Origin of the sequence: Micromonospora sp. NPDC048898 (genome assembly GCF_043198035.1) — a bacterium.
Classification (GTDB): Bacteria; Actinomycetota; Actinomycetes; order Mycobacteriales; family Micromonosporaceae; genus Micromonospora.
Map to the genome: position 1 here is coordinate 57,672 of NZ_JBICUF010000011.1, position 55,458 is coordinate 113,129.

General features: G+C 68.4%; 59 protein-coding genes and 1 pseudogene (2 of these 60 running past the window's edge). 23 read left to right on the forward strand and 37 right to left on the reverse strand.

Annotated features, from left to right (window positions below):
- The 3 genes from ACGFIQ_RS25130 to ACGFIQ_RS25140 all read right to left on the reverse strand — a co-directional run.
- On the reverse strand, positions 1–577 hold the 5' portion of the coding sequence (locus ACGFIQ_RS25130) for an META domain-containing protein (RefSeq protein ID WP_393247494.1). 314 nt of this gene lie to the left of the window's left edge; 577 of the gene's 891 nt are visible here — the first part of the coding sequence; it begins with the start codon at positions 575–577; its stop codon lies off the left edge, out of view.
- Between the two features lie 552 nt (positions 578–1,129).
- Positions 1,130–2,074 carry a hypothetical protein gene (locus tag ACGFIQ_RS25135; RefSeq protein ID WP_393247496.1) on the reverse strand — a complete coding sequence of 315 codons (945 nt, stop codon included), beginning with the start codon at positions 2,072–2,074 and terminating at the stop codon, positions 1,130–1,132.
- A gap of 169 nt (positions 2,075–2,243) precedes the next feature.
- Positions 2,244–3,023: a transposase family protein gene (locus ACGFIQ_RS25140; RefSeq protein ID WP_393247498.1), complete on the reverse strand. Its 780-nt coding sequence runs from the start codon at positions 3,021–3,023 to the stop codon at positions 2,244–2,246.
- Between the two features lie 94 nt (positions 3,024–3,117).
- Here ACGFIQ_RS25140 and ACGFIQ_RS25145 point away from each other — a divergent pair, with 94 nt between their 5' ends.
- Positions 3,118–3,387: a DUF6959 family protein gene (locus ACGFIQ_RS25145; protein ID WP_393247500.1), complete on the forward strand. Its 270-nt coding sequence runs from the start codon at positions 3,118–3,120 to the stop codon at positions 3,385–3,387.
- A gap of 8 nt (positions 3,388–3,395) precedes the next feature.
- On the opposite strand, the gene ACGFIQ_RS25150 is transcribed toward ACGFIQ_RS25145, so the two are convergent.
- From ACGFIQ_RS25150 to ACGFIQ_RS25175, 6 genes are all read right to left on the reverse strand, one after another.
- Complete coding sequence (locus ACGFIQ_RS25150; protein ID WP_393247501.1) at positions 3,396–3,533, reverse strand: hypothetical protein; 138 nt, start codon at positions 3,531–3,533, stop codon at positions 3,396–3,398.
- 759 nt (positions 3,534–4,292) lie between these two features.
- Entirely contained in the window at positions 4,293–4,742 is a 450-nt protein-coding gene (locus ACGFIQ_RS25155) for a hypothetical protein (protein ID WP_393247503.1), read from the reverse strand.
- 85 nt (positions 4,743–4,827) lie between these two features.
- Positions 4,828–5,100: a hypothetical protein gene (locus ACGFIQ_RS25160; RefSeq protein WP_393247505.1), complete on the reverse strand. Its 273-nt coding sequence runs from the start codon at positions 5,098–5,100 to the stop codon at positions 4,828–4,830.
- A 90-nt stretch (positions 5,101–5,190) separates the two neighbouring features.
- Positions 5,191–5,673, reverse strand: a complete 483-nt coding sequence (locus tag ACGFIQ_RS25165; protein ID WP_393247507.1) for an NUDIX domain-containing protein — start codon at positions 5,671–5,673, stop codon at positions 5,191–5,193.
- Between the two features lie 329 nt (positions 5,674–6,002).
- Positions 6,003–7,106, reverse strand: coding sequence for a hypothetical protein (locus tag ACGFIQ_RS25170; protein ID WP_393247509.1), 1,104 nt, complete (start codon positions 7,104–7,106; stop codon positions 6,003–6,005).
- A gap of 76 nt (positions 7,107–7,182) precedes the next feature.
- Positions 7,183–7,719: a hypothetical protein gene (locus ACGFIQ_RS25175; protein ID WP_393247511.1), complete on the reverse strand. Its 537-nt coding sequence runs from the start codon at positions 7,717–7,719 to the stop codon at positions 7,183–7,185.
- A gap of 589 nt (positions 7,720–8,308) precedes the next feature.
- On the opposite strand from ACGFIQ_RS25175, the gene ACGFIQ_RS25180 reads away from it, so the two are divergent.
- The 4 genes from ACGFIQ_RS25180 to ACGFIQ_RS25195 all read left to right on the forward strand — a co-directional run bounded on the left by ACGFIQ_RS25180 (position 8,309) and on the right by ACGFIQ_RS25195 (position 12,617).
- Positions 8,309–9,661, forward strand: a complete 1,353-nt coding sequence (locus ACGFIQ_RS25180; protein ID WP_393247513.1) for a helix-turn-helix domain-containing protein — start codon at positions 8,309–8,311, stop codon at positions 9,659–9,661.
- Entirely contained in the window at positions 9,658–10,323 is a 666-nt protein-coding gene (locus ACGFIQ_RS25185) for a 2'-5' RNA ligase family protein (RefSeq protein WP_393247515.1), read from the forward strand. The genes ACGFIQ_RS25180 and ACGFIQ_RS25185 overlap by 4 nt, the downstream gene beginning before the upstream one ends.
- A 324-nt stretch (positions 10,324–10,647) precedes the next feature.
- Positions 10,648–11,211, forward strand: coding sequence for an Imm50 family immunity protein (locus ACGFIQ_RS25190; RefSeq protein ID WP_393247517.1), 564 nt, complete (start codon positions 10,648–10,650; stop codon positions 11,209–11,211).
- Between the two features lie 647 nt (positions 11,212–11,858).
- Positions 11,859–12,617, forward strand: coding sequence for an HAD-IA family hydrolase (locus ACGFIQ_RS25195; protein WP_393247518.1), 759 nt, complete (start codon positions 11,859–11,861; stop codon positions 12,615–12,617).
- A 77-nt stretch (positions 12,618–12,694) separates the two neighbouring features.
- Here ACGFIQ_RS25195 and ACGFIQ_RS25200 read toward each other — a convergent pair whose 3' ends face one another.
- From ACGFIQ_RS25200 to ACGFIQ_RS25230, 7 genes are all read right to left on the reverse strand, one after another.
- On the reverse strand, positions 12,695–13,762 hold the full coding sequence (locus tag ACGFIQ_RS25200; RefSeq protein WP_393247520.1) for a carbohydrate kinase family protein: 1,068 nt from the start codon (positions 13,760–13,762) through the stop codon (positions 12,695–12,697).
- Between the two features lie 31 nt (positions 13,763–13,793).
- Positions 13,794–14,711 carry a hypothetical protein gene (locus ACGFIQ_RS25205; protein WP_393247522.1) on the reverse strand — a complete coding sequence of 306 codons (918 nt, stop codon included), beginning with the start codon at positions 14,709–14,711 and terminating at the stop codon, positions 13,794–13,796.
- A gap of 159 nt (positions 14,712–14,870) precedes the next feature.
- Entirely contained in the window at positions 14,871–15,779 is a 909-nt protein-coding gene (locus ACGFIQ_RS25210) for a S1 family peptidase (RefSeq protein WP_393247524.1), read from the reverse strand.
- A gap of 397 nt (positions 15,780–16,176) precedes the next feature.
- A complete protein-coding gene (locus tag ACGFIQ_RS25215; protein WP_393247526.1) occupies positions 16,177–17,241 on the reverse strand; it encodes a PfkB family carbohydrate kinase in 1,065 nt (354 codons plus the stop codon).
- The gene (locus tag ACGFIQ_RS25220) at positions 17,238–18,602 is read right to left on the reverse strand and encodes a helix-turn-helix domain-containing protein (RefSeq protein ID WP_393247528.1); all 1,365 of its coding nucleotides are present in this window, start codon (positions 18,600–18,602) and stop codon (positions 17,238–17,240) included. The genes ACGFIQ_RS25215 and ACGFIQ_RS25220 overlap by 4 nt, the downstream gene beginning before the upstream one ends.
- A 225-nt stretch (positions 18,603–18,827) precedes the next feature.
- On the reverse strand, positions 18,828–19,403 hold the full coding sequence (locus ACGFIQ_RS25225) for a kinase (RefSeq protein ID WP_393247530.1): 576 nt from the start codon (positions 19,401–19,403) through the stop codon (positions 18,828–18,830).
- A complete protein-coding gene (locus tag ACGFIQ_RS25230) occupies positions 19,400–20,416 on the reverse strand; it encodes a helix-turn-helix domain-containing protein (protein WP_393247532.1) in 1,017 nt (338 codons plus the stop codon). Before ACGFIQ_RS25230 ends, ACGFIQ_RS25225 begins: the two co-directional genes overlap by 4 nt.
- A gap of 179 nt (positions 20,417–20,595) precedes the next feature.
- Between ACGFIQ_RS25230 and ACGFIQ_RS25235 the strand changes: the two genes are divergently transcribed.
- The 3 genes from ACGFIQ_RS25235 (at position 20,596) to ACGFIQ_RS25245 (ending at position 22,612) form a co-directional block, all read left to right on the forward strand.
- A complete protein-coding gene (locus ACGFIQ_RS25235) occupies positions 20,596–20,853 on the forward strand; it encodes a hypothetical protein (RefSeq protein WP_393247534.1) in 258 nt (85 codons plus the stop codon).
- A gap of 66 nt (positions 20,854–20,919) precedes the next feature.
- Complete coding sequence (locus ACGFIQ_RS25240; RefSeq protein WP_393247798.1) at positions 20,920–21,330, forward strand: haloacid dehalogenase-like hydrolase; 411 nt, start codon at positions 20,920–20,922, stop codon at positions 21,328–21,330.
- A gap of 220 nt (positions 21,331–21,550) precedes the next feature.
- Positions 21,551–22,612, forward strand: a complete 1,062-nt coding sequence (locus ACGFIQ_RS25245) for an NAD-dependent epimerase/dehydratase family protein (protein WP_393247536.1) — start codon at positions 21,551–21,553, stop codon at positions 22,610–22,612.
- Here ACGFIQ_RS25245 and ACGFIQ_RS25250 read toward each other — a convergent pair.
- The 6 genes and pseudogenes from ACGFIQ_RS25250 to ACGFIQ_RS25275 form a co-directional block, all read right to left on the reverse strand.
- The gene (locus tag ACGFIQ_RS25250) at positions 22,579–23,421 is read right to left on the reverse strand and encodes a hypothetical protein (protein ID WP_393247806.1); all 843 of its coding nucleotides are present in this window, start codon (positions 23,419–23,421) and stop codon (positions 22,579–22,581) included. The genes ACGFIQ_RS25245 and ACGFIQ_RS25250 overlap by 34 nt on opposite strands.
- A gap of 465 nt (positions 23,422–23,886) precedes the next feature.
- Positions 23,887–24,087, reverse strand: a pseudogene (locus ACGFIQ_RS25255) (helix-turn-helix domain-containing protein); the annotation flags it as partial.
- Positions 24,088–24,407: 320 nt separating this feature from the next.
- On the reverse strand, positions 24,408–25,421 hold the full coding sequence (locus ACGFIQ_RS25260) for an ornithine cyclodeaminase (RefSeq protein ID WP_393247538.1): 1,014 nt from the start codon (positions 25,419–25,421) through the stop codon (positions 24,408–24,410).
- Positions 25,411–26,454 carry a cysteine synthase family protein gene (locus ACGFIQ_RS25265; RefSeq protein ID WP_393247540.1) on the reverse strand — a complete coding sequence of 348 codons (1,044 nt, stop codon included), beginning with the start codon at positions 26,452–26,454 and terminating at the stop codon, positions 25,411–25,413. Before ACGFIQ_RS25265 ends, ACGFIQ_RS25260 begins: the two co-directional genes overlap by 11 nt.
- On the reverse strand, positions 26,451–27,038 hold the full coding sequence (folE, locus tag ACGFIQ_RS25270; RefSeq protein ID WP_393247542.1) for a GTP cyclohydrolase I: 588 nt from the start codon (positions 27,036–27,038) through the stop codon (positions 26,451–26,453). The genes ACGFIQ_RS25265 and folE overlap by 4 nt, the downstream gene beginning before the upstream one ends.
- Positions 27,035–28,255 (reverse strand): hypothetical protein, encoded by a 1,221-nt coding sequence (locus tag ACGFIQ_RS25275; RefSeq protein ID WP_393247544.1) that lies wholly within the window; start codon positions 28,253–28,255, stop codon positions 27,035–27,037. The genes folE and ACGFIQ_RS25275 overlap by 4 nt, the downstream gene beginning before the upstream one ends.
- A 149-nt stretch (positions 28,256–28,404) precedes the next feature.
- On the opposite strand from ACGFIQ_RS25275, the gene ACGFIQ_RS25280 reads away from it, so the two are divergent.
- Positions 28,405–28,887 carry an NUDIX hydrolase gene (locus ACGFIQ_RS25280; protein WP_393247546.1) on the forward strand — a complete coding sequence of 161 codons (483 nt, stop codon included), beginning with the start codon at positions 28,405–28,407 and terminating at the stop codon, positions 28,885–28,887.
- Positions 28,888–28,892: 5 nt separating this feature from the next.
- Here ACGFIQ_RS25280 and ACGFIQ_RS25285 read toward each other — a convergent pair whose 3' ends face one another.
- Genes ACGFIQ_RS25285 through ACGFIQ_RS25325 form a run of 9 tightly spaced genes read right to left on the reverse strand, consistent with a single transcriptional unit; the run spans position 28,893 to position 35,852 of the window.
- Positions 28,893–29,291, reverse strand: coding sequence for a hypothetical protein (locus tag ACGFIQ_RS25285; RefSeq protein WP_393247548.1), 399 nt, complete (start codon positions 29,289–29,291; stop codon positions 28,893–28,895).
- Complete coding sequence (locus ACGFIQ_RS25290) at positions 29,282–30,136, reverse strand: hypothetical protein (protein WP_393247552.1); 855 nt, start codon at positions 30,134–30,136, stop codon at positions 29,282–29,284. The genes ACGFIQ_RS25285 and ACGFIQ_RS25290 overlap by 10 nt, the downstream gene beginning before the upstream one ends.
- On the reverse strand, positions 30,133–31,077 hold the full coding sequence (gene nth, locus ACGFIQ_RS25295; RefSeq protein WP_393247554.1) for an endonuclease III domain-containing protein: 945 nt from the start codon (positions 31,075–31,077) through the stop codon (positions 30,133–30,135). Before nth ends, ACGFIQ_RS25290 begins: the two co-directional genes overlap by 4 nt.
- Positions 31,074–32,459 (reverse strand): FAD-dependent protein, encoded by a 1,386-nt coding sequence (locus ACGFIQ_RS25300; protein WP_393247556.1) that lies wholly within the window; start codon positions 32,457–32,459, stop codon positions 31,074–31,076. The genes nth and ACGFIQ_RS25300 overlap by 4 nt, the downstream gene beginning before the upstream one ends.
- On the reverse strand, positions 32,456–33,079 hold the full coding sequence (tmk, locus tag ACGFIQ_RS25305) for a dTMP kinase (RefSeq protein ID WP_393247558.1): 624 nt from the start codon (positions 33,077–33,079) through the stop codon (positions 32,456–32,458). The genes ACGFIQ_RS25300 and tmk (ACGFIQ_RS25305) overlap by 4 nt, the downstream gene beginning before the upstream one ends.
- A complete protein-coding gene (locus tag ACGFIQ_RS25310) occupies positions 33,079–34,011 on the reverse strand; it encodes a carbohydrate kinase family protein (protein ID WP_393247560.1) in 933 nt (310 codons plus the stop codon). Before ACGFIQ_RS25310 ends, tmk (ACGFIQ_RS25305) begins: the two co-directional genes overlap by 1 nt.
- The gene (locus ACGFIQ_RS25315; protein ID WP_393247562.1) at positions 34,001–34,717 is read right to left on the reverse strand and encodes a 7-carboxy-7-deazaguanine synthase QueE; all 717 of its coding nucleotides are present in this window, start codon (positions 34,715–34,717) and stop codon (positions 34,001–34,003) included. The genes ACGFIQ_RS25310 and ACGFIQ_RS25315 overlap by 11 nt, the downstream gene beginning before the upstream one ends.
- Entirely contained in the window at positions 34,714–35,103 is a 390-nt protein-coding gene (locus ACGFIQ_RS25320; protein ID WP_393247564.1) for a 6-carboxytetrahydropterin synthase, read from the reverse strand. Before ACGFIQ_RS25320 ends, ACGFIQ_RS25315 begins: the two co-directional genes overlap by 4 nt.
- Entirely contained in the window at positions 35,100–35,852 is a 753-nt protein-coding gene (locus ACGFIQ_RS25325) for a dTMP kinase (RefSeq protein ID WP_393247566.1), read from the reverse strand. The genes ACGFIQ_RS25320 and ACGFIQ_RS25325 overlap by 4 nt, the downstream gene beginning before the upstream one ends.
- Before the next feature lie 352 nt (positions 35,853–36,204).
- Here ACGFIQ_RS25325 and ACGFIQ_RS25330 point away from each other — a divergent pair, with 352 nt between their 5' ends.
- Complete coding sequence (locus ACGFIQ_RS25330) at positions 36,205–36,939, forward strand: HAD family hydrolase (RefSeq protein WP_393247568.1); 735 nt, start codon at positions 36,205–36,207, stop codon at positions 36,937–36,939.
- Here the strand turns inward: ACGFIQ_RS25330 and ACGFIQ_RS25335 are convergent.
- On the reverse strand, positions 36,936–38,198 hold the full coding sequence (locus ACGFIQ_RS25335) for a helix-turn-helix domain-containing protein (RefSeq protein WP_393247571.1): 1,263 nt from the start codon (positions 38,196–38,198) through the stop codon (positions 36,936–36,938). The two genes, ACGFIQ_RS25330 and ACGFIQ_RS25335, sit on opposite strands and share 4 nt — an antisense overlap.
- Positions 38,199–38,390: 192 nt before the next feature.
- On the opposite strand from ACGFIQ_RS25335, the gene ACGFIQ_RS25340 reads away from it, so the two are divergent.
- Positions 38,391–38,978, forward strand: a complete 588-nt coding sequence (locus tag ACGFIQ_RS25340) for a class IV adenylate cyclase (protein ID WP_393247573.1) — start codon at positions 38,391–38,393, stop codon at positions 38,976–38,978.
- A gap of 321 nt (positions 38,979–39,299) precedes the next feature.
- Here ACGFIQ_RS25340 and ACGFIQ_RS25345 read toward each other — a convergent pair whose 3' ends face one another.
- The 5 genes from ACGFIQ_RS25345 to ACGFIQ_RS25365 all read right to left on the reverse strand — a co-directional run bounded on the left by ACGFIQ_RS25345 (position 39,300) and on the right by ACGFIQ_RS25365 (position 43,478).
- Entirely contained in the window at positions 39,300–39,758 is a 459-nt protein-coding gene (locus tag ACGFIQ_RS25345; RefSeq protein ID WP_393247575.1) for a PPC domain-containing DNA-binding protein, read from the reverse strand.
- Positions 39,759–40,003: 245 nt separating this feature from the next.
- On the reverse strand, positions 40,004–40,798 hold the full coding sequence (locus ACGFIQ_RS25350; protein WP_393247577.1) for an endonuclease/exonuclease/phosphatase family protein: 795 nt from the start codon (positions 40,796–40,798) through the stop codon (positions 40,004–40,006).
- A 15-nt stretch (positions 40,799–40,813) separates the two neighbouring features.
- Positions 40,814–41,413, reverse strand: coding sequence for a dTMP kinase (gene tmk / locus ACGFIQ_RS25355; protein WP_393247579.1), 600 nt, complete (start codon positions 41,411–41,413; stop codon positions 40,814–40,816).
- The gene (locus tag ACGFIQ_RS25360; protein ID WP_393247582.1) at positions 41,410–42,513 is read right to left on the reverse strand and encodes a radical SAM protein; all 1,104 of its coding nucleotides are present in this window, start codon (positions 42,511–42,513) and stop codon (positions 41,410–41,412) included. Before ACGFIQ_RS25360 ends, tmk (ACGFIQ_RS25355) begins: the two co-directional genes overlap by 4 nt.
- Positions 42,510–43,478: an aminoglycoside phosphotransferase gene (locus ACGFIQ_RS25365; protein WP_393247584.1), complete on the reverse strand. Its 969-nt coding sequence runs from the start codon at positions 43,476–43,478 to the stop codon at positions 42,510–42,512. The genes ACGFIQ_RS25360 and ACGFIQ_RS25365 overlap by 4 nt, the downstream gene beginning before the upstream one ends.
- Positions 43,479–44,023: 545 nt before the next feature.
- Here ACGFIQ_RS25365 and ACGFIQ_RS25370 point away from each other — a divergent pair.
- From ACGFIQ_RS25370 to ACGFIQ_RS25425, 12 genes are all read left to right on the forward strand, one after another.
- Positions 44,024–44,239, forward strand: a complete 216-nt coding sequence (locus tag ACGFIQ_RS25370; RefSeq protein ID WP_393247586.1) for a hypothetical protein — start codon at positions 44,024–44,026, stop codon at positions 44,237–44,239.
- 20 nt (positions 44,240–44,259) lie between these two features.
- Entirely contained in the window at positions 44,260–46,755 is a 2,496-nt protein-coding gene (locus ACGFIQ_RS25375; protein ID WP_393247588.1) for a nitrate- and nitrite sensing domain-containing protein, read from the forward strand.
- Positions 46,752–47,159, forward strand: a complete 408-nt coding sequence (locus tag ACGFIQ_RS25380; protein ID WP_393247590.1) for a roadblock/LC7 domain-containing protein — start codon at positions 46,752–46,754, stop codon at positions 47,157–47,159. The genes ACGFIQ_RS25375 and ACGFIQ_RS25380 overlap by 4 nt, the downstream gene beginning before the upstream one ends.
- 23 nt (positions 47,160–47,182) lie before the next feature.
- Positions 47,183–47,737: a hypothetical protein gene (locus ACGFIQ_RS25385; RefSeq protein ID WP_393247592.1), complete on the forward strand. Its 555-nt coding sequence runs from the start codon at positions 47,183–47,185 to the stop codon at positions 47,735–47,737.
- Positions 47,734–49,083, forward strand: a complete 1,350-nt coding sequence (locus tag ACGFIQ_RS25390) for an ABC transporter substrate-binding protein (protein ID WP_393247594.1) — start codon at positions 47,734–47,736, stop codon at positions 49,081–49,083. Before ACGFIQ_RS25385 ends, ACGFIQ_RS25390 begins: the two co-directional genes overlap by 4 nt.
- A 20-nt stretch (positions 49,084–49,103) precedes the next feature.
- A complete protein-coding gene (locus ACGFIQ_RS25395) occupies positions 49,104–49,919 on the forward strand; it encodes a class I SAM-dependent methyltransferase (RefSeq protein ID WP_393247596.1) in 816 nt (271 codons plus the stop codon).
- 24 nt (positions 49,920–49,943) lie between these two features.
- On the forward strand, positions 49,944–50,822 hold the full coding sequence (locus ACGFIQ_RS25400) for a branched-chain amino acid ABC transporter permease (protein WP_393247598.1): 879 nt from the start codon (positions 49,944–49,946) through the stop codon (positions 50,820–50,822).
- On the forward strand, positions 50,819–51,808 hold the full coding sequence (locus tag ACGFIQ_RS25405; RefSeq protein ID WP_393247600.1) for a branched-chain amino acid ABC transporter permease: 990 nt from the start codon (positions 50,819–50,821) through the stop codon (positions 51,806–51,808). The genes ACGFIQ_RS25400 and ACGFIQ_RS25405 overlap by 4 nt, the downstream gene beginning before the upstream one ends.
- Complete coding sequence (locus ACGFIQ_RS25410) at positions 51,805–53,316, forward strand: ATP-binding cassette domain-containing protein (RefSeq protein ID WP_393247602.1); 1,512 nt, start codon at positions 51,805–51,807, stop codon at positions 53,314–53,316. Before ACGFIQ_RS25405 ends, ACGFIQ_RS25410 begins: the two co-directional genes overlap by 4 nt.
- Before the next feature lie 202 nt (positions 53,317–53,518).
- The gene (locus tag ACGFIQ_RS25415; protein WP_393247604.1) at positions 53,519–53,881 is read left to right on the forward strand and encodes a hypothetical protein; all 363 of its coding nucleotides are present in this window, start codon (positions 53,519–53,521) and stop codon (positions 53,879–53,881) included.
- A gap of 15 nt (positions 53,882–53,896) precedes the next feature.
- Entirely contained in the window at positions 53,897–54,757 is an 861-nt protein-coding gene (locus ACGFIQ_RS25420) for a methyltransferase domain-containing protein (protein WP_393247607.1), read from the forward strand.
- Positions 54,758–54,958: 201 nt separating this feature from the next.
- On the forward strand, positions 54,959–55,458 hold the 5' portion of the coding sequence (locus tag ACGFIQ_RS25425) for a hypothetical protein (RefSeq protein ID WP_393247609.1). The gene runs 151 nt beyond the window's last position; only the first 500 of its 651 coding nucleotides appear in the window; it begins with the start codon at positions 54,959–54,961; its stop codon lies beyond the right edge, outside the window.

Genomic DNA, 55,458 nt, shown 5'->3' on the forward strand with positions numbered 1-55,458 from the left:
CCAGTGTCGCCGGGAGAGCGACCGCTGGTGCCAGGGCCCGGCGGGCCTCGTCGGTGACCATCGGCGGTTCCAACAGGTCGTCGGCCTTGTCGGGCTCGGGGGTCGGTGTCGCCCCGGGAATCAGCCGGGCGACCGGTTGCGCTCGTGCGTCCAGGAGTACGGGTCGCCCTGCGCCGTCGAACTGGTAGCCGGTGACGCGGCGCAGCCATTCGGGGGTTTCCTGACTTGCCTTCTCGCAGCCGGGGATGCCTTCGACCGCGGCAGTGGAAGCCGTGAAGATGTCCGCGAGGAAGGTGCCGTCGCTACTGGCCCGCCAGGATCCGCCCACAGTGCCGCAGCGGCTGCCGATCAGGTCCAGATCGCCGTCCGCGAGGCGCAGAATCGTGCCCGCGCCGGGTTCGGCAACGTCGACGACCGTCCAGGATCCGATCAGTGACTCCGGTGCCAACGGCACCATGGGCCCGGTAGTTTCCGAGATCGGCCGCGGGTTCGCGGGCTCCGGGTGGCTCTGCCGGTTGCATCCGGCGAGCAGCACACCCATCACGACCAGCGTCGCGAGGGATTCCCGTCGTACCACCCTCGGCTCCTCCGGTCGGGCTCCCGCCAGGCTCTGGGGCTCGCGTAGCGAGTTACCGAACCGCCTGCTCCTGATTAACGGTCGGAAGGGACATCGGGTGCGCCCGGAATTCGTCGAAACCCGCTGGGCAACTGCTTGCTCCGGTGCAGCCCAGCGAGCGCCACGTGCACGTGGTCGCCGCGCGGGTGAGTGTCGGTTCCCGCCCGGTCGGGCTGCGTCGTCCCAACCGTCGGGCTCAGTTCAGGTGAGCAGACCTATGGCCGGCGTCCGGGCGACTGCGGGGCTGCCTTCGTACCAGTCGGCGTGCTCTATCAGGGCGCGGGCTTCCTCTGCACCGGTGATGTCGGCGACCGAGCCGCCGATGGCGTTGGTGAGCAGCGGCGTGGGCGGATGGACGGGCGTCGGCCACCTCCAACTCGATGTCTGTGAACTCGCCGCCCGCACCGGCCGGGCTGCCGCCAAAGTAGCCGGCGTTTCCGCACGCGTAGACCTGGCCGGACGCGCTGAGTCCGCTTCTTGGCAGGCCGATTATGGTCACCCCGGCGGCGAGGCTCAGGCGTGCACGCGATGGTGGGTGAGCGCGGCCCGCTGGCGTACCGCGTCTCGGAATTGCTCTAGCGCTAAGTCGGACGGCTCGTCGTTCGGGTCGTGTTCGTCGAGGTTGCAGTAGACCACGAGGCAGGAGCGGATGCCGTCGAGGATGTGTTCGAGTAAATCGCGGCTGGGGCGGCGAGGGTCCAGCGGAGTAAGCGGCTCGAGTAGGCCGGCGAGGGCGATGTCGCGGTCGCGTGGCTTAAGCCGTTGGACCTGTTCACGGGCGGCATCGACGAGCGCAGGCAGGCCTGCCGGGTCGGGGTGCCGGCCGGCGGCGACGATGTTCGCGTCGGCGAGTAACTTGGTCACGATGTCGCGGGGTGTGTCCTGCTCAAGGATGGCGCGCACGATCATGGTGGGCACCTCGACGGAGACGGCTTCAATGTCGTCGGCGTAGCTGAACACGCTGGTGGCGTCGAGGTCGGCTTCGTCGGCGGCGACCTCGGCGGCTGCGGTGAGCCAGTGCGCGGCGGCGACGCAGGAGGCCGACGGGTCAATGGTCGTCCACAGTTCGGGCGTGCCGAGGGGTTGCTCGTGAAGGAGACGGTCGGCGGCAGCGACCTGGACGGGGGAGGGGTCGATGTGGTCGAGGGCGACGGCTTGAATGGCTCGGCCGGTGATGTCTCCGAGTCCTGCACGCTGCACGGCGGTGATCTCGTGGGTCACGTCGGCGGTGACGGCCGCAGTGACGGCGGGGTCGGCCATGGTGTGCAGGACACGTCCGCTGGTGTGGGCCCACTCCATGACCGGGTCGTGAGAGATGAGCAGCGCACCCTCGTCGTCGGGCAGGTTAGGGTTGGTCAGCGCCTCCGCGACATGGGACATGCCGTCGCCGCGTTCCTGCTGTCGCAACTGCTGGTTGGGGTCGCCGGGCGACTCTGGGTCGGTGTAGATGTGCCACATCGCCTGCGACAGCCGGGTCAGTGCCTCGCACAGTTGGGCGGCGAGCTCACCGAGGCCGGCCGTGATCGGGCAGACCGTTTCGGCTTGGTGGCCGCGTCCGGCGGGCCAGGTCGCGACTAAGGGACGTCTCGTATCTGGGTGAAGGCGTTTCTCAGCACCGGCCCGGCGGTCAGCCGGTCAGGATGATGTTGTGAAGGTTGGCGATGCCGGAGGCGGCGTCGGCCAATGTGTGGGCGGCGCGGCGGTAGTCGCGCAGGATCTTGAAGCACTTCATCCTGGCCAAAGCGTGTTCGACTCCGGCGCGGACGGTGCGGTGGTGGCTGTTCAGCTCTTCTTTCCAGGCTGGCAGGACGCCGCCGTCGACGGGCTTGCGGTACGGGATGATCACCTCGGCGTTGCCGCGGTAGCCGCCGTCGGCCATGACGGGTCGCCCGGCGAGTTTCTCTTCGATGCCGCTGGTGCGGTAGACGATCGTGTCGTTGCGGTTGCCGGGCTGCGGGTCGCCGAGGGCGATGACCAGGCGGGTGCTGGCGTCGATGGCGACCTGCAGGTTCGTCGAGTACCGGTAGTTCTTGCTCTTGGTGGCCAAGCGGTGATCGCGGGTGGGGATCAGGGTGCCGTCGACGATGGCGATTTGGTCGACCGGCCGTCGGCGCACCGGTGCCAGGGCCAGCAATGGGCCGAGGGTGTCGATGACCCGGTGCGCAGCGGAGTGCGACACCCCGAACAGCGGGCCGATCTGGCGCATGGTCAGGTTCGTGCGCCAGTACACGGCCACCAACAGCACCCGATCGGGCAGGTCGAGAGCCCATTGCCGGCCCGGCCGCCCGTCACTGATCGCGTCACCGCCACGCTCGGCGACCAAGCGGACCAGCTGGCGGAACTGGGCGGGCTGCAACCCGGTGAACGGGAAAATCCAAGCCGGGCGGGCCGCGGTGATCACCTGCACCCAGGCAGCCTGACCGACCGTCTTAACCAGACAGTCACCGGGGTGAGGAGACCTCCCTTGGACGATCTTCGAGTGGTGCTGGAATCCTGCTCAGATGAGCCAGGACCAAGCGCAGGTACTGTCCCGTGGTACCAACTTTGCCGTCGTGCAGCTTTCGGGTAGGGCCTTTCCCGGCATCCATCTGCAGGGCGATACGTTCGCTGCCCTGCTGGTGCAGCTGGCGGACGCGGCGCGCCTACTGCGCCGCGACCCCGGTGACCGCGCAGCTCTCGACGAGCTGGACGACGCAGTCGGAGAGTTAGAGCGCTTCCTCGGCTTCTACGAAGCGACGCTCTCGGAGCGAGGGGTCCAGCGGCCGTACTGATACGGCGGTCACCGGCGGAAGCTCACCTCGAAGACCACCGTCGGTCGGACCACCGCACCAGCGACAGACATCTCACCATCGTCGAGATACGAGACGTCCCTTAGCGTCGATTTGGTCCCGTCGTCGAGCAGTGCGTAGAAGGTCACCGGACCTGGCCCTAGAACGTGCCCGCCGCCGGCCGGCGGTCGCGAGGGCTATTATTCCCGGACGCCGCCTCCCGTCAGTGAACCACGACCTTGACGCGCTGGAACTGCGTCTTTCGAAGGCGTTGTGGAGTTGCCGATGTTCAGGCGACCGTAGCGCTGATCCGGGACCTAGCCCGACGTCGCGTCAACCTTGACAGACGGCCGTCCTCCTTGAGTCAACCACCGGACGGCCGCTCCCCGAACCGACCGTTGCCAGCGTTTACCCCGACCAGATGCCTGCCGCCGGCGCTCCCGGTGCGGCCGGCGAGTGGTGGACGCCGTCTCAGTTAGCCGGGGAACTGGGTTGCCCGGTGGCCGCCAGCCGTGCCAGGCGGGTGGTGATCGCCCCGTGGTTGCGGCCGTGCTCTTCCATCAGCTCGGAAGTGTCCGCGCCCTCCGCGGCGCGTCGGGCGAGCCGCTTATCCTCCTCGGAAGCCCAGGGCATGTGTGAGTTGGGGTGGACCGCGCGGAGGTCTTCCATCCTGTAGGCCGGCGCTCGCGGCGGCGCCGGCGGCCGGCTGGCATTTGGGCCAGGGAACGTGGCCAAGCCCAGGGCATGCAGCTTGTACCGGATGCGGTTACCCGTCCGTTCCAATTTCCGCGCGATCGTCTCGGCGTCAGCCCCTTCGTGGTGGCGGCTGGCCACGTACGCGGTCTCTTGCTCCGACCATGACCTGGCACGACGCGGCGAGGGCAACCGAGTCGACGGTCCGGGGTTCGTCACGGCCGCGAGAAACACCGCGCCACCAGCGACAGATCACCGCCCGGCAGGTACCCGGAGAACTCGGCGATGAGGTTGCCGTCGCTGTCGGTGCCGATCATCTCGACGTTTGGGCCATCGATACCCGTGGTGGGCGTCAGCGTGTAGTCGCTGACCTCCCACGATAGCGCGGCCGGAGGCGTCGGCCTCGTGGCCACGGGCCTGGCGGGCGGGGGCGGCACCGGGTCGTGTGTGGGCGGCGGCCAAGAGTTGATGGGCAGCCGGTGTAGGTCAAGACCGAACAGGAGTTCGTCCACCTCGACGGTGTCGTAGTGCACCGAGCCGTCATCGAGTTGGTAGGCGACCTCACCGGCCACCCGATCTTCGATGCTGGCCAGCGCGACGTGCAGCCTCCGCCCGGCGAATGGGCTGTCGCCCCCGGGGTCGGTGGCTCCCGGACGGAACGTCAACCTCGCGTACGTTGCCGGGCCCATCCCCTGGGATGTCCTGCCAGGGTCGCCATGCCAGGCGCCACCCTCGTCCTCAATCGCTAGATCAACGCCACCAGACCATGTACGCCTGCAACCACGGCGCGGAGATCGAACTGGTCGCCTTTCCGTCCGAGCCGCGTCGGGTGACGACAACATCATTCGCGTACGCGCTCTCGATGCTGGTGCCGGTCGGAGCGAACAGGTGCCGCGGCACTGCGGTGAACGCCGCCGCCACCTCCGGTCGGGTGATCCAACCCTGACTTCGTAGCTGGTCGACCAGCCGTCGGCGAGCGTCCTGCGCCGTCAACGTCTCGGTCATCCCGCTTCCAGGTGCCACGAGGACATCTCCTCCCTCGAACGAACATCAGGTGAGCAGCCGGCCAACCGCGACGAACATCGGCCGGTTGCTGGGGTGCGGAGGTTGAGATCAGGAGACGGGTACGCCGTCTTCGAGGTAGCGGGTCGACCCGTCGACGCGCGCCTGGAGGCATTCGCTGACGCGGTGGGCCAGCAACGGCTGTAGCCGCTGTCTCGTCTGCGGCGGGGCAGACCACGCCCAACCCTTCAACTCGGCGGGCGGCACGACGATCCGCTGCGCCTGAACCGGGTCCAGGACACCGCCGTCGAAGACGAGCATCACCCCGTCGGTGCGGCCAGCACGGGCCGGCACCCAGTCCACGACGAGCAGCCGACCCGGCGTAAGGCTCACCCCGAGCTCTTCGCGGCACTCCCGCGCCGCCGCCTGCCACGGCGACTCGCCGGCCTCAACACTGCCTCCGGGAATCTCCCAATCCGTTTTGTACGCCGGCTCGACCAGCAAAACCCGATCCTGCGAATCGGTGATCAACAGTCCGGCCGCCATCCGCTTGCGCGGGAGACCAGCGGTGAATTCCTGGGGGTCGGAGGGCATGCGGGCACCGTAGAACGCCCGGCAGCCGACACGCCCGCAGCGCCACGCCCCGACAATGTCGGCACATTGCGACACCAACTCCAACACCCGCCACCTTGACCGGTTCGGCGACATCTGACGGTGCTACCTCGCCGCATGACGCGCCGGCTGTCGGCCCGGAACATGTCACAGGGAGCCGCTACGGTGACCGCTCAGCGTGAGCGCTCGAACCGGCGATGGTGGCCGATTGTCGACAGCGACGAGGTCAGTGCGGCGCGCCGCGCGCTCGGCCGTCGCCTTGCGCACCTGCGCAAGGCTGCCGGGCCTCACGCAGCACGGCCTCGATGTGATCACCGTACGGGTGATGTCCGCGGCAACTCACGAAGTGCGCGGAGGATGTCGCGGACCGCTGGTGAGCGTGGTGCGGCGGGGGCGAGTTCGTCGTGGAGTCGGTGTAGCAGTGCGACGCTGCGTACGGAGCTGACGGCGGGTAGGCGGCCGAGGGCGAGGCGGGCTGTGCTGACCGCGAGGTCGAGGTCGCCGGCGGCGTTGTGGGCGAGGCTGAGCCAGGCGCCGTGGCGTAGTGCGGAGCGCTGTGGCGAGTCGGTGAGACTGGTGTGCGCACGGGCGCGAAGCAGCCGTTCAGCTTGGCGGAGGAGCGCTGGCCGTTGAACCGGGACCTGCTCGGCCAGTACGACGAGGCCTCGGCCGGTGATCGCGTCCAGTTCGATCCGATCGATGTATGACGCCCATGGGGGCAGTGGGGCGTCGGGGGCGGTGTCGAGGAGTGCGAGGGTGTTCTCGCGTGTGTGGAAGAAGCTGGTGAGGTCGCCGGCGACGGCGTGGGCGAGGCTGCTGCGGGCGGCTACCAGTGAGCGGACGGCGGGCGGGGTCTTTGCCGCCGATTCTTGGGCTGCTGAGGCGAGTTGCAGGGCGTCGAGGGCGTGGCCTCGGTCGGCGGCTTGGTTGGACATGAGGGCCAGGATGCTGGCGGCTAGGCCGGGATCGCGGGCGGCGTGTGCGGCGCGTAGGGCGGTGAGGTACCAGCGTTGGGCGAGGCCGTCCTCGTTGGCATCGAATGCCATGAACCCGGCGGTCTGGGCGAGCTGCGCTAGTGCGGCGGCAAGGCGGCGGCCGGCCTCTGCGTTGTATGAAGCTCGGCGCAGGAGCCGGGCCACGGCGGCGAACTGGTCACTGACGAAGCCGCGGGCCGCGCCGCCCTGCTGGTCATCGAGCTGTTGTGCGTGAGCGACGACGGTGTCGATCATGTCCAGCAGCGGTGGGGTGACCGGTCCGCCGTCTCCGGCAGCCGCGATCAGGTCCGGGTTTGGCTGGTGAAGCGCGGTCCACGCGTGGGCGGTGAGCGCGGCGCCGGTGACAGCGATGACGGTGCGACGGGTCGGCACGGATCCTCCGAGGCTGAGCAGTCCGTTGCTGTCCCAGGGTAGATCCATCGCGTGATTCGCCGGCAGCGCTGGACGCGAACGCGGGGCGCGCCGGGACGCTCGTCGGTGGGGAAGCTCTGACCGGTCATTCTGGGTAGCCCCGCAGTATGTAGGCGTTGCTGTTGCCCGGCCCGCCGCCTGGTTTGATCCACAGCAGGCCACGGGCGGCCATCTGATGGACCCTCCTGAACACATGCGACGCCGACAGGTTGGTTTCGGCGGCCAGCTCGTGCAGCGGGACGCGACGGCTGAAATTCTTGTCGACGCCCGCGGCGATCGCCATGAGGATGATCTTGTCGTCAGGTGACAGTCCCCGGCGGGTGAGCGCCCACCACACGAGCAGTGGGGGATAGTCGACATCAGTCAGGTCGATCGGGTCGCTCATCAGCAGGGTGACGATGTTGGGATAGCTGCTGGCGTCTAGTTTCACCAGGCCACGACGCGACAGGTTGGGGATCACGGTCGACACCTGCCGTCGCGAGACTTCGGCGTCGGCGGCCAACGTCAAAGGCAGTACCTGGCAGGTGCTGGTGTCATCGACGGCCCTCGCCAACAGGTACAAAATGACTTTTTCGGCCGGTCTGAGCTGCTGGTGGCTAAGGGCCCACCGCACGGGGTGCACGTCTGCTCTCCTGGGGCTGTAGATGGTGAAGCTGTGCTCGCAGCTACCGCAGCCGTCCATAGTGGCCGCGCTGAGGGCTGCGAGCGCGACACGTCGTCGTCGGCCCCGCCGGGGACGCGATCATGCTGTCCGCGATGAGCCGGCCCACGAGGGCGTCTCGTAATCTTTCGACTCGATCCGAGGTATCTGAAACAGCGGCCGAGTGGTCACCCTGCGCTCCGATCTCATGTTTGTCCGGATACCAGCCGCTCACGAGCCAGGCCGGCGGGACCGTCACGGCGCTCGGACGGTATGCGGGAAGGGTAAGACGCCGGCAGGTCGACACGCCCGTTTCGCTCTACGTCGACATTGTCGGGATTGCCGACACCAAACTCCGACAAAGCTTCGACATTGTGGTCCTGCCGGGGACTACCGCCGCTCTCCATAATGAGCATCTGACGGTCTCGCCCGATCTCGCGGCGACCATCGGCCGCACCGGTGCTTGCCCAGCTGCGTCGATGCTCCGGCGGCCCGCGAGATTGTCACAGGCGGCGCCTGTCGTCTACACGGGTCATGACCACAGTGTCGGCAGTCGATGGAGGTAGCAGCGATGGCTGACAGCGACGAGATCAGGACTGCCCGCCGGGCGCTCGGCCGCCGGCTCGCTGAGTTGCGCGCGGCTGGCAATCTCACCCAGCACGACCTAGCGGGACTCGTGCGGTACGGCCGCAGTACCGTGGCGAACACGGAGACTGGCTACCAGCACCCGGACCGTGCTTTCTGGGTCCACTGCGACCGCGTGCTGCAAACCGATGGTGTGCTCGTCGGTGAGTACGACCGCATCGCTGAGCTGGATCGTCAACGACGACATTCGGCGGCGATCCAGGCGGCCAGGAGCACGTCAGTGCTGGTGGCGCCCGATGCTGGCCACGAAGTCCCCGACGCGAACGGCAGTGCTGCTCCCTGGGAGGGTGAGGACAGCATCAACGCGCGCCGTCTGGCGCTGAAGTCGTCCCTCGACGACAACGTCCGTCTCGCCTACCTGGAAGCCGAGGTCCGGCAGGCGATCGACGACAACGAGCGCCTCACCCCGGTGATCCTCATAGCGCGGATGCGACCGCTGCGCTCCTACGTCGACCAACTCATGGCAGGCCGGCAGCACCCACCACAACGCGCCCGGCTCTACGCCGTCGCCGCTCACCTGTCCGGACTTCTCGGCGCACTCGCCCTTGACCTCGGCGCATTCGGCGCGGCGCACGCTTACGCCGCCGAAGCGTTCGACCTCGCCGAGGCTGCCGAGCAGTCCGACGCGCAAGCCTGGGCACGAGCTACGCAAAGCCTGATCGCCTTCTACGCCGGTAACTACCAGGACGCGCTGGCCTACGCCCAGGACGGCCTACGCCGTGGCGGCACCAGCCGGCACCGCATCCGCCTCACGATCAACGGCCAGGCGCGGGCCCTCGCACGTCTCGGCGACCGGTACGGCGTCGACCGCGCCGTCGACCACGCGTTCACCATGCTGTCCGACTACCCGCCCAACTCGTCGGTCAGCGCCAGTCTCGCCCTCGGCCCGTACTGCCCGGCCAGGACCGCGGCCAACGCGGCGACCGCCTACCTGGCGCTCGGCCGCACCGCAGGCGTCACCGACCATCTCACCACCGCGATCAATGCGTTCGACACCGCAGGGCTGGCTGGCCCACGAGCGCTCTGCCGCCTCGACCTGGCCACCGCGCACCTGCACGCCGACAACCCCGACCCCGAGGAAGCAGGCGCACTGGCAGAGGAGGCGCTCGACCTCACCGCGGACCAGCGTTTCGAATCGGTCCACCAACGCGCCCGTCAGTTCCTCGCCACAGCCCAGCCCTTCGCCCGCCACCCGCGGCTACGGCACGTGGCCGACCTGCTCGCCGACCGCGCACAGGTCGCTGCCAGCGGACAGGCCGCTCTACCATCGCTGTCATGAGCAGCCGGGAACTGGCCAGCCTGCAGCAACGCTGGACCGCCTACCAGGAACTGCCCGAACTCACCAACCACTGGTATTGGCGCCCAGGCTGGCGAGCCGACCGCCAGTTCTACACCTGGCACCTCACCTTCGAACACCAACCTGAACTGCACCGCCTCGTCACCGACATTCAACGCCAACTCACCGTGCCCGGACTGGACTTGGTGCCGCTCGACGGGCTCCACCTGACCATGCAAGGTCTCGGCTTCACCGACGAGGTCACCAACAGCGACCTCGAAGCAGTCGTCGCCGAAACCCGGCGACGCTGCGCCGGCCTGCCGCCGCTGAAGCTGTCACTTGGCCCGGTCGACCCCGACGCCGAAGGAATCGGCATGCTCGTCCGCCCCTGGGACCGCGTCGAACACCTCCGCGCCACCATCCGCGATGCCATCAACGCGGTATGGAAGACCGCGCCGGAGGCCGCAGAAGGATTCCGGCCACACGTGACGATCGCCTACAGCGGCTCGCAAGCGCCAACCGCACCAATCCGCGACCGCCTCAACGCCTTCCGCCACCAGCCACCCGCTGAGGTGACCATCCAACAGGCAACGCTGATCGCGCTGCGCCGAGAAAACCGTAGTTACCGGTGGACAAGGGTGGCGACCGCACCCCTGGGTGTGTGAGGCATCGAGCATGCTCCACTTCAACGAACCCACGACTCGGCGGTGAGGCCACTACATCTTGATATGACACGGAACCGCGAGTTCGGTGAAGATGGCGTACCCGCCCGAGATATTCACTACACGAACCAGTTCGCCTGGTGGTCGAGAAGATATTGTTCCTCCTCAAGCGTGCCGCGCGGTGCCGCAACGACATGACGCAATTCAACTGGGAGTAGAACCTGACTCGGTCTTCTGTCATCACGGGTCCACGTACATTGTCGACGGGCATCAGCGACTCGCTCCGGGCCAAATGCGCGAATGCGGACCGACGATCAGGTCCGGGACGTGGCTGACGAGCTGTTCGGAGAATGCTTCCTCGACTACAAGGACATGGACGACGTGCAGCTAGCGGCCACGCTTCAACGTCTGCCGCCCGGAGAATACGAGAAACCGACACGTTCCGGGAAACTTGAACCACTAATCTTTCGTAAGGTAGCGCCAGTGTTCACGTGGTTGGATTTAGTCGAAGATCCGCGCGGCCTCCGCTCCATCTACGGAGCGGATAATCCGCCTTCGCTGGAGAAGATCCTGTTACACGAGGTTGTGCTTAAGTGCGACGGTCCGTCGGTGGTCCTGAGATTCGATCTGCCGGAGTTCCCTACGAGTGCGCCGATAAAGTGGCGTGATCGCGGCTTCAGTGTCGTGCAGATCGGCCTGACGATGATCGGCGTCAAGGACCTCTCCCTGACGGGCTGGAACCACCACGGTTGGGCCAGCATGGAGTTAGCCTCGCGGGATGACTTGGTGATGCTGGAAGTCCTATGGGGATCGGCTCGCGTTCAGGTGCAGGCGGACGCGGCGGCCGTGACATCGATATCAGCATATGCCGGCGATCTGTCCCTTAAATAATCTCCAGCCTAGGATTAGCGTGTATTAATGGAAGGTCGGGTCGTCGATGGAGGAGCAGGACGCAACCCCGCCTCATGGAGCGGCTCGGTGACCTATTGGACAACCTGGAACTGTCCCGCAGGGAACCGCTGTCCATTTACCTGGATCTGCAGTGTGAACGCCCCGGGCTTGACCGACGCTGTGCCGGTCGAGCGCAGAGGATGCTCCTTGGACAGGCAAGCGGCTGACCTGGTTTGGCAATCACCCTTCTGAGGAAATAGACCTTCTCTCGGCGTGGCCCCCGCTGACTTGCCGGGGAAATTGCGTACGATACGTGAAGAGGTACTGTCTCATCGACCAGCAGCTCGGCACTGAATTCCAGAGTTTCCCCTGCGCGATGGGCAGTGCGTTGGATGTTGACGGCCGAGATGTCGACGCGTATGTCGCTCGGGTAGCCGAGAAACTCGTACGCGGGCGGCCAACCCTTTTTGAGCTACGTCCGTCCGGCGATGTCAGGGCGTGGGACAGCGGGCCGGTTGATGGCAGCGGTGAAACAGCGCATGGGGCGTCGCCGGCTTGCCCGGGCACCCAGCGCTCAGGCGGCTTCCCCGCCCGCGAACTCTGGCCTCCTGCCCGCAAGATCCGGCCGATACGGCGACGATGGACGCATGTTGTTTCCACCCGCCGCGCTGCTGTTGGACTTCGGTGGTGTCCTCGTCGAGTCGCCACGCCCACAGCCCGCCGCCCCGCCCGCCCTAGTCCAGCGACTACACGCACTCACCGGGCAGACCGTCCCGATCGACACGATCGTCCGAGACATCACCGACGGCTCCCGCCGGTATTCCCGCTGGCGCGACGACACCAGCCGGGAACAGGGTCCCGTGGAGGTGGCCCACGAGCGGGTATGGGAAGACTTCATCACGCCGAGCTGGCCGGACGCGGCGCGGGAGGCGGTACGGCGCGAGGCGCTCTCGTTGAGCTACGCGTGGGCGTGGGGCGATGAGTGGACCGTACGCGATGGGATCGCGGAAGCGCTGCGTACGGCGGCGGCCGGGGGGATCCCGATGGTGGTGGTGAGCAACGCGATCAGCGGCGCCGCCCATCGGGACTTCCTCGCCTCCGCCGGCCTCGGCCCGCTGTTCGCCGCCGAGGTGTACAGCGACGAGGCGGGGATACGCAAGCCGAACCCCGAGTTGGCCTGGCGTGCGGCGGACGCCATTGGTGTGTCGATCGGGAAGTGCTGGTTCGTCGGTGACATGGTCGACCGTGACATCGCCTGCGCCCGCCGCGCCGGGGCCGGGGCCGCGATCCTGATGCGGTCGTCGCGCACTGCCCGGGCGCAGCCCACGTCAGAGGCCGAGCCGGACGTGATCATCGACGACGGGTTCGGGCTGCTCGATCTGTTGCACCAGGCCGGGCTGGCTTGATCCGAGAGATCCAACGCCACGCGAGGTCCGCCCGGCCGGTTCAACCTTCTCCCCACGTCCGGGAGCCGAGCATCGGCTTAGGCGTCGGTGCTGTGGCTGTCGGCGATGGTCTTGAAAGCGGCCCCGGTGAGGTCCTGGTGCTGGATCGCGTGTCGGGCGAGAGCCATGCCGAGTCGGACCCCGTCGCGGAGACGTCCTGGATTGAGGGTTACGGCGGCGAGCACGCCCGCGGCGAATGTGTCTCCCGCGCCGACGCTGTTGACGACCCGCTCGGTGGGCAGCGGCCTGTGCGTGTGCGGTTCCGCCACGAGCGTGCCCTTGCGGTTCTGGTAGGTGCGGGCACCGGCCGCCGTCTTGCTGATGACGGCGGCTCCCGGTGGCATACGCCGCAGGAGCCGCTGGGCGATGCCCTCGTCGGTGTGCTCGGTGCGGCGCAGCGCCGCCAGCTCGGCCGAGGTGAGGTACAGGTAGTCGGCGAGGTCGAGGATCTTGCCGATATTTGGGTCGGCGGAGGTGCACCACTCGTGTCCGGGGTCGACGGAGATCCTCAGGCGGGGGTTGCGCTGCCTCGCGCCGCGCAGCAGCGGTAGCAGCGCAGCCGGTGTCTGTTCGTCCAGGAACGAGGTCACATGGACGATGTTCGCCCCGGCCAGATACTCGATGACCGTGTCCGAGTCGTGGTTGAGGTGGTCGGCCATGTCCGCGTTGGCGCCCTCGTGCACCAACATCGCGCGGTCGCCCGCCGCGGTGAGGGCGAGGCACATCCCGCCGGTGGTGGTGCGGTGCCCGACCAGGTGGTGCTCGACACCGTGGTCGGCGAACGCCTGGAGGTGCGTGGTTCGGGCGGGTGTGCTTCCGGCGACGCCGACGTACCCGAGGCGCAGTGGTCGGCGGGTGGCGGCGAGGGCGGTGATGGTGTTGTAGGCGGATCCGCCGAGCCGGACCTGCGAGACCTGCGGATCGGCGATCTTGAGAGCGAGTCTCATCGTGGTCGCGTCGACGCGTCGTTCCGCCCCCATGACCAGCGGTGGTGTGACGAGGCGGGCGACGCGGGGCAGCAGGGTGGCGCGCGGATCCGGAACGACGCAGTCGGTGTTCAGCGCGCCAACGCCCACAACGAGTGGGCGCCGGTCGTCAAGCTCCATGAGCACTCTTTCGGTGGCTCGCCCGATGGTGTTACAGATCGATGGCGGCGGTGACGAGGCGGTGGTCGGACGGATGGGGGATGTCGTCGATGGGCACGTGGACCCGGTAGCTGTCGCCAACGACGTGGGGAAGCATCGCGTCGTTGGCGAGGAGCCAGTCGATGAGCAGACCGCCGCCGACGTCAACTCCCGTGTTCACGGTGGACACGATCGGCGTCGAGGAATCTACCTGCCAGGCGAGTTCGGCCAAGGCGTGGAACCCGCAACCATCCACTCGACGACGTTGGTCGGCGTCCCAGTGGCCGATGAGGTGATCGACCGCCGCAGTATCGGGAACCCAGACCCCGTCGCGCAGGGTGCCATTGTGGCTGCGGGTCCGGTAGTCGGCTACCATCCAGTCCCGCTGCGGGAGGTGGTCCCCGCTCGCGGTCGAGTTGAGGTCACCACCCCCGAGGACCGGTAGCTTTTCCTTTCCGTAGCGGTCGAGGAGTTCGGCTTCGTACCGGCGGGCGGCACCGGAGCGGAAATCGAAGTGGTGGACGAATGCGAGGAACTCGGCCCGGTCGTCTGATCGCTGGCCGCTGCCGCGTACGGCGAAACGGGCCACGTTGCGCTTGTCGTCGTAGACGCCGGGGTCGTCGGGGTGCCACCAACTACGCAACGTCAACAGATCAGGGTTGTAGAAGGTAGCCGGGGGCAGCGGACCTCTGCGCATCCAGCCGAGCAGGCCGACGTACGGCACGCCGAGCGCGTCGGACAGCGCCTCCGCCGCCATGTACAGTCCTCGGCTGCCGTTGTCGCGATACTGCTTGGCCTCGCAGAACAGAATCAGCGCAGGTGTTTCGTCGACGTCGGCGAACGCTTGCTGCAGGGGGCGGAAGTCGTAGCCGGTGTCCGGCCGGAGGCCGCCGTCCTGGTAGTTGAACAGCGCTACTGGCAGTCGTGTCATGGCAGACGCATCCTTCGCGATGGGCTGGTGGGGGTGGTTCCCGGATGTGTCATGGCGTGGCGTCCGGGTGCTGGCGGCCGAGGGGAACCCGGTCCGGCTGTCCAGCGGCGCACCCGCTGGTAGGCGCCTGGCCGGACCGGGGACCCCGCTACACGGGTGTTACTGGAAGAGGTCGACCTTGAGGCGGTTCATCAGCTCGTTGTGCGTGGCCGTGAGCAGCCTCGGGGAGCAGGCGCACGGCTTCACCTTCCGCGTGCGGATCGTGTCGTAGGTCCACTCGCGGTGCTGCGGGTAGGTCGAGTCGGTAAAGACCGTCGGCTCGCCACACGGGTTCGCCGAGCTGCTCTCTCGGCTGGTGATACCGACCGACACCCATTCCAGCCGTGCGCCGATCCCGTGGCCGGAGACCTGGCGCAGGAGCGGGCTGCCGGAGTCGCCGAAGCAGGGACCGGCGCTGACGCAGATGTCGCCGAGCCCGGCGAATCCGCCCGCGCAGGCCGCGTTCGGCAGCCGGACGATGTCCCGCTGCCGCAACAGCGCGGGCGGTACCGCGCCGGGCGGGGGTGGGAACTCGGTGAGTCCCCACCCGACCGCCCGGACAGGGCTGCCGATGGGTGCCTGCCGCAGTGCGGTCGGCAATAGGTCCGCCCGCACCGGTTGAGCCAGCTCGATGAGGGCGTAGTCGGATACCGGCTCAGCGGGGTAGTTGACACCCCACATCCACTTGTCGTGCAGGTAGACCTGCTTGCCGGTGACGACCTGGCCGCCGGTGGTGCGGTCGAGGCTGTCGACGCGCACGGCGACGTTCTTACCAGGCACCGCGACCGGTACGGGCGCGGCGTTCTGGTCACTGACGCAGTGCCCTGCGGTGCGCACCCACTGGGGCAGGATCAGTTCGGCGCCGCACAGCGCGGTACCGAGGCCGGGGTACACGATCTGGAGGGAAACCACACCGTCGTGCTGCGTGGCGTCCTGCCCGCCGACTATCGCGGCGGCGGGGTTCGCTGTGCCGGCGAGAACGCCGGCGAGCGCGACCGCCACGAGGGTCGACCGTTTGAGGAGTTTCATCAATACCTTTCGTTTTGTGCGTGGTGTACGGCCCGGCATGGAGGTGTGCCGGGTTGTCTTAGAGCCGGCGATGGCCCCGCCCACGGGTCAGCGGGACAGGACCGTGTGGTGCGGGCTCTGGACTGGCGCGAGGGGCTGTAGGAGGTCGCGGATGGCCGCGGTAGCGCCCCAGCTGCACTGCGATACTTGGGGTGAGTCCATCAAGTGATCGTTGATGTCGGTAAGTCCTGCCGGTCGGATCCGACAATCCGCTGACAACCACATGGCCAGCAGTGACTCCAGCTCGCTTCGGTGTCTGTCCGTCCTGGCCCGGCAGCGAGTCCGGCGATGCTCGACAGGGTTGGCTGCCCCTGCGCGTGCGACGATGCTTCTATGAACCACAGCAGCGCCGGCTTGGTCATCTGGGATGGATGGGCATCCTAAGTGGCGGCTGAGCGCGCGGCGTTGGCCGACGAGGGTTTGGTGGGCCGACTTGAGGGGCTTGGCTCTGTCGGCTCTGTGTGAGCTGCCCGATAAAGCCAGGACGGGTTGTGCTGGCAGCCGCCGTTGAACCAGTGCTTCCGTCAGGGAATCCGATGTGTCGGCGTGTGAGCGCCACTGTGCCCGACGGTGTGGGAGCCGGCATGGACGGCGGTGCTGATGGCCTCGGGTAGGGGGTGTGGCGGGCGAGGTCGAGGGCGAGGCAGCCGAGGAAGGCGTCGCCGGCTCCGGTGGTGTCGACGACGGGGACGGCCGGTGCGGGCAGGGTGGCTGATCCGTGGGGGTGTGTGAAGGCGGCGCCGTTGGGGCCTGCGGTGACGACGACGGTACGGGGGCCGAGGCGCTGCAGCGCGACGGCGGCGTCGAGCGGATTGCCGGCGGTGGTGCGCAGGATGGCGGCAGCCTCATGCTGGTTGACGACGAGGACGTCGAGTTCCGCCAGCAGGGTGGGACCGAGGTCGGGGTGGGGGACGAGGTTGCCGATGATGATCGGCGCGCGGCGGTGGCTCAGCAGTGTGGTCACGGGTTCGGGTGGTAGGTCGAGCTGCACGATGACGGCTTCCGTGCCGAGGCCGGCGGCGGCGCGGTGGATGTCGCCGGGGGTGAGTTCGGTGGCGGGTGAGAGCGCGAGGGTGATGTAGCTTTCCCCGTCTGGGGTGACCTCGATGATGGCCGCTGCGGTGGTGGCGTCGGGGATGAGCTGGACGTGGCGGGTGTCGACGCCTGCGTCGGTCAGTGCTGTGGTGATCTGGTGGCCCCAGGTGTCCGCGCCGACGTTGGCGATCAGGGTGGCGCGCCCGCCGTGGCGGGCGGCGGCGATGGCCTGGTTGAGGCTCTTTCCGCCGGCTGTGGCGGTCAGAGGCGAGCCGATGGCGGTGCGGCCAGGTCGGGCACGGTGGGGTACGTGGATGGTCAGGTCGATGTTGGCCCGGCCGACGAATGCGACATCGACGCTGTCGCCCGAACCGCTGCTGTCGGTCACAATGTCGCTGCGGAAGCGGCCAGGGCGGCATGCAATTGCTGCACTCCGGGCTGGGTGGGAAACGCCGTGAGCTGGCGGCCTGCGATTACGACCTCGCGTCGGATTCGTGCCGAGCGGGTGAGGGTGGCCAGGTTGAGCGCGGCGAGGGCGGCGGCAGCGGCCAGCTCGGGTTCATCGGCGGCGGCGGCGTGGGCGGCGGCGGTGCGTGCCAGATAGCGGCCCCGTTCGCGTCGGTACGCTTCCGGCCACGCGTCGAGGGCCTCGTCGAAGCAGCGGACGGCGGCGCTGGCGCGGCCCAGCCGAAGCCAGCCCTCGCCCCCCTGCGCGCTGATGTATGCCGTGGTGCAGAACGCACCGAGCCCACCGCCGTCTGTTCTGGTGGCGGCAGCGAGGTGGTGGGCCTCGTCGATGGCGGCCCGGAACGAGCCGGCGTCACCTTCGACGGTATGCCCGTGGGCGCGTTGCACCGCCGCGAACGCGCGCACCTGCTCCTGGGCGCTGCCGGCGCGTTCGGCGGCACGGGCGAGCCCGAGTACGCGGTCCTGGTCGGCGGCGTCGACGGCCCGCTGCGCCATGCGGGCGAAGACGTAGGCGGTGAATTCCATGGCGCCGGCTTCTTGGGCCATGGTCAATGCTTGGGCGAGCCACCATTCGCCAGCGTCGCGGTCGCCCAAATCGTCGCTGAGCCAGCCGGCGAATTCTGCCCACCGGGCCTCGGCACTCAACAGCGCGTCGCGCAGACTGCCTCGTGCGGCTCGGCGGTAGTCGGCGATGTGGCCGAGCTGCTGGCGGGCCGTGGGGAGGATCGCCGCGGCGCCGACCCGGTTGTCGGACTCCACGAGCACCGACCGCAGTACCGCGAAGTGCTCCACGACGGCCGGATCAACCTGCGCCGCCCGTGTCGCCGCGACCAGCGGCTCCGCACCCGCCAGAGATGCCACCACACCGCCGGGGACCGCTTGTAGAAGCGCCCGGCGGCTGACCAGAACCTGCTGGCCCCGCCCGTCTTCCACAGCCGTCACGATATCGGCCTCCCCGGCGAGCTGGCCGCCTGTGTCGGTCACTAGGGCGGTGCCGGTTGCGGTCAGGGCGGTGGTGAATGCTGCCGTTCCCCTGGCCCGCCTGTACTTCTGCCGGACGGCGATGACTTGGTCATACCCGGCGGTGAGGGCGCCGTCGGTGTTGAGGATCTCGTCACAGCGCCCCCGGAAGGCTCGCTCTGGGTGCTGGCGCCCGACTTCGGTGTTCGCGATCGTGCTGCGCCCGGTGAAGACTATGGGCGCCAGCGAGTGCTGGGTGTGGCCGGCAGCCTTGCGGTACACGGCCAACTGCTGGCCGAGCGCGCGCCATGCCTCGCTCACCTCGTGCGGGTCTGACACCGTTGCCCCCCGGGGCCATCGCCGCCTCTGCTGGCCGAGATGGCCGAGCCGGCCAAAGGCGATCTTCGATGTGGATGATGACCCTACCGTGCGGGCGCCGCTGCGTCGGTCCTCCACCCGCCGTCGGTGGTAGATGGTTCCGCCTCGGGCGGTAACCACCAAGGCCGGGCGGCGTGCAGGGCCACCCCCGACAGCATTGTGAGAAAGTCATTCCATCATCATCCGACCGGTACGCCGGCGTAGGGCGGCATCGATGAGGAGAGCTGCCTCGTTCGGCTGATGGTGGTCTGTGTGGATACGCAGCGCGAATTCGTCGGGTGTAGCAGTATCGAGGTCCTGCAGAGTTTCGTCCCATACAGTCAGCCGTGCGTCCACGTCGACGCTGCCCCTCAGTCGGGCGCGTGTGAAGGTTGCTTCCCGGGAGCACCAGAGCAACACAGGCAGCCAGTCGACCTCGTAGGCGCGCAGGGCACGTACGCCGACGACCTGACCCATGTGCACGACCGGAATCTGGCCGGCGGCGAAGGCAGCGTCAAGGCCGGGCCGGTCGACGACGTATCGATTTCCGTAGCGATCGTTCTCGTAAATTACGAGACCGTCAGCGCGCAGCTGTTGCAATTCGGACGCGCTGGCCAATCGATATCTTGTGGTATCGCCGTGTTCGGCAGCGAGTTTGAGTTTTCCGAATCCGACGTATCGCGGATCGAGTTGGTGCAGAGCTGCGGTGATGGTGTCCTTGCCGGCCGCCGGTGGGCCATACAGGATGATCGCCGGAGTGGTCACGAGGGCGAGACTATCCGAGTCACCGCATCGGCGTGCCCGGAGAGCCCGGCAGCGGCGTGACGGGCGTTGTCGACGACGAAGTGCGGCAGCGCTGGCCGCAACGTCGGGTCAACGCTGGCGGCGTATGTGTCCCAGTGGTTGAGCTTCCAGCTGTCGCGTGCGGCGTCTCGACGCGCCAGATAGTCGTACATTGAATCGACGTCTGCGTCGACCCACACGGAGAGGATGCCAATCCCGCGAGTGCTGCACCTATTCGTGAGGCGCTGGAGCCACCCGGCGTTGGGTAATTCGTGCAGGAAGGGGGCGCTGACAATGCAGGACCCGCCTGCATCCAGTTGAGCGAAAGCCGCGTTTAGTACACAGCGGTACTCCACCGGACGGACTCGGCGTAGGTATGCCTCCGAGTGCCGATCGTTGGGGTCGCGATCCATCGCAGACAGCAGGTCCTCAACCAAGGGGCGAGTGATCTGGTCCTTATCCAGCAGCGTCCAACCAGTAATGCCGGCCAACATCCGGCCGAACTCGGTCTTCCCGGAGCCCGCGTAGCCTCCGATTAGAACAAGCGCGGGAGCACATTCGGACCGACCGGCGCGGGCTTCGTGCGCATCGAAGATCCGCCGTCGCAAGCCTTCGATGCTCGGCCCGGCGTTGTCGCCCGAACCTGCCGCAGCGGTATGCCGGATGACATGATCCATCAACGGGTGCGCCCCACGGTAGCGGGTGGTGGTGGCGACGAGCGCTTGGTGACGACGCCTACCACGTGTCAGCCTCTCCACCCGGTCGTACTCTTGGATCAATGCGCCATCGGCACCTAGCAACGTGTCGCAGCGGACCCAGAATCCACGGTCTACGCGCTGATGACCGGTCTCCACGTTCGCAATGGTGCTGCGGCCGTAGCAGGCGAGCGGGGCGAACGTGTGTTGGGTATAGCCGGCCGCTTTGCGCAGCGCCGCCAGCGTTTGCCCCAGCGCTAGCCAGGCACCACTGGGGTCCTCCGCCGCTGGAATTGACATCGACAGGCTCCTGAGTTGAGGCGCTGGCGGAGGGCAGGGTTATCGCTGCTCATCCGGCGTGACCACAGTAGCGTCGTCGGCTGGCATGAGGTAGTCCCAGGAGGCGCCGAGTGGTCGGCCGGCCTCAAACCAAGGCGGGCCAACTTCGGGTGAGCGTGGTGAGGGTGTCACGATGTTCCATGAACCACAGCGGCGCCGGCTTAGTCATCTGGGACGTCGACGGGACGCTCATCCCTGCGGACTTGCGCTGGCTGACGCGCGCGATCGCTCGTGCGTACGGCATTGCGGAGTCCGAGGTTGTCTTCCCTGACAAGAAGGTGCATGGGTATACGGACGAGTCGATCGCCGTCGACACGGCGATCGCTTCGGGCGTCGACCCGTCAGCTGCGGAGGCGGGCATACCCGGCTTCCGCCAGGCCGTTGCTGCGGTCATGTAAGAGGGTCGGCAGGAGTTGGCTAAGGTCCAGCCACCGTACTCAGGTGCTGCGGCGAGCATCGCGGAGTTGCACGGCCGTGGTTTCATCCAGACCGTGCTGACCGGCAATCTGCGTTCGGCTGCCGAGGTGAAGCTGGACGTCGCGGGCTTGGATGAGTTTCTTGATCTTCGCGTCGGCAGATTCGGGTCGGACGCTCGAGATCGCTTTCAGCTTCCGGCAGTTGTAGCTCAGCGCTCCTCTGCGGTCTACGGTGATCCGCTCGATTCTGCGCGAGCGATCGTCATCGGGGATGCGCCCAACGATATCGCTTGCGCACGTCACGCCGACTTTCGTGTCGCTGTCGTCGCGCATCGGATTGGGCGTCAAGAGCTGGCATCCTACGAACCTGACGTGGTGCTCGGCAGTCTCGACCCGACGGCGGTGGTGGCCGCCGCGAGTTCGCTGTTGAATGCGGGCGGGTCGCCGGCTACCTGTTAGGCGGCCATCTGTTCCTCAAGTTCGAGGACAATCGGCTCGTCGGCCATCGGGCCAGCCGCTCTCGGGCTCGGTGAGCTCCGCGCACTCGACACCCTCTAGCAGCGCGCTTCCCGAGCGCACCGGGCTGCTGCGAACTGCACGGGGCAATCGCCGCGCTCGGCTAACCGGCTAGCCCGCGGGCGCTGTCGATATCCGAGAGGCCGTCAGCGATGATGGGGCGATGCGGCTGCTCATCCTTGGCGGAACTTGGTATCTCGGTCGAGCGATCGGCGAGCTCGCTCTCGATACGGGCTGGTCTGTGACCACCTTCAACCGGGGTGCCTCAGCACCCGATCTTGCCGGGGTCGAGGCTGTGCGCGGTGACCGGGAGCGGGTCGAGGATCTACGGCGCCTTGCGGGGCACGGGCCGTGGGACGCAGTCATCGACACGATCGGATTTGTACCGAAGCAGGTTCTGAATGCCGCGACCGCGTTGGAATCGGTGGTCGGCCATTACGTGTTCCTGTCCTCCGTAAACGTCTACACCGGGTGGCCGAACGAAGCGCTGGACGACACTTCGGCGCTCTTCGCCTGCCCACCAGACGCGAACGCGTCGTTCGGCGTGGAGTTGGGCTACGCGGGGCAGTACGGGGCTCTGAAGGCTGGATGTGAGCGAGCCGTGGTCTCGGTTATCGGCACGGAGCACTCCACGCTTCTGCGTCCAGGCGTCATCCTCGGGCCCCGTGAATATGTCGGCCGTCTGACGTGGTGGCTTGGCCGGGCGGCCCGCGGGGGCCGCCTTCTGGTTCCAGGGCCTCATAGTCGTCCGATCCAACCGGTCGACGTTCGCGATGTCGCACAGTTCGCCCTGCACTGCGCCTCCTCGCGAGTTTCGGGTACGTACAACGTGACCGCGCCCATGGACCATGCGACCTTCGGCGATCTCGTCGAAAGCTGCGTCGCCGTGACGGGGGCGGGCACTGAACCCGTTTGGGTGGATTCGGACTGGCTCAGTGCTCAGGACGTGCAGCAGTGGACCGAGTTGCCACTGTGGAGGACGAATCCAGGAGTCTGGAAGGTCGACAGCCGTCGCGCGGCGACCGCGGGGCTGAGGTGTCGGCCGCTACACGAGACGGTGGTGGAGACCTGGGCGTGGATGAACAGCGGCGGCGCTGCGATCACCGGCGACGGTGAGGCGGGCCGAGCTGCGGATCATGGCCTCCCTCCCAAACGTGAGAGTGAGTTGTTGTTGGCCTGGCAGCAGGCTCGTCAAGCTGGCGGCAAGGCGGGCCGCCCTGCGTGAGCGGTTCCAAAGCTGGAAGCGAGCTCTGCTACCTGGCGGGCGTTGGAGACGGCTTGCCACTGGGGTTCGGATAGCAGGCGATGGATCCGCTGTAGCCGTCCCAGCAGGCCGGTGCGCCGCCAGTCCGACGGCATGGCCCACAGCGGGGCGAGCGTCTCCCGCGCGGTGTCGAGGTGACCGCCGAGTAGTTGGCAGGTGGCAAGGTCGGCTCGCGCTTCAGCTAGCACGGTAGACCACTCGCTGCCGGGTTGGCCTCCTGCGAGGTTGAGCGCGCTGACCGCCGCCGCGATTGCGGGTTCTGCGTGGCCGACCTCCAGCCAGGCTGTGCTGGCGCTCCGTGCCTGTTGCGCTGGGGTGTAGCCGAACTCGCCGCCGATGATGTCGTGGAGCAGGTCCTGCCCGTCGCTGCCACGCGCGTCTTCGGCCGCGCTGACGGCCCGACGGACGTTGTCTGCGGCGCCTCGATGTGACCAGGCGCGGGCGAGGACAGCCAGGGCCCGGACTCGTGCCACGCCCACTGGAGCGAGAGCTACCGCCGTCTCGGCGTACCCGACCGCCTCCGCGGTCTGACCAGTCCAGTAAGCGATCGTTGCTTGCATGCCGCGTGCGTATGCCCGTACGCCGTCGTGCCCGGCGACCTCGCCGTACGTGTATGCCGCACGCGCGTACTCCATTGCCGACGGCCACAGGCCGAGATCCACGCTCTCACTCGCGAGTAGAGCTGCTGCCTGCGCAACGATGAGGTAAAGCTCGCGCTGTTGTCCGGGACGGCGTGTCCGCTCCAGCAGCGCGACGGCAAGGTTTCGCACACGCAGAGTCTCGCTGACGGCGACGGCGGGGGTCAGTCGCGCAAAGTCTCGCGCTACTCGGGTTGCGTCATCACATAGCTGCTCAATTGTGGCCTCTGACACGGCCCACGCCCCTGCATCCATCGCGTGTTCGGTGGTTACCCGAGCGGCGTTCCTGATCGAACGCTCCACGCCAACGTACGTGTCGCCCGGCCCGCCAGCAAACCCGTCAATCGGGCCAGGCAGGCGCTCGGACCAGGCATGGGAGCTTCCAGGGAGGAGGTGTCGAGCGTTGGTGCCCGGACGCTGTTGCCCTGGCCCGAATTCCGCTTGTCGGTGCCACTCTTCCCCAGGCATGTGGGGCCGGTGTACGGACTTCTCGGCCAGCGGAGTGGCGCCTTGGGGGCGTGCTGCGGTCCCTGATGCGCGGCGCTGCCGCTGGGCGTACACGGTGAGTCGGTCGTATTCCTGGGCGAGGATGCCACCGGTCTGCAGGACGGCGTCGCAGCGGACCCAGAATTCCCGATCGGGCTGCTGGCGTCCGGTCTCGGTGTTGGCCACGGAGCTGCGGCCATATCGAACGAGCCCCGCGAAGACGTATTGGGTATGCCCGGCGCTCTTGCGTAGCTGTGCGAGTCGGTGGCCAAGGTCGCGCCATGAATCCGCAACTTCCTCGCTAACAGCCATGATTACTTCCCTCACGGGCGGCGCTTGTGATAACGATGCGCTAGACCATAGCTGCTCCTTGTGATGGCCAGTGTGGCGTTTTGGCACCCGCCCGTGGCGGAAACGGCTCTGTGGCACCGGCACCGGTCGGTCTGCGATGGCCTGGAGTGAGGGTTGCGCAGGTCGCGGCCCGATTTCGTTAGGCAGCCTGTCGGCGGAGTTTCACTGGTTTACCCACGAGGAGCGATTGTCGGAGTTTTGTCAATGTTTTGTGCGAAGGACGGTGCACACCTCAAGCAGCGGGGTCGACCGTCTCGACTGGGCTTTGGAGCAGGTAGCGGTCATCGAGGCAAGAGCATTCCCATGCCTGATCGAGCTGCTGCGGCCTGTACCTCAGCGGCGATCGCGATGTCATGCACCCCCATGCCGAACGGATTGATGACGACGCGGTGGTGAGGGTGAACTGGTCGTTCGTAACGGCCTGACACGACGGTAGCTAGGTCAGCGTCGACTCTGCGTCCGTAAGTCGTGTTTGCCTTGGTAGGTCCTATGACCGCGCCTGTGCGGGCGAGCTGCCCGAGTAGGCGGTGATGGTCGTTCCTCACGAGGTTCCAGTCGTCGACGATGAGGTGGTCGCTTCTGAGCAGGAGCGCCTCTGTGGCGTCGTCGAGGGAGACGTTGAGGAATGTCGCGCCTGGCTGAAGCCAGTCGAGTTGCGCGTACGGGGTCGTCGTGGTGGTGACTGCGATAACCAGATCTGCGCCCCGGACCGCTGCTTCCGCGTCGTCGGCGACGTGGATTCCTGTCTGCCGGCTGTGGCTATCGGCGAATCGTTTCGCGCGCTCGACGTTGAGGTCAAAGGCGAGAATGCGTCGCAGGTTGGCGCAGAGGGGTGTCAGCAGGGTGAGATGGGTGGCGGCTTGCCGACCACAGCCAAGGACGGCGATGCTGCGGACCGCGGCCAAATCGCGCAGTGCACGTACGGAGACGGCGGAGACGGCTGCCGTACGAAGCGCGCTGATGACCCCGCCCTCCATGACGCAGGTCGGCGCGGCAGTCGCATCGTCGTGCAGCACGATGAGGCCGTGGGCGCGCGGGAGTCCGCGGTCAAGGTTGCCAAGGCACGAGTTGATGACCTTGCAGCCGTGAGTGTTGCCGGAGGTGGCTGGTAGGACGAGGCTGCGGGCGGCAGTGCCGTCGGGCGCGGCCCATCTGAGCGCTGCCTCCGCGCCAACGCCCGCGACTCCCTGCGCGACTCGGCAGAAGGTGTCCTCAACGATGGCGAGCGGATCGATCGACTGGCACAGCTTCGTGACGTCGGCCTCGCTGAGATACAGCAGCGGCTCAAGGCTCATAGAAGATGCCTCCTTGCGGTAGAGCGGCGTTGTAAAGGGCGCTGATGGCGTCGGTGTCGCTGGCCGTCGATGGTGGCTCGGCGGTAGCGGCGTAGATGCTGTTCTGGTATCGGTCGCCGCCGTCGGGGCAGAGGCAGGCGATGTCGCTGATGGTGGGGTCCTCGGTGGCCAGCCGCGTGGCGGCGGTGACGGCGGCACCGGCTGAGCCGCCGAGTGACAGGCCGGTGCGGGCTCGGATGACGCGGCAGGTGTGTGCGGCGTCGTCGTCGGTGATGTGGATGATGCTGTCGCACTCGTCGGGGCGGACGAGTTGGGAGACGAGGCCGGAGCCGAAGCCGGGTAGTTTGCGGGGGCGCGGCCGGAGTGGTCCGCCGGTTGCGGTGGAGCCGACGGCGTCGACGGCGACGACGCGGACGGTGGGGGCGTGCTCGCGTAGGTGTGCGATGACGCCGGCCAGTGTGCCGCCGGTCGACACGGGGATGGCGACGGCGTCGGGGAGTCCCAGCGCGGCTGGGCCGAGGAGTTCCGGGCCGGTGGTGGTGGCGTGGGCGGCTGGGCCGGCGGGATTGCTGTACTGGTCGGTCCATGCGGTGTCGGGGTGGTGGAGCCGGAAGGCGTGGACGGCGTCGATGCGAGCGTGGACCTGGTGGATCGGGTCCGCAGTGTCGACGGTGACCAGGTCGGCGCCTAGTTCGATCATCCGTGCCAGGCTGTAGGCGGGCGTGGTGGCGTCGACCATGAGGGTGCACCGGTAGCCGCGCTCGCGGCACAGGCCGGCGAGGGCGATGCCGAGGTTGCCGGATGTTGACTCGACGACGTGTCCGCCGGGTCGGAGAGCGCCTTGGGCGACGAGGGAGTCGAGCAGGGCTTGGGCGGTGCGGGCCTTGACGGAGCCATACCGGTTTTCGGCTTCGAGTTTGAGGCGCAACCGCACGGTTCGAGACGGCAGTGGCACCTGCAGGACCGCGACCGGAGTCGCCGCACCGGCGGTGGCTGAGGTGTGCAGTGACGGCTGCGATGCTGCCTGCCTCATCTCACCACTGACCGGGCCGAGTGCAGGAACTCGTCGCGCAGCGCCGCGTCGAATCGGACCGTGCCGAGGAGCGCGGTGGTGATCGTCTCGGTGCCTGGTGCCTGGGCGCCACGCAGGGTCATGCACAGGTGCTCGGCGCGAACGAGGACGCCGACACCGGCTGGGGCGAGGCGTTCGGCGAGGTATGTGGCGATCTGCTGGGTCAGGCGTTCCTGGACCTGCGGGCGTCTGGCGGTGTGCTCGACGAGCCGGGCCAGCTTCGACAGCCCGACGATCTTATCGGTGGGGTGGTAGGCGACGTCGGCGCTGCCGCGGAACGGCAGCATGTGGTGCTCGCAGAGGCTGTGAAACGGAATCGCCCGGACGGTGACGAGACGGTCGTAGGCGGCGTCGTTCGGGAAGGTGGTGAGGGTGAACGGGCGCGGGGTGAGCAGTTCGGCGTAGGCGGCGACCATCCGGGTCGGGGTGTTGGCGGTGCCTGGGGCGTCGATGTCCACCCCCAGCGCCTTGAGGAGATGGGTGGCGGCGTCGCGCGCAGACTCGAGGTCCGGCGGGGCAGTGGTCGTGCTGGGGTCGGTGGTCATGGGGCGTCCTTGTCGACCGGGGGCAGGAGATGCGGGCGCCGCGCCACGACGTCGCGGAGGAAGGACAGCTTGGAGTAGTAGCCGGGCTGGGCCGGTAGTGCGTGCTCGGCGAGGACGCCGGCGACCCAGTCGGTGATGCGCTCGACCTCGGTGAAGACGGCGGGTTCGTCCAGGGGCAGCACGCTTCGACTGCGTAGGTATTCGACCTCAACCTGGACGAGCGTTTCGGTCGGGTCGGCGTACAGGGCGCAGCGGTCGACGAAGATGCCGTAGTGGTGGCCGGTGCGCAGCGACTCGAACTTGATGTCGTAGCGCATCCGGCGAAACCCCGGCATGGGCCGGGCGAGGAGCCCGAGGGTGTCACGTACGTAGCTGTCGAGGGGGACGGTGATGGTGACATCGATGTCCACGTGCTCGTGGCGGACCAGGGCGTCGGTGTCGTAGTTCTTGCGTTTGACCTGGTAGAGGCCGGGCTGGGTGTAGAGGAACGAGACGTAGCCGCGCTGCGGGCCCGGTCCGTGGACCTCAAAGAGGGTGTTGGCGAAGTCCCACGTTTCGAGGGGGTCGCGGAAGCGGGGTGCCATCTCGCGTAACGCGCCGTTAGCGACCCGGTCGTGCAGGTCGACAGCGAGGGGCCACAGGGAGGTGTCGCGCGGCAGCGTGAACTTGGTTTCGATTTCCTTGCCCAGGTGGGCCTGGCTGATGGCACCGTCGAGGCTGTTGAGCTGCGCGGCGTGCGCGCCATGGCGGGCGACCGCATCGGCGATCCAGCTGACGGGATCGGCCGGGTCACCGGTGGGGGTAGGGGCCGTGCGGATGAAGCATCCGGCGTCGGGACGCAGGTGCACCCGGCTGTAGGTGTGCCATCCGTCGGGGTGGGCGGTGGCACAGAACAGCGGTGTGTGACCACGCGGGTCAGCCCCGCCGATCGTGGCCAGCGCATCGGTGAGCGTGCGGCCAAGATGCAGACCGGTCAGGAGGGCGTCGGCCGGGATCTGCTGGGTGTGCTGGCGGGTTCCGTCGTAGGTCCGGGTGATCACGGGCAGGAGTCGGTCGTCGCTGAAGCTGGCAATGATGGTGTGCGGCGTGCCCGGCTGTGGCGGTGTGGGCACGGTAACCGCAGTGATCGGCTCGTCCCGGCCCAGTTCCCGGGGGTGGTGGAGCAGGTCAGCGTTCGCGATGAGCAGCAGCGCCTGGCCGACGGCGGGGGGTGTCATTGAGACTCGCCTCCCCGCACGGTTCGCTGGGGCGTGTTGTCAGGAACGCGTAGGAGACCGGCGGTAGGGTGCCACGGGCGCCTCCCGCCCGGTCGTTGACCGCTGATACGAGGTGCGGGCGCTGTTGGACTTGTCGGGAGCCGGTGATTGTGACTACGAAGCCGACCATCGCCGCGCTGGCGGTCGTACCTACCGCGTCGGGTCAGGTGGTGTTCGTGCGGCAGCAGCGCGGCCCGTATGCGGGGTGGCTGCTGTTGCCGGGCGGCAAGGTGGAGTTCGGGGAGTCGGCGCACGACGCGGCCCGCCGGGAGACGGTCGAGGAGTCCGGCTTCGAGGTGGGCGAGCTGACGCCGACCGGGGTGTACGAGATCCGCGCCGAGGACGGCTCCTATCACTTCGTGATGTTCGCGTTCCGCGCCGGCACCGCGACGCGGGTGACCGCCGGCGGGCATCACGTGGACGGGGTGGTGCAGGCATCGGTCGATGAGGTGCAGCCGCACCCAACGGTGATGCAGATCCTCAATGACGCCGGCGTCGCCAGCTACCCGGTTCGGGACGTTGAGCAGGGCCTGCACCGGGACGGGATTCTGATGCGTGGGTATCTGACCGCAGCTCCGGCCGCCGTGGTCTGAGGTGCTCACTGGCCGGCCTCCGCCGGCTCTGGGTCCCACTGAACTCCACCTCCGAGGATGCCGTCCTCGGTCACCGTGCAGCGCACCCGCCGGTGCGTGCCGTATCGCTCGGTGATCGCGGCGACGAGCCGTTCGGCGAGGTGCTCGCAGCTCTGGGCACCAAAGTCCAGCGGGCCGTCCGGGTGGTCGGGTGGACCAGCGAACGAGCCGAGGACGGTGGTGAGCCAGCGGGCGACCGCGTTGATCTCCAGCTCGCGGTCGCCGTGCTCGACGGAGATCTCGACGGAGGCGACGAAGAGGTGCCGGTGAGACGAGGCGAGGTACCCGTCGGGTGGGTTGGCGCCCGGCCACCGGTGCAGCCCTTCGACCTGGGTTGTGACGTGGATGTGGCGGGTCAGCGCCATGCCGCCTCCTGCTTACTGGGTGCCTCGGCGGGCAGGGGCGGGAGTCCGGCCGCGTCGCGCAGCAGAGCGACGTGCCGGTGAGCGGTGGCGAGCCGCATCGGGTCGAGGACGTGGTCGTGCAGGTTTGGTTTGTCCGGGGCTTGCCGCTCAGCCCGGCCCGTGCTGGCGTCGGCGGGCAGGTCGTGGGCGGCGTACCAGAAAGCGAACGACGAGTCGTTGCCGGTGATGAACGTGTCGTAGCCGTGCTTGCGGTGCTGGCGTAGCTCCCAGATCAGGGATCGGTCCCCGCCGAGCAGATGCAGCGGCAGCGGTGGGTCGCCGTCGCTGGTAAGCGCGGCCAAGCAGTTAAGTCGGGCTTCGGCGACCGGGCCGGAGAAACACCGGGGTACGGAGAGCTTGCTCAGTCCGATCATGTTGACGCCGGGCAGGTCGGCGAGCCGCGCGTGGCAGTCGAGCCACTCGTGACGGGTGGAGCCCTGCGGCACGGCCATGTATGTGAACCGTCCGGGTTCGGCTAGGTCGGCGGCTTCGGCCAGGAACTGGCGGGTGGCTTGGACGGTGGCGGGGCCGTCGTAGAGCACGTCGTGGCAGATGACGGCCGCCGGGTTGATCAGGTGCGCGGCACGGAGGACGGCTTCGGCGTTCATACCCTGGCCGGTGGTCTCCTCCAGTTCGTAGGCGCTGTTGTCGAGCACGACCCGGATCCCGGCCTGGGCGCGGGCGACGAAGTGTGCGGCCTGGGCGGGTTCGGTGAGTACGAGATGGGTCAGCGCCATGTCGATGCTGCCGGCTGTGGATAGGCCGGCCAGGTGGGGTGTACTGGCGATGACCGCGACGTCGATCAACGTTGGTTCTCCTCGTCTGGGTCGGGGGCGCCGTGGCGGCAGTCGCGGCGCAGGAAGCAGCCGGTGCAGGCGGGTGTGCCGGCGGTGCATGTGGTCCGGCCGACCAGCAGGAACACGAAGTGCGCCAGCGCGACGTCGGCGCCGTGGGTGAGTAGCTGGGCGATGACGGCGTCGCGCACGGTAGGGGTGAGTTTCCCGTCGTGGCGGGCCAGGCCGAGCCGGTCGGCGACGCGGAACAGGTGCACGTCAACCGGCATGGTCGTGGTGGTGCGGGCGGAGAACACCAGCACGCAGGCGGCGGTCTTGTGCGCCACCCCGGGCAAGCCCTCAAGGTAGGCCAGCGCGTCGGCGGCCGGGCCGTGCATGATGCGTTGGTCGAACCGGTTAAGGCCGTCACCGGCGACCAACGCGGCGAGCTCGCCCAGCCGGTCCGCCTTGTAGGGCCCCGCAGAGCGGATGGCGGCGCGCAGCACGTTGCGATCGAGGGCGGCCAGGCTCTGCGGCGTCAGGCCATCGCAGAGCTGGTCGAGTGCGGGGTAGACGCGGCGGACGATCTCGCCGGTCCGGTTCTGTGACAGCACGGTGATGACCAGCGCCTCGAACGGCGGCGCCCACATAACGATCACGCCGCCGTACCGGTTCTGCAGCTGCGTCCAGATGGGGCTCGTCCCGACGTCGAGGTCCGCGACCTGGATCGGGAACATCCGCCGCAGCAGTTCGGGCAACTTGTCGTGAGGGTGACTCGCGGTGACGCGCAGGCCGCCGTCGCTCTCGCCGACGGTGACGACGATCGGGTGGCCGTCCAGGTGCAGCACGCGGCGGTAGCCGCCTGCCGGATCGGGTTGCCAGGCCAGGGCGGGAATCTGGATGTCCATGGTGGCGTCCAGGTCCGGTGGCCTGGTGAACGGCAGGTCGAACTCGAAGGCGGTGGTGGTGCTCATCGCAGGCTCGCCACCCGGGCGTGGTCGGCGATGGCCTGGCCGGCGATCAGTCCGCTGAGCGCGGCGGCCGAGAGGCTGGCGGTGTAGCCGGCGGCGTTGCCCACCACGTACAGGCCGGCGATGTCGCGGCTCTGCCAGGTGTCTGGGTCGATGGGGACGCGGTAGTTGTAGTACTTGATCTCGGGTGCGTACACGACGCTGTCCGGGGCGAGTACCGGTGGTAGGGCGGCACCGAGGGCGGTGATGTAGCTGGCGAACGCCTCGGCCAATGGCGGCGGTAGCACCGCCCGAAGGTCACCAGGGCGGGTCTTCGGGTTCGACGCGTCCACGCCGAGCGGCTGTCCGGTCGCCGCGTCAGGAAGGAACCCGGCGAGGGGCTGCCGGACCGGGTAGCCGCCGGTGGCGGCGGTGATGGCCCGAGCCGTGTTCCGAACGTACGCCTTCGGGTCGGGGGTGAATGCCTCGGTGATGGTGGCCAGGATCGCCAGGTTGGACAGGTCGCTGCGCCGGTGCAAGAACGAGTGGCCGTTGACGCCGCGGATGTCCAGTGGGCGGTGGAATTCGTTGACGATGTAGCCGTGGCCGTTGACGCAGAAGCTGCGCACGTCGATACCGCCTGGGCTGGTGTGGTGGGCCTTGAAGTCGTAGAACTGGCCGATCAGCGGGTCGAGGGCGGCGGCCGAGGTTTCCAGCCGGATGCCGATGTCCGCCGGCCCGGTCTCCAGAGTGACGCCGGCAGCGGTGAGCTGCTCTTCCAGCCAGGGTGTGCCGACCATGCCAACCGCGGCGACGACCGCCGTGGCGTCGACGGTGAGCGGCCCGGAGCGGTCACGGCCGACGACCCCGACAACTTGGCCATCGATGATGCGCAGCTCGGTGACCTCGACGCCGGTGAGTAGCCGCACACCCCGGTCTTGGAGCTCGGCGCTGAACCGGCGCCCGAACTCGCGGATGCCGTCAGATCCCACGTGCAGCAGCGGGTACGACTCGCCGCGCAGCTGGCTTTCGTGCCCCGCAAGTGCGGACAGTTCCGGTACGGGGGCGTAGTCGACGGCGTCGCTGACGTTGCGGCGGACAGCAGCGGCGATGGTGTCGAGGTGTCCTGCCTGGATCTCGGTGAACAGCCGTTGGGAGTGCGTGCCACGCACTGCGGACAGGGTGATCTTCCCGTCAGAGAAGGAACCCGCTCCGCCTTCGCCCTCCAGCACGGGGCACGTGCGGCACTCGCAGCCAGGCCCGGGTGGGCAGACCCGTCCCGCCATCGGCCTGCCCCGCTCGGCGATCACGATGTCGGTGACCCCGGCGCGCAGCAGGGCGTCAGCGGCGAATAGCCCTGCCGGTCCGGAACCGAGGATCAGGGCGGTGCAGCGCAGGGTTGTCATGCGGCGTTGCCTCTCGACGTGGGGGCGGAGAGCCGGTCCTCGATCGCTACCAACGCGGTAGACAGGACGGCGGGTGCGGGCTGCTGCGCGTCGAGGACGACGACGTCGGCTCCCTGGCCGCGCAGCAGAGCAAGGCAGGTGCGGTAGGCGTCCGGTAGGCCGGCGGTGAATTCGGGTGTCTCCCAGCGGCTGTCCGGGGGCCGGTCCACGCGGGTCGCCGCCACTGGCGCTGGCACGTCGAGGTACAGGTACACGTCCGGCATCCGCACCCCGGCGGCGCAGGCGGCGTAGAAGGAGGGGTCGATCCCGTCGGTGTGGTGGTACGCCAGCCCGGACAGGTAGTACCGGTCGGCGATCACGACCTGCGCCGTGCGTAGCTGTGCCTGCAACGTTGGCTGTTGGTGGTGTCTGTCAGCGGCGGACAACAGTGCCAGTGCGGTCGGGCAGGCAGGTTCCTCGACCGCGAGGCTCCGCAGCAGGCTCCCGATTGGTGCGCGGGTGGGCTCCTTGTGCCGCTCAACGACGACACCCCGGTCACTCAACGTCTGGCACAGGCTCTCGACAAGGGTCGTCTTGCCGCTGTGGTCGATGCCCTCCACCGCTACGAACAGTCCCACCATCAGCTCCCCACCTCGACGACGCAACGGCGCAGGGCGGCAACACGCGTGGCCAGCACCTGCTGGTCGGGGTGCAGCAGCGCCGCCGGGCCGAAGTCCTCCACCGCCAGGGACGCGACTGCGCAGGCGTACCCGGCCGCGCTCAGCAGCTCGTCACCTTCGACCAGGCACGCCGCCAGTGCGCCGGCGAACGCCTCGCCGGCGCCGGTGGGATCCACGGCGGGGCGAGGAAACGTGGGGATCCTGTGCACGGCGTCGTGGGTCAGGACATGGCAACCCCGGGCCGCGTCGGTTACCACCACAGCCCGTCTTGATCCGTCGAGCGTCTGAGAGAACCACGTCAGCGCGTCCGTCACGTGCGTCACCGCAGCGAGGGCGACGGCTTCCGGCGCCGAGCACACGAACACGTCGCAGGTTTCGAGCATCCGCAGCACCGAGCTGCGATCGGCGGCGATGCGGGCCAGGAACGTGCCAGCGCTGATCCGAGCACGCCGGGCGCCGGGCGTACCGCGCAGGGCTGTCGCGTATCGCAGCTGGACGCCGGGATCGCCCAGAGCGCACAGGTGAAACCCGGATGCGCCCAGATAGGCCGGCGGCATTTCGCCGGGAAGCAGGTATTGCTCATCGCCGGCATGGTCGGTGCGGTAGGTGGCCCGGTCGTCGCCGTCGTAGCTGATGTCGAAGGCGAGGCTACGGCCAGGCAGGGTGATCAGCCCCGCGTCGCTGACCGCGGGCCGCCATGGCCTGCCTGCGGTCAACGGATGGTCGCTACTGATCCCGACCAGGCCGACGGTGGTGCGGGTGGCCGCAGCCAGTGCCGCGTAGAGCCCGCCCCCGCCGAGGACCTGCACCCCGTGCCGTCGCGGTGTGCTGATCCGGTCGACGGAGACACCACCGACCACGACCAGGCGGGGCGCGCCCAGGTTAGCGTCCACGGGCGTCCTCCCACAGCAGCACATGCAGTCGACCAGTCAGGTTCCACCCACGCTGCAGCGTCTCGTCTGCCAGCGCGCGAAGGTCCGTCACGTGCTGCCCCGAACGGGTGCCCTCCGGCATCACCCACACAGGTGCCAATCCGTACCGTTCGGTGAGGTCGCCGATCGCCTCGAAGTCGCCCGACCCCGTGACGACGAACTTGAACACCGCCCGTTCCGTCGCGACGAACGCGGCCAGCGCGGCGGCGTTGATCGGCCGGTCATCGTCGGCGGCAAACGACGGCAGCTTCGGCGAGACGTTGAACCGATCCACCACGGCGGTTAGCGCGGCGCTTGGGGCGATTGTGCCGTTGGTTTCGATCTCTATCCGGCGTCCGCCGGCGGCGAGCCGCTCCGCCAGCGCGGTCACGGTGGGCTGTTGCAGCAGAGGTTCCCCGCCCGTGATCACCACCAAGGCTGGCGGTGAGGCGAGCACCTGCTCCGCGACGGCCTCGACGGATGCGGTTACCGTATGGTCCCGCAGGTCGAAGCGGCGGGTGTCCCACGTGTAAGGGGTGTCGCAGCCAGGGCAGCGCAGGTTGCACCGGGAGAGCCGGACAAACATAGCCTGCTGCCCGGTCGACGGGCCTTCGCCCTGAAACGTCGGGCCGAACACGTCCGCCAGCAACAGCCGCCGGTCCGACATCGGCGGGAGCACGGTGCTCACGTCAGGTCCAGGACGTACTCGGCCCAACTGCTGGGCGTCTCGGACACCCGGACGATAGCCAGCCGACCGCCCAGATCCCCAACCAGGTGGTCCTCAAGCCATCGCGCGAGGTGCCATGCCAGCCATTCGCTGGTTGGTGCGATGTCGCCCAGGACGTCGTTGAGGTGCCGGTGATCGAGGTGATCGTTGATGTACTGGCCGAACGGGGCCAGGTCACCGAAGTCTGTTACGAAGCCCGGCCCGGTGAGCGAGCCACCTTCCAACACCACCTCGACGGTGTAGGTATGTCCGTGCACGCGACCGCACTTGTGCCCCTCAGGCAGGCCCGGCAGACGGTGCGAGGCGTCGAAGGTAAACCGTTTGCCAATGCGCCACACGCCGATCACCGACCAGCCGTTTTAACAGATGGCCGTCGCGACTGGTGCATCGCACGCGTGGCCAGGACCATCTCAGCGATCGTTTCGCCTATTTCCTGCGGAGACATGTCATTGACGTCCAGCGGAGTCCAACCGTGCTGGACCGTCCACACGTCGAGCACTTCGCACAGGCGCCGCTGGTAGCTGACGAATGCCTCCCGGGTCAGGGCCACGTCGCCCTCGTGGTTGCCCGCTTCACTAATACCGAACGTCGCCTTGCGACCTGCGGCTGTCACCGGGTCAAGATCCAAGCGGACGACAAGGTCCGGCTTCGGCAATCCATCGAAGACCGCAGCCGCCGCCGCAAGCTCCACATCCGGGCGCATCGCCAGCTTCGCCAGGAACTTGTAGGTCCAGGTGTCCGTCACCACCACGTGCCCGGCCTCGATCATCGGCCGCACGGCACAATGCGCAGCAGCCGAGTACCAGGCGGCCTGCAAGTACACCCAGTGCATGTCACCCAGTTCGAGGTACGGGTCGTCGGCAGGATGCTCCCAGATCAACGACCGCAGCTCAGAAGCATGGCGACGCACGTAGTCGGAGCCGAAAGCCGTGCTCTTCTTGTCGAAGACGACGGCCGGAATCTCACGACCGCGCAACGCCTCGGCGACATACCCAACAGCGGTCGTCTTGCCGGCACCGTCGATCCCCTCAAGGCAGATGAACAGCCCGGGGTTCCCGCCGACTCCTTGCGCGACCAACGCTTGCGGTAAACCCATGACAAGCGCTCCCTTCTCTTCTCGACGACATTCCCGGCTTTCGACTTGGGCCCTGTGCGAGCTAAGGCCGCCCACGCGCGGGCACCCACCGCAGCGCCTTTTTCTGATGAATTGGTATGCCTCTGACGACGCCACGGCCAGCGATGTTGACCGCCCGGATGCGCGATGCCTGAGGTGAGTCCATCAGTGTTCGTAGATGTCGGTAAGTCCTGCCGGTTGGAACCGACAATCCGCTGACAACCAGGAGTCAGCCGCGACACCAGCTCGGTCCGGTGTCTGTCCGTCCTCGCCCGACAGCGAAGCGGCGATACTCGACAGGGTCGGCTGCCGGCGGGCGTGCGACGATGCTTCCATGAACCACAGCAGCGCCGGCTTGGTCATCTGGGACGTTGACGGAACGCTCATTCCCGCGGACTTGCGCTGGTTGAGGCGTGCGATCGCTCGTGCGTACGGCATGGCCGAGTCCGAGGTTGTCTTCCCTGACAAGAAGGTGCACGGCTATACGGACGAGTCGATTGCCATCGACACTGCGATCTCCTCGGGCGTCGACGCGTTGGCTGCGGAGGCCGGCATACCCGCCTTCCGTGAGGCCATCGCCGCAGTGATGCAAGAGGGCCAGCGGGAGCTGGCTGAGGTGCAGCCGCCGTATCCGGGTGCGGCGGCGAGCATGGCGCAGCTGCACGGCCGTGGTTTCATTCAGACCGTGTTGACTGGCAACCTGCGTTCGGCCGCCGAGGTGAAGCTGCAGGTGTCGGGCTTGGACGAGTTTCTCGATCTGCGCATCGGCGGGTTCGGGTCGGACGCTCGAGACCGCTTCCAACTGCCGGCGGTCGTCGCTCAGCGCTACTCCGCGGTCTACGGTGTTCCGCTCGATTCCGCTCGGGTGATCGTCATAGGGGATGCTCCGAACGACATCGCTTGCGCACGTCACGCCGGCTTCCGTGTCGCTGTGGTCGCTCATCGGATTGGGCGTCAGGAGCTGGCGTCCTACGAACCTGACCTGGTGCTCGACAGTCTCGACCCACCGGCGGTGGTGGCCGTCGTGAGTTCGCTGGTGAGTTCGGGCGGGTCGGCGGCCGCCTGCTAGGCGGCCATCTGCTCCTCAAGTTCGAGGACAATTGGCTCGTCGCGCCATCGGACCAGCCGCTGTCGGGCTCGTTGAGCTCGTGCGATGCCCCGATGGTTTCCGCCGGCTTTTAGCCGGTTGTAGGTGTCACCGAGCAGGGCGCAGGATCGTTCCAGCTCGCCGGTCTCGGCGTAGGCGCTCGCGAGGTCCACTGCTGCGGCGAGGGCGACGTTGACGTTTGCGGGGTCGTGTTCGAGCGTTTGTACAGCACTTTCGAGCACCTGCACAGCCTGGTCGGGCTGGCCAAGAAGGAGATGGCATGTGCCCGCATAGACGTGGAGGCGGGCGTTGCTCCAGTCGCTGTAGAGACCGACACAGTCGGCCGGTGACAGTTCGTTGACCGCTGCTTCTGCTCGCTGTAGAGCGGCGGAAGCCTCGCGTGAAAGCCGCAGGGCGGCGTAGGCCTGGGCCTGCTCGGCGGCTATGCGAGCTCGTGCGGCGGGGCTGAGATCTGTGGCTGCCTGGTCGGCCTCGTCGAGCAGCCGCAGGCCGATCATGACGTCACCATCGGCTTCGATCAGCGTGGCAGCTTGGAGGTTGCTCTCGAAGATTCGTGCGGTCGCGCTGATCCTGCGATCACCGAGCCTGTCGCCCAGCTGGCGGGCGTAGGCGCAGTGAGCGATTGCGAGAGCACGATTGCCCTGCGCGCTCCACAGCCTGCTGGCGACGACCGAAGCTTCGGCGAGCATAGCTCCAATATCAGCACGGACCGGTGCGCGGCCGGCTTTGCGGTAAAGCGTCGACAAGCATTCACGGTGCGCCTCGATCAGCCCCAGAAGCGCGTCAGGTGACACAGCCTGGCGTTGCTGAGCAAGCATGCTGGTCAGAGTGGAGAAACTGTTCCACTCGCCCACCAGGTAGTCGCCACCCGGTCTGCGGGCAAACGCCTCAAGAGCCGTGGAGGACGACGGTCCCGGCGTGACCTCTAGCTGCTGAGGTGCAGGGATGCTGCTCGGCATCTGCCGGACGCTGATGTGCCGGATTCGATCGTATTCTCGGGCCAGGCTGCCGCCGGTCCGCAAGAGTTCATCGCATTGGGACCAAAAGGTTCGCCCCACTCGCTGCCGTCCGGTTTCCACGTTCGCGATTGTGCTTCTTCCGTAGTTGGTGAGAGGCGCGAACGTCTCTTGTGTGTGACCGGCGGCTTTGCGGCTGCGGGCGAGCATCTGACCAAGAGCGATCCATGCCGCAGCGATTTCTTGAGGTGGAACGTTCGGCATCAGCGGCTCCGGATGGATATGACGAACGTCCGCGCGAGGTGAGACGCGGTGGCGTGAGGGCACTGTAGCTGCAGGGGCGGGGTGTGTCGGGTTGTCAGCGGCTGGTTCCGACATTCTTCCGACAAAGTTCCGACATCGCCGTCGAGGCGTCTCGATCCCGCGTGGCCCGCGATCCTCGTATGCTCCGTGCTCGTGACCCGCGCGCGAGCCGACAACGATCATGAGGTTGAAGCCAAGTACCACGTCAGCGACCTGAGCGAGCTGATCAAGGCGCTCGCCCAGCGGCAGGTGGTGTTGACAGAGCCGTCGGTGCAGGACGACCAGGCGTACGCGCCGGCCGGCTGGTCGTACGGGATGTCGAAGATCGGTGTTCCGTTCGCGCGTCTGCGCACGCAGGAAGGGCGCCATCTGTTCACCGTGAAGAAGCCGATCGACAACGAGATGGCATGTCTGGAGCACGACTGCGTCATCCACGACCGTGACGCGATGCACGCTGCTCTCACCACGATGGGTTGGGTGCCAACCGTGCGAATCGTCAAGCAGCGCCGAACCGGCGTATGGGACGGCGCGACGGTATGCGTGGACGTAGTCGACGGTCTCGGTACCTTCGTCGAGGTGGAGCGTCTGGTTAGCTCGCAGCATTCGGGCGAGCAGGTGCAGCACGGGCTCGATGCGATGATTCGTTCGTTGGGCGTGCCGGTGCTGCGGGTCGTGGACACCTACGACACGTTGATATGGAACCTGGCGAGCGCTGCCGCCAGGATGTCGGCTCCGGTCTGACGTGGTCGATCACGCCTGGCGCCGTCCCGGCTGTGAACTTGGCCGCCACGCCAGATTTGCGGATACACCGGTCACCCTGGGCTGCCGTACCCGTTAATCGGGCGCCCCAACTAGCACTTCGCTACGCGGCCGCCCTCGATGTTGAAGGAAACTGCAGGGGTAACACCGCCAAAGCGGTGGTCGACGTGATGGGAACGAACTGCTCGCCACCCCATCGGGCCTGCCAAACCTCGGTTGCTGATCTGGCCATCGATGCGCTGACACACCCTCTGATCGGGCACGTCAGCCAACTCTTCGTTACGCCGACGCGTTCGATTGTCGTCAGGGGAACTGTAGGAGTGGCACTCCGTAGAGGTCGGCTTGGCGGACGCGCGTCATCGTTGGTTCGACAATCTCCACGATGATCATTTCGGTGAGGAATTGAACGGTCGCGGCGAGCAGGTGGCTGGTGTGGGCGGTGGCGCTGTGTGCTTTCAGGCCGACGGTGAGGTGGATGTGCGGCTCGATGGTGTCGGTGTCGGGGTTGTAGGCGAGGGTGCCGCCGCCGAGGGCTTCGATATTGGTCAGGTGGACTTTGGTCCACACGGGGGCGTCGGGGTTGTCGAGGCGTTCGCAGGTGCCGACGATGTCCGCGGTGGCGAGGCCGGCAATAAACGTGGGGATGTAGCCCTGGCGGATGTTATAGGTGCGGCAGGTGCGGTCGAGGGCGTCGTAGAAGTCTTCCCCGTGGTCGAAGACGGCGACGATGGTACGTCCGGGGACGACTTCGCGGCTGCGCAAGAGGGCTCCTTCAGGCGGTCGGGGCGTTGGTGGCCGGCTGCTGCGGCCATGGCCACGGCTGGCCGGGGTAGGCCACGGCGCGAAGACGCCGCTGCCGTCTCGTGGGCGGTGGCCTGAAGAAGCATGCCAGGGAAGGCCGGGTTCACGAGGCGCAGCCCGCCATCCGCGGTGCTCGGCTCCCTACCCACAGTAGGCGGGAAGCAGACTCGGCGATGACCGTAGACGGTCTCCGAGGCCGACACTGTTCAGAACAGTGCTGGCACGGCAGCAGGCAGCCGCTCGGCAACGGCGCGCGGGCTGACGTTGAGGCAGGCGGCGAGTGCCGCATGGTCGGTGAGCTTCGCCTGGCGCGGCTGGTGTAGGTAGGTGCTGGACACCACCGTAGGCATGAGCGCGGCGCCGGCGTGGAGATAGTCGAAGCGGTAGCCGCTGCCGTTTCTACCGATCCAGCTGTACGCCTGCACGCTCGGGTGCAGGGCCTGGTGGACGTCGGTGAGCTTGACCGCGTCGAGGGCGTCGAGGAACTCGTACTCGAAGGGTCGGAAGCCGGGGTAGCGGGGTTGGTGGTCGCGGCTGATGACGTTGTAGTCCCCGCCGACGACCAGGTGTGCGCGGTCGACGGCGGATAGTCGGGTGAGTGCGTCGGTGACGGTGGTGAGGAAGGCCCGTTTCTTGGCGAGTTTGGCTGGTGCCCGGTCGCTGGAGGGGACGTAGAGGCCGAGGATTGTGACGGCTGGGTAGGTGTCGAGGGTGACGGCGGGGGCGCGGCCGGGCAGGCTGAGTCCGGCGGTGAGTTCTGGGGCGGGCCGGGTCGGGATGCGGCTGGCGATAGCGCAGCCGCGGTCGCCGTCGAGTGAGGGCTGGTGGGTGACGACCATCCCGGCCGCGCGGAGGCCGGTGAGCAGGTGCCGGGTGCCGGGTCCGTTGCTGGTTTCGGTCAGGATGACCAGGTGGTCGTCGCGCTGGAGTAGCCAGGTCAGCAGGTTCTGCGCGCGTGCGAGCGCGGCGGCCTGCACGTTGATCGTCAGGATGGACAGCACGGTGAGCCTCGCTGGTCAGGGGCCGTCGGCGGGTAGCAGGCCGAGGATAGTGTCCACGACCCGCTCGGGTGTGAGGCCGTGGCAGACGACGACGTGTTGGCGCCACTGCTGCCGGTGTAAGTGAGCCGCGGCCTCGCGGTAGAGGGCGAGTTCCTTCTCGGGTGAGCCGGCGAGTTCCAGCCTGGTCAGTTGTTGTCGGGCTGCCAGGCGGGTGCGGATGACCTCTGGGTGGTCTTCGAGGTAGATGACGGTGGCGGGCAGGACGTAGCGGTTGTAGGACCAGATCTCGCCGAGGTCGAGCCCGTCGATGCGTTGCAGCACTAGCGAGGAGGCGACGTACCGGTCGGTGACGACGTGCAGTCCGTCGTCGAGGCGGGGGATGATCTCTGTTTCGATGTGCGCGGCACGGTCGGCGGCCAGGGCCAGGGCCAGGGCCTTGCCGTGTAGGAAGGATTCCTGCCTGCGCAGGAGTTGGCCCAGGGGTGTGCGGGTGGGCTCGCCGGTCAGGTGGACCCCGGCCGATCCGAGTTCGGCGAGACGGTCGGCCAGGAGGCGCGCAATAGTGGTTTTGCCGACTCCGTTGGGCCCTTCGACCGCGATGAACAGACTGCTCACCCCTTCGACGGGGACAGCGGCAGCAAGCTGCGGCCGTTGGGTGCCGTGATGGGGCACTGCTCGGTGTCGACGTCGCCGATGCGGCCACCTGCGGCGATGACCGCGGCGGGGCAGCCCTTGCCGCACTGTCCGGCTATGTCACAAGAGCCGCAGGTCGGGTTGGCGCCGAGTTGGTAGCGGGTGTGGAAGTCGTAGGCGTCGAGGCTGGGGGCGGCCTCCCCGTCGAGGATGTTGCCCGTCAGGAACTCGGTGTCGCGGTGCGTTGAAGCGGGTGTGCGGGCGGCGAAGACCAGGTAGGGGCAGACGGCGACCTGCCCGTCGACGAAGACGTAGATCAGCTTGCCGGCGTCGCAGCCACCCAGCGGCAGGTTGTCGTTGGGGAAGCGAATACGTACGAGGTCGAGTTGGTCAGCGAAACGGTCGGTTACCGCCCGGATCGCGTCCATGGCAGTCGTGGTCGCGGCGAGCTTGCCGCGGCTTTTCACTCCTCGGCCGAAGGAGGAGAGCGGGTTCATCAGGACGTATTCGGCGCCGATATCGACGGCGAAAGCGCACAGGTCGGCGAACTCTTCCGGCGTGGTTAGCGCGTTGGGCGTGGACAGCAGGCCCTTGAGTAAGCCGGCGTCGGCGAACTTGCGGGTGGTCGCGACGGTGGTGTCGAACGACGACCGGTCGCCGCGGAATTTGCCGTGGCTTTCGGGCCGGAATCCGTCGAAGGACACGTTGATGTGTACGTTGCCGAGGGCTGCCAGGGCGTCGATGTCGGCGTCGTGGGTCAGCGTCGCGTTGGTGCAGAGGCCCACCGGTAGTCCTCGGTCGGCTACTGCCTGGCACATGGCGATCAGGTCGGGGTGCACGAAGGGCTCGCCCCCGGTGAGCGTGAGGCGTTCGACGCGGGCGTCCAGCAGCCGCGGCAGCACGCGGGTGGTGAAATCTGCCAGGGACAGGTCGGACCCGGTGGCAGTCGACGAAACGAAGCAGTGGGCGCAGTGCAGGTTGCACCGTTCGGTGACCTGCACCAATGCCTTGCGCCCGTCGCCACCGACGGAGGTGCGGAAATAGCAGGACGAGGCGTGGGTGTCGACGATGAGGCGCTTCACGAGGATCTTCCTGCAGTAGGTGATGGGCGGCTGGTGTTGAGGAGTGGCGGTGCTCCGAGTAGGTCCACTGCGGCCTGGAGTTGCCGGAGGACGACTTGGCTATGGCGTCGATCGATAGAAGCTTGGTAGTGGCCAGCGGCGGCGGTAGTGAGCAGCCACCAGGCTGCCCACACCCGGTGCCAGCCCAGCGCCCATCGGACAGCGGGAAGCCCGCCCCGGTCGGCCTCGGCGTCGGGATGCCCGCCTGCGTCGACGTAGGCCTTGATAAGTCTGGCGAGGAGTCGGGGTTCGGTGGATGTGCGGGTGCCGAACCAGGTGGCCAGGTCGAGGAGGCCCGGTCCGGTGAATGCCTTGGCCCAATCGACGAGGCGGCAGCCGGTGCGGCTGACGTGCAGCGACGTGCGGTGGAACTCGCCGTGACACAGCCCGAACGGTGGCCGCTCGGCACCGTCGGCCCTGTGTTGTGCGGTGGCAGCGAGTCGCTGCAGTACCGCTTCGATCCCTTTCGCGTCGTGGGTGAAGCGCCCTTGTCGACGGAGCTCGTCTAACGCCTCGAGTCCTTGCTCTGGCAGCCGCGCCAGTCCCGCTTCGTCGAAGGTCGGGAGGTTGGGGATGCCGGCAGTGGCGTGAACCCATCGGGCCGTGGCGGCAACCTCTGCGGACGTCGCGGGCCGACGAGGCTTGCCAAGGTCTTCCATCAGCATGCCCACCCCGTCGGGGCGAATCGTGTAGCCGTCCAGCAGCGGGACCGGGGCTTGCCGGCTGTTGAGCCCGCGAAGGACGGTCGCTTCGCCGGTGAACGGCGCGGTGGCGAGCTTGCAGACCAAGCTGCTGCCATCGGGGAAGAACCAGCGCTCGACCGAGGACAACTCCCACTCCTGGATGATGTGTCGCCGCGCGGGTACCCGTCGGGATGCGGCGAGCAGGTCGACTCGGAGTTGGGTGACGATGTGCTCGTCGAGCATGGCGCTGTTCACCGTGCGCCTGCGCGTAGCGCACGAGCCGTGGCGGAATCAAGCGGAGCGCGGGCGACGTCGAGGTGCCCCGACGTGCTGACTGGCTCCCGAGGTGGTGCAGCGCGTTCAAAGGCCCGCACGTGTGGCAGTGACCGATAGAGCACCTCTGCCATGGATGAACTGGCCATGGTGCATGCCCTCCCAAGGGGGTAGTGGACACAGCGGGTCGCGTTGCCGCGTCGCAGCGGCGGCCCTCATCGCCTGCCGAGTTCATGCAGGCGGCGACCCAAGCATCAAATGCTGTTGCTGGCGCTGTCGATAAGGGTTGTCGTCAATCTCCGACAATCCGCCGACATTCATCTTTCACGGATGTTGCTGACGCCGGGAATGTCGGCGGATTGTCAGAACCGCTTGGCAGGGCTAGCCGACATTGATCGATTTCGTCTTAGGTCGCTCTATGCCGGCGTCATCGCCGCTGCTGCTGCGCTGTACTCACCAGCCAGCGACACCAACTCACCAAGGGAAGGTTCGCCGTGCCTGTTGCCAGGAGGGTCATGCCTCTGCTGATCACGCCGCTGGTGGCGCATTTGGCCATCGCGCCGCAGCCGCTGGTATCGACCGGCCGGCAACTCTCCGCCGGCCGGCCCGTCAACGAGCAAGCGCTTGCTACGGCGGCCCTGTCGGCGACCGGGCGGCGCTCGCCGCGCGACAGGGCGTGGAGCGGGCGCGGCTGCGGGACCGCATCCACGGGCAGCCAGGCGGCGGTGTGAGCGCCTCCAACGGTGGTGCGATGCGGGTGCCGCAGGTCAGAGTGGGCCGCCGGTTGGCGGATATGCCGGTGCGGTGGAAAGCCGCGCTGATCGTGCTGCCGACGGTGCTGGTCGCGGTGGTGTCGGCGGGTTTCGGGTTGTGGTCCTCGGTGGGGGAGGCGCAGGCCGCCGAGGGTGCCGGGGACTTGTTCTCCGCCGGCGCGTCGGCGACCGAGGTGACGCAACGTCTGCAGGCTGAGCGGATTGCCGCGGTGGGTCTGTTGCTGCCGGGGTCGACGGTTAAACCCGCGGAGTTCGAGCGGGCCGTGCAGGGCACCGATGAGGCGATCTCCCGGTTCCGGGTGCTGCGAGGAGAACTCGACGACGCGCCCGGGGGTGTCCGTGGAGTTCTGTCCCGCGCTGACGCGGGGTTGGCGGACGTGCAGGCGCAGCGGCAGCGGGTGCGCGGAGACGCCCCAGCGGCGTTGTCCGCGGTCGCGTTTGGCTACCGGATCGTCATCGCCGATCTCGGTGAGCTGCTGTTGGCGGTGGCGCAGAGCGGTGTGCAGCCGCAGCTCGCGGACGAGATGCGAGCGTCAGCGGCGGTGTCACGCGCCCGTGAGGCCGTGGGCCAGCAGCAGGTGGCGGTGTTGCAGGCGGTGGCCGCGCGGCGGTTGACCCCGGCGCTGCACGCGGAAGTCGTAGCCGCCCGATCCGGCCAGGACCAGGCGTTGCGCGAGTTCGACGCGCTGGCGCGCTCCTCGTGGAGGGCGCGGTTAGGGCGCACATTGACCGGCGGGGACGTCCTCGCCGCGGTGCGGCTGGATGGGCTGGTGTCCGGCACTGGGGTCTATGAGCCGGTGCGGTTGCCGGGCGGCGCCGGGCAATGGAGCCGGGTGATGACCACGCGGGCGGACCTGTTGGCCCAGGTGCAGGCAGCGGTGAACGCTGACATCGCGGCTGCCGCGGATGACCTGTGGATGGACGAGGTCCGCGCGGCGGCGGTGCAAGCCGCGGTGTTGCTGGTGATGTTGCTGGTCGCCGGGCTGACGGCGGTGCGGGTGGCCCGGTCTTTGGTCGCGCAGTTGTCGTCGCTGGAGCAGGGCGCCCGCCGGGTCGCGGACGTGGAACTGCCGGCCCTGGTGGCGCGGTTGCGGGCGACCTCGGATCCGGCGGCAGCGACACGGTTGGCCGAGGACGCCGGTGGGGTGGCGGTGCCCGTTGTCGGCCGCGACGAGGTCGGCCAGGTCGCGGACGCGTTCAACCAGGTGCTGGATGTGGCGGTGGGCGCGACGGTGGGGCAGGCACGGGCACGTGCCCAGGTCACCGCCATGATCACGGCGGTTGGCCGACGCCTGCAGACCTTGACTGACCACCTACTGGGCAGCATCGATCGTCTTGAGCGCGACGAGGAAAACCCCGAACGGCTGGAGATGGTGTTCGCCGTGGACGAGCAGGCCACCCAGCTGCGCCGCTACGGGTCGAATCTATTGATCGTCGCCGGCGGCGGCCCGGTCCAATCACAGCCAGATCCGGTGGTGCTCGCCGACCTGGTCAACGCCGCCTTGTCCGAGATCGAGGGCTTCGCTCGAATCACCACAGAGCAGTTGGTTGAGGTCGAGATAGACGTCCGCGCCGTCGGCGCCGTCAAGTCGATCCTCGCGGAGCTGATGGACAACGCCACCCGGTTCTCCGCTGACCAGGTGCGCGTGTTGGCGGGGTGGTCCGGGCATGACGTGCAGATCCTCATCGTTGACACCGGCCTCGGGATGAGCCCGGAGCAGTTCCAGCGCGCCAACACGCTGCTGGCGAGCTCCGAGATCGAGGTGACGGTCGCCAACCAGATGGGGCTGATCGTGACCTCCCGTCTGGCGGTGGAGTTCGGAGTGCGGGTGCGGCTGCGCGCTACCCAGCCGACCGGCGTCACCGCCGAAGTTCTGGTGCCGGCTGAGTACGTCACCCGGGTGCACGTGCGCGAGATCGTCGTGCCCGGTCACATTGAACGGTCGTCCCGGCGGATTCCCGCGCCGGTCCCTGACGCGGTCGCGGAACCGTGGGCGGGCACTGGCTGGACTGCTCCGACCCAGCAGACCCCAATGGTGCCGGCGCCATCGTCACCTCCACGCACGGACGTAACGATGGAACTGCCGCCCGTGCCTCAGCAACGGGGCCCATTGCCATTGCCGGTGGGTGCGCCTCGACCGCCGGACCCGCCGATGTTTCAGGAGATGGCAGCCCGGTCGCCGTGGTTGTGGCCGTCTCGCGGCGACGGGCGTGGTTTCAGCACCGACGCCGACGCGGGCTGGCGGGCGGCGGCGTCCGCCGCCGAACCAGCCACCGAGGGACGCACCACCTCTGGTCTTCCTAAACGGCGCCCCCAGGCGCACGTCATCCAGGGTCTGCCAACACAGCGGACCTCCTCGGAGCCTGACGTGCAGATCGACCCGGCGGCAATCCGGGCGCAGGTCCGCGGCGCGATGAGCGGCTTGCGAGCCGCGCCGTCCATCCCTCCCTTTTCGACAGGAGAACGCCGATGAGCACCGTCGCTACTACCCGCATTGGGCAGTTGTCCACCGTTTTGAACAATCTGGCCAACCAGATACCCGCAGTGGCTCACGTCGTCGCGGTATCCGGCGACGGGCTGCTGCTGGCCAGCACCGATGCTCTGGACAAGGACCGAGGTGATCAGCTCGCGGCGATCGTGTCCGGCCTGGTCAGTCTGGCGCGCGGGGCCACCGACCTGCTGCAGAGCGGCGGTGTGCAGTTCCAGATGCTGATGATGCGCGACGGGATCCTCGTCGTGCAGCAGGTGCCCGATGGGTCGTCTTTGGCGGCGTTAGCCCGCAATGACTGCGACCAGTCGCAGGTCGCCTTCGAACTGGCCACCATGGCGGCGCGCATCGGCGAAGCGGTCCGGCCAGGGCCGCGAACGGCCGGCTGAGCCGTGTGCGGGCGGCGATGAGCATGAGTGCGGACTCGGGCGTGGTGGGGCGTGCGGCCTCGATGGTCAAGGTGCTGGTGACCGGCGGCGCGGGTGTGGGCAAGTCCTGCTTCCTGCGGGCCGCTGGCCGGTCGACGCTGCCCGGACAGCCGGGCGCGGTCGGAGAGATCGGCTACGCCACCCTGCCCACCGGCGTCACCGTCGTCCTGCACGTGACGCCGGAGCTGCGGCGCTGGTGGTGGATGTGGGACCACCTCGCTCTCGGCGCCGCTGGCGCGATCGTGCTGGTCGACACCACCCGCCTGCCGGTGTCCTACCCGGCGATGGACTACCTCGACGCCCGTGACCTGCCATACCTGGTCGCGATCAACCGGCCGCTCGGCGGCACCCGCAACCGCCGCGAGATCCGCGATGCCCTACAGGTCAGCGCGCAGGTGCCGGTCCTGACCTGCGACGCCACGGAACCCGACTCCGTCCTGGCCGTCCTGCGCCGCCTGGCCAGCCCTGGCGTACCACCCCAGCACCATGCACGGCCCTCGCACCATCCCCTCAGAACGGAAGGACGTCGACTCTCGTGACTCCTCAACCAACCGGCCGCCGGCACCATCGCTGGCGAGCGGCAACCGCCGCCATCGCTGCCACCACCCTGCTCGTCGTCGCCGGCTGCGCTGGATCGAGTCTCAGCGACGCGGACACTAGCGCCACGGAGATCCGCATCGGCTTGATCGTGCCCAAAACGGGCGACTACAAGTCGATCGGTGAGGATCAGGCCGCGGGGTGGCGGTTGGCCCTGGAGAAGCTGGGCGGCAAGCTCGGCGGTCGCCCGGTGCGGGTGATCGAGGCCGACGAGGGTGACGGCAAGGCCACCGCCCTCGCGTCGGCGCGCAAGCTGATCGAGCAGGACAAAGTCCTCGCCCTCGTTGGCGGGGGGACCGCCGACACGGTGCAGACTTTGTACCCGCTGTTGAACGAGTCCAAGGTGCCGCTGATCGGCATGGGTGGGCGGCCGTCGACGATCACTGATCCTACCTATCTGTGGTCGACGTCGTGGCTGAGCCAGGAAACCGGTGCGTCGATAGCCGGCTACCTGCGCACGGTGGTGGGCGATGGTCGCGTGTGGGTGATCGGCCCGGACTACATCGGCGGTCGGGATCAGATCGGTGGTTTCGTCACCGCTTTCCGCGCAGCGGGTGGGCAACTGGCGAATCCGAGCGGGGAGCCGACGTGGACGCCGTGGGCGCCGGCGCCGACGACCGAGTTCTCGCCGTACCTGACGAAGATCAAGGAGGCGAAGCCGGCGGCGGTCTACACCTTCTACGCCGGTAAGTCCGCGATCGAGTTCGTCAAGCAGTACCGCCAGTACGGCATCACCACGCCGCTGTACGCCTCAGGCTTCCTGACCGAAGGCGCGTCACTGGAGGCGTTGAAGGATCAGGCCAAGGGCATCTACACCGCCCTGAACTACTCGCCGACGCTTGACAACGCGGCCAACAGAGACTTCGTGAGCCGGTTCACCGCAGGTAACGACGGGAAGCTGCCGAACGCTTACCACGTCTGCGCGTGGGACGCGGCGCTCGTGTTGGACAGGGCCATCTCCGAAGCGCTCGCCCAGCCCGATGTCCCCGCGACTACACCCACCGCCACCGCACCGGCCTCCGGCAGCCCTGCACCGAGCAGCAGCCCGGCGGTCAGCAGCCCGGCCGCGTCGTCGGCCGCCGCAAGTGGGGCGGCCACCGGGCTGACCTCACAAACGCTCACCGCGGCGCTGCCCCGGGTGGGGTCGATCGATTCGCCGCGGGGCGCCTGGCAGTTCGGGCCGACGAACCACACCCCCGTGCAGGCGTACTACCTGCGGGAGGTGGCCCAGGACGGGCAGGTGTGGGTCAACCGCACCGTGCAGACGCTGACCACCCTCGGCTCCTGATACCGGAAGGCACAGACACCATGACCAAGACGACGACCGGTGAACGAGCCGGGTACATGTTCAACAACGCCACCCCGGAAGCTCGCAACCAGCTACGTCACCTCGCCCAGATCCTCGACCCCGACACCGAAAGGGCCCTGTTCGAACTCGGGATCGGATCGGGCTGGCAGGTCACGGAGATCGGCGCCGGGGCGGGCACGCTGACGACCTGGCTGGCCGACCAGGTCGGCCCGGACGGGCACGTCACCGCCGTGGACGTCGACCCCCGGTACATCCCCCAGGGGCCCAACGTCACCATCCGGGCCGGCGACATCCGCGAGATCGAGCTGCCGGCGGGGTCGCAGCAGGTAATCGTCGCCCGCCTGGTGCTGATGCACCTGCCCGAGCGTGAGCAGGTTCTCGCCGACCTGACGCGCGCTCTCGCCCCGGGCGGCGCGATGGTGGTGGCGGACTGGGACTGCACCTGGCGGGACATGATCCGCCGCAGCCCCAGCCCGCGGGCGACTGAGCTGATCGAGCGGTTCCAGGACGCCCTGCTCGCCTACGGCGAATCCCGCGGGGCGGACATGGGCTGGGCGAAGCGGGCGCCGGAGGTGATGCTGCGCCTCGGCCTGGTCTCTGTCGTGAGCCGCATCGAGTCCCGCTCGTGGCGCGGCGGCACCGGCATCTGCCGGCTGCACCACTCCAACTCCATCCAGCGCGAAGCCGAACTGATCGACGGCGGCATGAGCCGCGACGACCTGGCCGAGTTGCGGCAGGTGCTGAGGGACCCGCAGCTGATGCTGTCGGGCTACCTGATGCACACCACTATCGGCCGGCGCCTCGCCTCCGCCTGACCGACGTCCGAAAGGAGGAGTGCCGTGGGCCTGAGCGGGCTGGTCAACCCCTACACGATCACCGCGCTGGACGGGATCGCGTACGGACTGCTGCTGTTCGTCATCGCCGCCGGACTCACGCTGATCTTCGGCGTGGCCGGGGTGTTCTCGATGGCCCACGGCACCCTCTACCTCGCTGGCGCCTATCTTGCCTGGTACCTGGCCGACGGCGGTTGGGCCGGCCTCGGCCTGGCCCTCGCCGCCGCCGTCCTGGTCGGCGCGCTCGGGGGAGCGGGCCTCGCCGCCGCCGTGCGCCCCCTCACGGACCGGCCGCTGGACCAGGTGCTCGCCACCCTCGGGGTCGCGTACATCGCCGCCGACGGGTTCAGCACCGTGTTCGGCGCCGAACCGCGCTCCGTCGACCCGCCCCGGGCGGTCGCTGGGTCGGTCAGCTTCGGCGAGTACCAGTACCCGGTCTACCGGCTGGGGTTCATCGCGGTCGCCGCGCTGATCGTGGTTCTGCTGATCTGGCTTGTCGAGCGTTCCCGCGCCGGGGCGGTCGTGCGGGCCGTGGTCGCCGACCCCGGCATGGCCGCCGCCACCGGACTACCCACCCGCACGACCCGAGCTGCCGTGCTGGTCGGTGGGGGAGTCCTCGCGGTCACCGCCGGTGTGCTCGGCGCCCCAGTCATCGGCCCGGCCCCCGGCGTGGACATCGCGATCCTGGTCTACTCGCTGATCGTCTGCGTTGTCGGCGGCCTCGGCAGCATTCGCGGTGCCCTACTCGCCGCCCTCGGCGTCGGCCAAATCCTCACGCTTGGCGTCGCTCTCGTCCCCGGCGCTGCCGCGTTTGTCCTTGCCACCGCGATGCTGGTCGCTCTCACCGTCCGGCGCCGCCCTTCGCTTGCGGGACGGCCCGCGTGACCACCACCCTCACACCCGCCCCCAATACCGCCACGACCCAACACCGAAAGGCCAGCCGGGCGGCGGGCCTCATACCCATCGCCTCGGGGATCGTCGTCGTGGCGGCAGTGGCGCTGCCGTGGATGGTCAACGCCTACCTCGTCTCGCTCGCCGCCACCGCGCTGGTGATGGCGGTACTCGCGATGAGCGCGCAGCTGCTGGTCGGGTTGGCCGGACAGCCGCCACTCGGGCAGGCCGCGTACCTCGTCGTCGGGGCCTACACCGCCGCTACCCTCGCCACGCTGACCAACCTCGGTCCAATCCTGTTGCTCGCGGCGACCGCCGCTGGGGCCGTCGCCGCCGCAGTGACCGGCCTGCTCGCGGTACGCGTCCGAGACACCACCTTCCTCATGGTCACGTTCGGCATCGGTGAACTCGTGCACGCCGTCGCCGGCCAGTGGGGGCCGGGCGGCAGCGAAGGCACCCACATACCACCGGTGGTAGCGCTGCCCGGCCTGGCACCGATGGTCCGACCCGGCTGGGTCTACCTGTACGTCCTCGCGTGCACCCTGATCATCGGTGCCGCCGTCATCGTCCTCACCCGCACCCGCTTCGCCCTGCTCCTGCGCGCCATCGCCGCCCACGAGCCCCGCGTGCAGGCCACCGGCCACCACACCAGCCGACTCCTGCTCGCCGCCTACACCCTCGCCGGAGCGATCGCCGGAGCGGCCGGCGCGCTGCTCGTCGCGGTGACCCGCTACGTCTCACCCGCCGACGCCGCCATGGGAATCTCCGCCCTCGCCCTCGCGGCCGCGCTCATCGGCTCCCGCAGCATGATCGGCGCCTGCGCCGCCGCGGTCCTCCTGGTGGCCACCCGGGACTGGGTCGGCGGGCTGCTCAGCGGCCACGGCAGCACCCTGCTCGGCGTCTGCTTCCTCGTCCTGGCCTACCTGCCTCGACACCGAATGGCCGGCCTCACCCTCCGCCGCGGTCGGGAGCTGCCATGAGCGCGCCGCTGCTGCGACTGGACACCGTCAGCCGCGCCTACGGCGCCCGCCGAGCCGTCGACGAGGTCAGCCTCGACCTGCATCCGGGGGCCCGGCACGCACTCATCGGACCCAATGGCGCCGGCAAGAGCACCCTGCTGCACCTGATCGCCGGCACCCTGCGACCCACCTCGGGGCGCATCCACTACGCCGGACACGACATCCACCGCTGGCCGGCGCACCGCCGCGCCCGCGCCGGAATCGCCCGCACCTGGCAACATCCCGCGCTCGCCCGCCCCCTGACCGTCGCGCAGAACGTGCTCCTCGCCGTGCCCGGGCAACACCTGGCCGCGCTGCGCTTGCGGCCCCGCGCGTCAGCGGCGGCCCTGGACGCCCTGGCCCAGGTCGGGCTGGCCGAGCACGCCCACTGGCCCACCAGCCAACTCTCATACGGCGACCAACGCCGCCTCGAAGTCGCCGTCGCCCTGGCCGCCCAGCCCCGACTGCTCCTGCTCGACGAACCCTCCGCCGGCCTCGCCGCCACCGAGGTCACCCGCCTCGCCGAGCTGATCCGCGCACTGCCCACCGACATCGCCGTGCTGCTGGTCGATCACAACCTCGACTTCGTCGCCGCGGTCGCCGACACCGTCACCGTCCTGAACCACGGCCAACACCTCACCACCGGCACCCCCACAGAGGTGCGCGCGCACCCAGACGTGCGCCGCGTGTACCTCGCCCAGGCAGACCCCACCAACTACGGGCCCACAACGCCGGTGGCCACCACCGACCCGTCCACGGCTGCGCCGCCGGTCCTGCGGGTGCGCAACCTGCGAGCCGGGCACCACGGCGCACCTGTGCTCACCGGCGTCACCCTCGACGTGCAGGCCGGCAGGGTGAGCGCCGTCGTCGGCCGCAACGGCGCCGGCAAGACCACTCTGATCAACACCATCGCGGGCCTGCACCCCGCCCTGTCAGGCACTGAAATCGTCCTCAACGACCAGCTGGTGACCGGCCTTCCTGCCCGCCGCCGCTGCCGCGCCGGCATCGGCCTCGTTCCGCAAGGACGCCGCCTGTTCGCTGGCCTCACCGTCGCCGAGCACCTCGCGCTGCCCCGGCCGCACCCCGGCCGCACGCGCACCATCACCGCACGGCAGATCCTCGACCTGTTCCCGGCGCTGGCCGAGCGCCGTCACCACCAGCCCCACCAACTCTCCGGCGGCGAACAGCAAATGCTCGCCTTGGCCCGCGCCCTGCTCGCCGGGCCGCAGGTGCTGCTACTCGACGAACCCTCCGAAGGCCTCGCCCCCGCCATCATCGGCCAACTCGCCACCATCATCACCAGCCTCGCCGCGACCGGCAGCGCAGTCCTGATCGCCGAGCAGAACCTCGCGCTCGCCCTCGACATCGCCCACGACGTCGCCGTCCTCGACCGGGGCGGCATCGCCCTGCACGCCCCCGCAGCAGACCTGCGTACCGACCCCACCCAGCTACACGACGTGCTTGCCATACCCACGGGAACCACACGATGACCACCACCGCCACCCTCCGCAGCCCAGCGAAGCGACCTCCGCACCGCGCTCGCACCCCTGCACCTGGCGGGTCCGGCACCACCAGGTGCAGGGCCACCGCCCGAGGCATCCACCGCGGGCGGCGGCGGGTGGTCGGCGTCGCCGACCCGGACGGCGTCGCCGACCACCCGCCCACCGCTGCCCAGGTATGGGCGGTGACACCGTGAACGAGGACGACACCAGCCTCTGGCTGCTCACCGACCTGGCCCTCTGCACCACCTGCGAGCAGTACCTCCAGCCCTACGCCGCCGCCCCCCGTCGCCGGTTCTACGTCTGCTTCTGCCCCCCGGTCCTGTACGACGCGGCCCACCTGGAAGCACTCGTCGTCGGCTGCGCCGCCGCCTATGACCGACGCACCGCGGCCACCCGACCAATCATCACCTACCAGCGATGGCAGGAGTCCACCCGAGCCGACCTACGCCAACACCTGATCCGGCTCGTCGAGCAGGCCCTCGTCTACAGCCCCGAATCCGTCGAACTGCGCTGGACCCACAGCGGCACCAGCGTCCTCGCGAACCGTGGTTGAACCTAGGAGGAACCGATGACGTCCACCCACCACCGCAACCAGATACGCAGCAGCACGCCGCCCCGAGACCCCACGAAGGTGTTCGACCCGATCACGACACGTGAATTCGCGCGCATCGGAGTCCACACCGGGCAGCGAGCTCTCGATGTCGGCGCTGGAGCCGGTTCGCTCACGCGCCACCTCGCCGGCCTGGTCGGACCGTCGGGTTGCGTCGTCGCCCTAGACAGCGACGCGAAACTGCTCGACCCCACCGCGATCGTCCACGTCTACGAACGCGACCTGCGCCACGGGCTGCAACTACCCGCCGAAACCGCGCCGTTCGACCTGATCAACGCGCGCTGCGCGCTGGCGCCGCTTGCCAACCGAACCGACCTGCTCGACGAGATGATCTCCCTACTGAAGCCGGGCGGATGGCTCGTCCTCGGCGACATCGTCGACGCCCAGATGTGGGTGCACCGCGCCCCCTCCCCCGAAGACGCGGAACTCCTCGCCACCGTTGTGCACCGCGTCCTCGACCTCCTCGCCAGCCAGAGCGTCGACCTGCACTGGGGCGACAGGGCCGCCTCCCTGCTGCTGCATTCCGGGATGAACCACGTGCACGCCCGCACCACCGCCCGCACCTGGACTGGCGGCGGCCCCGGCTGCCAGCTCTACGCCGACAACGTCCACCAGCTGACAGACCAACTCCTTCACGACGGCGCGACGGCCGAAGACCTCGATCGTTTCGCCGAGCTGATGGCCGACCCGATGGTGGTGCTGCGCTCCTACCAGTTCACCTCCACCATCGCCCAAGCCCCCCCGACCGCCAGCGCTGCCGAGGACGAGACCCCATCGCCGGGCTGCCGTGTCACGCACACCGACGCGACCGGCACTTGACCGGCGAGTCAGGCGGCAGCAGCTCCCCGCCAAACATCGACCAATGGTCGCCCGCCCATCAAGGGGAGGCGGCGGCGACCGACGTGGCCGGCGGCGACCAGCCCCCACTGCCGTCGCCGGCCACACCAACCCCGCAGACCCACCCCTGCCTAATGCCGAACATGATCGGGAGCCAGAACGGACATGCCAACGCGGACGCCGATGCCCCGAACCCATCAACCGGCGCGCGGAGCACGCCAGACGCCCGCGCGCGCGGCGATCGACCACGCCGCAGCGCGGCAGACGCTCGGCGACCTCACGGACGCCTACCAATGGGCCGTCTACGCCCGCACGCTCGCCCACCACGGCACGTCCGCAGCCGAGCAACTCGACGCGGCGATGCTGCTGGCACCCCTTGCCGCGTTGACCGGACAGGCCGACCAGGCCGCCGCCACCTACGGCGACCTGGTCGACCTCGCCACCACCGAACTCGGCGCCAGCCACGAGCGGACCCTGCACGCCCGCGCCGGCCTGGCAGCCGCCCACCACCGCATCGGCCGGTGTGAGAAAGCAATCCGGGACCTCGCCGACGTCTACACCACCGCCGATCGCCGCCACGGACCCGAAGCACCCGTCACCCTGAAAGCGCTCACCCAGCTCGCGTGCCTCTACCACGACTGCGGATCACCCGACATCTCGCAACGCTGCCTCAGGGTCGCCGC

Bases quoted from the DNA above. Each gene is read 5' to 3' on its own strand.
- ACGFIQ_RS25185 (WP_393247515.1), top strand. From the start codon at position 9,658: ATGAGCAGCCGGGAACTGGCCAGCCTGCAGCAACGCTGGACCGCCTAC.
- ACGFIQ_RS25260 (WP_393247538.1), bottom strand. From the start codon at position 25,421: ATGAGCCTTGAGCCGCTGCTGTATCTCAGCGAGGCCGACGTCACGAAG.
- ACGFIQ_RS25195 (WP_393247518.1), top strand. From the start codon at position 11,859: ATGTTGTTTCCACCCGCCGCGCTGCTGTTGGACTTCGGTGGTGTCCTC.
- ACGFIQ_RS25385 (WP_393247592.1), top strand. From the start codon at position 47,183: ATGAGTGCGGACTCGGGCGTGGTGGGGCGTGCGGCCTCGATGGTCAAG.
- ACGFIQ_RS25420 (WP_393247607.1), top strand. From the start codon at position 53,897: ATGACGTCCACCCACCACCGCAACCAGATACGCAGCAGCACGCCGCCC.
- ACGFIQ_RS25275 (WP_393247544.1), bottom strand. From the start codon at position 28,255: ATGACACCCCCCGCCGTCGGCCAGGCGCTGCTGCTCATCGCGAACGCT.
- ACGFIQ_RS25325 (WP_393247566.1), bottom strand. From the start codon at position 35,852: ATGGGTTTACCGCAAGCGTTGGTCGCGCAAGGAGTCGGCGGGAACCCC.
- ACGFIQ_RS25180 (WP_393247513.1), top strand. From the start codon at position 8,309: ATGGCTGACAGCGACGAGATCAGGACTGCCCGCCGGGCGCTCGGCCGC.
- ACGFIQ_RS25135 (WP_393247496.1), bottom strand. From the start codon at position 2,074: ATGTGGCACATCTACACCGACCCAGAGTCGCCCGGCGACCCCAACCAG.
- ACGFIQ_RS25235 (WP_393247534.1), top strand. From the start codon at position 20,596: ATGAACCACAGCGGCGCCGGCTTAGTCATCTGGGACGTCGACGGGACG.
- ACGFIQ_RS25165 (WP_393247507.1), bottom strand. From the start codon at position 5,673: ATGCCCTCCGACCCCCAGGAATTCACCGCTGGTCTCCCGCGCAAGCGG.
- ACGFIQ_RS25245 (WP_393247536.1), top strand. From the start codon at position 21,551: ATGCGGCTGCTCATCCTTGGCGGAACTTGGTATCTCGGTCGAGCGATC.
- ACGFIQ_RS25380 (WP_393247590.1), top strand. From the start codon at position 46,752: ATGAGCACCGTCGCTACTACCCGCATTGGGCAGTTGTCCACCGTTTTG.
- ACGFIQ_RS25285 (WP_393247548.1), bottom strand. From the start codon at position 29,291: ATGGCGCTGACCCGCCACATCCACGTCACAACCCAGGTCGAAGGGCTG.
- ACGFIQ_RS25335 (WP_393247571.1), bottom strand. From the start codon at position 38,198: ATGCCGAACGTTCCACCTCAAGAAATCGCTGCGGCATGGATCGCTCTT.
- folE (WP_393247542.1), bottom strand. From the start codon at position 27,038: ATGACCACCGACCCCAGCACGACCACTGCCCCGCCGGACCTCGAGTCT.
- ACGFIQ_RS25145 (WP_393247500.1), top strand. From the start codon at position 3,118: ATGAGCCAGGACCAAGCGCAGGTACTGTCCCGTGGTACCAACTTTGCC.
- ACGFIQ_RS25300 (WP_393247556.1), bottom strand. From the start codon at position 32,459: ATGACAACCCTGCGCTGCACCGCCCTGATCCTCGGTTCCGGACCGGCA.
- ACGFIQ_RS25265 (WP_393247540.1), bottom strand. From the start codon at position 26,454: ATGAGGCAGGCAGCATCGCAGCCGTCACTGCACACCTCAGCCACCGCC.
- nth (WP_393247554.1), bottom strand. From the start codon at position 31,077: ATGAGCACCACCACCGCCTTCGAGTTCGACCTGCCGTTCACCAGGCCA.
- ACGFIQ_RS25410 (WP_393247602.1), top strand. From the start codon at position 51,805: ATGAGCGCGCCGCTGCTGCGACTGGACACCGTCAGCCGCGCCTACGGC.
- ACGFIQ_RS25170 (WP_393247509.1), bottom strand. From the start codon at position 7,106: ATGGATCTACCCTGGGACAGCAACGGACTGCTCAGCCTCGGAGGATCC.
- ACGFIQ_RS25205 (WP_393247522.1), bottom strand. From the start codon at position 14,711: ATGACACGACTGCCAGTAGCGCTGTTCAACTACCAGGACGGCGGCCTC.
- ACGFIQ_RS25395 (WP_393247596.1), top strand. From the start codon at position 49,104: ATGACCAAGACGACGACCGGTGAACGAGCCGGGTACATGTTCAACAAC.
- ACGFIQ_RS25200 (WP_393247520.1), bottom strand. From the start codon at position 13,762: ATGGAGCTTGACGACCGGCGCCCACTCGTTGTGGGCGTTGGCGCGCTG.
- ACGFIQ_RS25365 (WP_393247584.1), bottom strand. From the start codon at position 43,478: ATGCTCGACGAGCACATCGTCACCCAACTCCGAGTCGACCTGCTCGCC.
- tmk (WP_393247558.1), bottom strand. From the start codon at position 33,079: ATGGTGGGACTGTTCGTAGCGGTGGAGGGCATCGACCACAGCGGCAAG.
- ACGFIQ_RS25375 (WP_393247588.1), top strand. From the start codon at position 44,260: ATGCGGGTGCCGCAGGTCAGAGTGGGCCGCCGGTTGGCGGATATGCCG.
- ACGFIQ_RS25210 (WP_393247524.1), bottom strand. From the start codon at position 15,779: ATGAAACTCCTCAAACGGTCGACCCTCGTGGCGGTCGCGCTCGCCGGC.
- ACGFIQ_RS25230 (WP_393247532.1), bottom strand. From the start codon at position 20,416: ATGTCAATTCCAGCGGCGGAGGACCCCAGTGGTGCCTGGCTAGCGCTG.
- ACGFIQ_RS25330 (WP_393247568.1), top strand. From the start codon at position 36,205: ATGAACCACAGCAGCGCCGGCTTGGTCATCTGGGACGTTGACGGAACG.
- ACGFIQ_RS25370 (WP_393247586.1), top strand. From the start codon at position 44,024: ATGCCTCTGCTGATCACGCCGCTGGTGGCGCATTTGGCCATCGCGCCG.